We start from the raw sequence: 50,860 nt of genomic DNA on the forward strand, positions 1-50,860 counted from the left end.
ACCGATTTCAGTTCGCTTTACCGACGAGGAAAACAACAATGTCTCAAACCACCGACCGTCTCTGGGGTGCGCGCTTCAAAAGCGGCCCATCCGAAGCCCTGGCGGCCTTGTCCCGTTGCCCCGAGCGCTACTTTCGCCTTACCCCGTATGACCTCGCCGGTTCCAAGGCGCATGCCCGTGAATTGCAGCGCGCCGGGCTGTTGAGCGAGCAGGAAACCCTGACCATGCTCGACGCTTTGACGCGCATCGGTGATGACTTCCGCGCCGGCAGCATCGCGCCGACCCTGGACGACGAAGACGTCCACACCTTTATCGAACGCGTTTTGACCGAGCGCCTGGGCGCCTTGGGCGGCAAGCTGCGCGCCGGGCGTTCACGCAACGACCAGACCGCCAACGACCTGCGCCTGTTCCTGCGGGATCACGTGCGCACCCTGGCCGTCGAAGTGTTGGCCTTGCAGCAAGCGCTGGTGGAGCAGGCTGAGCAGCACGTCGACAGCATTTGCCCAGGCTTCACTCACTTGCAGCAGGCGCAACCGATTGTGTTTGCCCACCACTTGTTGGCGCACGCTCAATCGATGCTGCGTGACGTGCAACGCCTGGTGGACTGGGACAATCGCACCTCGCTGTCGCCACTCGGCGCGGCAGCCATGGCCGGTTCCGCCATCGCACGCCTGCCGCAGCAGTCGGCCAAGGAAATGGGCTACACCGGGCCGTGCGAAAACTCGATCGACGCCGTCGCCAGCCGCGATCACGTCGCCGAGTTTCTGTTTATCGCCAGCATGCTCGGGATCAACATTTCCCGCCTCGCCGAAGAGTTTTGCCTGTGGTCGTCGCGGCAATTTCGCTGGGTTGTATTGGACGATGCCTATGCCACAGGCAGCTCGATCATGCCGCAGAAAAAGAACCCGGACATTGCCGAACTGGCGCGGGGCAAGGCTGGGCGTTTGATNGGCAACCTCACTGGCTTGTTGTCGACGTTGAAATCCCTGCCGCTGTCGTACAACCGCGACTTGAGCGAAGACAAGAACGGNGTGNTGGACAGCGTCGACACCTTGCTGCTGGTGCTGCCGGCGATGGCCGGGATGGTCGCGACCATGAAGGTGCAGGTGGAAGAGCTGCGTCGCCAGGCACCGCTGGGCTTCACCCTCGCCACCGAAGTCGCCGACTGGTTGGCGGTGCGCGGCGTGCCGTTCAAGGAAGCGCATGAAATCACCGGCGCGTTGGTTCAGGCCTGTGAGAAACACGACATTGAATTGTGGGAAGCGTCCCCGGCGCTGCTGGCCGAGATCGACCCGCGTCTCAAACCGGAAGTGCGCGACAGCCTGACCCTCGAAGCCGCCATCGCTGCCCGCAGTGGCTGGGGCGGCACCGCGCCGCAACAGGTGCGCGAGCAGATCGGCCGTTTGAAAACTGCACTAGCGGCGCAGCAAGAGTGGACCGAGAACTATCAGGGTTTCCGCCTTTAAGGCAGAACACAAAACCTGTGGGAGCGAGCTTGCTCGCGATAGCGGTGGGTCAGTCAACATTGATCTTGAATGTAACGCCGCCATCGCGAGCAAGCTCGCTCCCACAGGGATAGTGGTTGGCCTGAATTACCAAGTGTACGGAGAAACAACATGAGCCAGACTCAGGCAGAACGACTCCAGTCGGAGCGAAAACTGGCGGAAAACCAGTTCGATATCACCCAGTACCACCACGTGCCCCGTCGTTATTACGGGCGAATTTTCTTCGCCACCGTCATCGTTATCGCGATCATCGGCCTGGTGCGGGCCTTTGCCGAAGGCAAGATCGAATGGTCGTACATCGGCCAGTTCCTCACCTCGCAAGCGATCATGTGGGGCCTGGTCAACACCATCGTCATGTCGATTCTGGCGATGGCGCTGGGTGTGGTGATCGGGGTGATCACGGCGATCATGCGCATGTCGGCCAACCCGATCCTGCGGTATGTGGCCATCACCTACACCTGGCTGTTTCGCGGTACGCCGCTGATTTTGCAACTGCTGCTGTGGTTCAACCTGGCGCTGATATTTCCCACCATCGGCATCCCCGGTCTGTTCNAAATCGACACCGTCGCCCTGATGACGCCGTTCGTGGCCGCCCTGCTCGGCCTCAGTATCAACCAGGGCGCCTACACCGCCGAAGTGGTGCGTGCCGGCTTGCTGTCGGTGGACACCGGCCAGTACGAAGCCGCCAAGTCGATCGGTATGCCGCGCTTGCAAGCGCTGCGTAGGGTGATTCTGCCGCAGGCCATGCGGGTGATCATTCCGCCGGTAGGTAACGAGTTCATCAGCATGGTGAAAATGACCAGCCTGGCCAGCGTGATCCAGTATTCGGAGCTGTTGCACAACGCGCAAAACATCTACTACGCCAACGCCCGGGTCATGGAGCTGCTGATTGTGGCCGGCATTTGGTACCTGGCCACCGTCACCGTGCTGTCCTTCGGTCAAAGCCGTCTGGAGCGTCGTTTCGCTCGCGGCGCCGGCAAGCGTTCNTGAGATTTGCCCCATGAGAAGCATCGTCAAGGCCGTCAACCTGAACAAGTATTACGACGAGTATCACGCGCTGCGCGACATCAATATCGAGGTCGAGCAAGGCGAAGTGATGTGCATCATCGGCCCGTCCGGCTCGGGTAAAAGCACGCTGTTGCGCTGTGTGAACCAGCTGGAAAAAATCGACAAGGGCGGCCTGTGGGTCGACGGCGAACTGGTGGGTTACCGCGTTGTCGGCAACAAGCTGCATGAGATGAACGAATCACAGATCGCCCGNCAACGCCTGTCCACCGGCATGGTGTTCCAGCGTTTCAATCTGTTCCCGCACATGACTGTGCTGCAAAACATCATCGAAGGGCCGTGCCAGGTGCTCAAGCGTTCGCCCAAAGAGGCGCATGAAGAAGCCGTGGAATTGCTCGCTCGCGTCGGCCTGGCCGACAAGCGCAACAGCTACCCGATGGAATTGTCCGGCGGCCAGCAACAGCGTGTGGCCATTGCCCGTGCGTTGGCCATGCGCCCCAAGTTGATGTTGTTCGACGAACCCACGTCAGCCCTCGACCCGGAGCTGGTAGGCGAAGTGCTGTCGGTGATGCGCGATTTGGCCACCAGCGGCATGACCATGATTGTGGTCACCCATGAACTGGGCTTCGCCCGTGAGGTTTCCAACCGCATGGTGTTCATGGACGGCGGGCAGATCGTGGAGGCTGGAAGCCCCGAAGAAATACTAATAAGTCCGCAAAACCCGCGCACCCAAAGCTTCATTTCTGCCGTTCGAACCTAAGCGTCCTTTAGCGCTCACAACACTCATAAGAGAACGACCATGAAGAACATCGTTATCCCAGCAGTACTCGCAAGCATTATGGCCTCCGGCTTCGCGTTCGCCGCTGAGCTTCCAGCCAGCCTCAAGGAAAAAGGCGAGGTCGTGGTAGCGATCGTGCCGAACTACCCGCCGATGGATTTCAAAGACACCGCCACCAACAAGCTCACCGGCCTGGATTTCGACCTGGGCAACGCCCTGGCCGAACGTCTCGGCGTGAAGATCAAGTGGCAGGAAACCGGCTTCGAGCAAATGCTCAGCGGCCTGACCACCAAGCGCGTGGACATCGTGCTGTCGGGCATGAGCGACACGGCCGAACGCCAGGCCAGTGTGACCTTCGTCGACTACTTCACCAGCGGCCCGCAGTTCTACACCTTGCAGAAAAACAAGGACTTCAACGAGATCACCGACCTGTGCGGCAAAAAAGTCGGCACCAGCCGCCGTACCACCTTCCCGGCCGAGATTGCTGAATACAGCAAGGCCCACTGCGAAGGCGCCGGTAAACCGGCCATCGTGGTGGTCGGCACCGAAGGCTCGGCCGATGCCCGCGCGCAATTGCGTCAGAGCCGTATCGACGCGGCGATGCAGGGCAGCGAAACCCTGCCGTATCTCAAGACCCAGGAAAAGGACATGTACAAGACCGTGGGCCTGCCGATCTCCCAGCAGTTCACCGGCCTGGGCGTGAGCAAGAAAAAGCCTGAGTTGAGTGAAGCGGTGAAGGTGGCGATGCAGAGCATGGTGGATGACGGCACTTACCAGACCATCCTGAAGAAATGGGATCTGGAACTGGGTGCAATCAAAACCGTAACCATCAACGCCGGCAAGTAATGCTTGCCCTGTAGGAGCGAGACTTGCCCGCGAAGAGGCCATGTCAGTCGACATCAATGTTGAATGTGCTGCCGTCATCGCGGGCAAGCCCGCTCCCACAGGTTCTGCGTTTTACCTATAGATAAATGGAGAGCCACTGATGTCCTCCTCGCCACAACCCACCTGGCCCGACCAGCACACAGCCTGCCTCGCCCTGGCCTTCGATCTCGATGGCCCGACGGGCGATGCGATGCTCAACGGCTCGATCTGGCGCAAGCCCGAGTACTTCGGTTTCGGCGGTTATGGTCCTTACCGGGCGCTGCCGCGGATTCTCGATCTGCTCGACGAATACCGGATCCCGACCACGTTTTTCGTCCCGGCCTGGGTCGTGGAAAACTGGCCGAAGCAATGCCAGGCGATTGTCGAGCGCGGGCATGAGGTGGCGTACCACGGCTACAAACACGAATCCTTTTACGCCCTGACGCTGGAACAGCAAAAGGACGTAATGAACAAATCCCGCGAGGTGTTCTGGAAGCACCTGAACATCCGCGCCGAAGGTTTCCGCACGCCGTCCGGCGACTGGCGGGCCGAGACCCCGGCCATGCTGGTGGAAGCCGGCGTGACCTACTCCAGCAGCATGCGCGGCGATGACCGCCCGTACCTGGTAAAAGTACCGGGCTACGAGACGCCGCTGGTGGAAATCCCCGGCCGCTGGGAAATGGACGACTACGCCTCCCTCGCCTACACCCGCGCGCCGGACTTCCCTTCCGGGCTGGACCGCACCGCCAGCTACGCACTGACCCTCGACAACTGGTGCCGCGAATACGACGGCGCGATGAATGAAGGGCTGTGCCTGACCACCCTGTTCCACCCCAAGATCACCGGCAAGCCGGGGCGCATCCTGCTACTGGAAAAACTCTTCGAACACATGCGTCAGCGCGACGATGTGTGGTTCGCCACCTGCCGCGATGTCGCCCAGTGGTGGCTCAAGGAGCATCACCATGGCTGATTCCACCGTCTGGCCCCAAGGCTACCGCTGCGCCGTGGTCCTGACCGTCGACTACAACGACATTCACGGCATTCTGACTCAGGCGCCTGAAGTCGCCGGGCGCGACAAGACGCTGTCGGTCTGGCGTTACGGCACCCAGCGCGGCGTCGAACGTTTGCTCGGTTTGTTCGCCGAACTCGGGGTAAAAAGCAGCTGGTGCATCCCGGGTATCGTTGCCGAGGAAAACCCGCAACACCTTCGGGCGATTCAGGCCGGCGGGCATGAGATCGCCTGCGCCGGCTATCGCCACCGGAACTACGACCTGCTCGATCTGGCGGGACAAAGCGCCGAGATTGCCAAGGGTTGCGAAGCGCTGGCGGCGCTGACCGGCCAGCGTCCGACAGGGTTTCGCATCCCGGCCGGTAACGGTGCGCCGGGCTTCATCGAGGTGTTGAGGGACCAAGGCATTCGCTGGTCTTCGTCGTGGCGCGGCGATGATTTGCCGTTCGCTCACCCCACGGCCCCCGAAGTGATCGAGCTGCCGTTGCACTACGAACTGGAAGACGAACCCTACTTTGCCTTCAACCTCAGCCCGGCGGTGCCACCGGCGCAATCGCGGATCGCCTCTTATAGCCACACCCTGGGCAACCTGCAACTGGACTTCGCCGGGTTTCACCGGTTTGGCCTGTGCTACGTGCTGCGCCTGCACCCGGAAATCATCGCCACGCCGGGGCGGATTGGCGTGTTGCGTGAGTTGCTCCAGGGCATCCAGCAGCACGATGACGTGTGGATCGCCACGGCCAGCGAGGTCGCGCAATGGTGGGCCGATTCGGCTGTCACCGTGACCGACGATCACCCGGCATCGGTGTATGAGCGGCATTACCGGGATTACCTCGTATGACTGAACGCATGCAGCGACTCGCGCAGTTTTGCGTCGACACGCGCTTTGAAGACTTGCCACCGGCCCTGGTGGCGCAAGCCAAACGACACATCCTCGACACCTTCGGCGCGACATTGGCCGGGGCTGACAGCGAAGTGGCGAAACAGGCGCGTCTGGTGTTTACCGGTGAGTCCGGCAACACGTTGGTCTGGGGCACTGACTTGCGGCTCGGCGCCGCTCAGGCGGCGATCCTCAATGGGATCGCCGCCCATGCTCTGGAACTGGACGATACCGGTGGTTGCGATCACTCCGGTGCGGTGGTGCTGCCGGCGGTCATGGCAGCGGTGTCGATGCAGACGGCACCGGTCAACGGTCGCGAGTTGATTACCGCCGTAGTGATTGGCTACGACGTCAGCCGTCGCGTGCTCGAAGCCTGCGGCGGTTACTCGGCGCACAACGGCGCGGGCTGGCATTCGACCGCGACCTGCGGGGTGTTCGGCGCAGCGGCGGCGAGCGCGCGGATTCTCGGGCTGGACGCCGCGCAAACCGTGTCGGCACTGGGCATCGCCGGCAGTTTCAGCGGTGGTTTGTGGGCCTTCATCCACGACGGCTCGCAGAGTAAAAAGCTGCACAGCGGTCGAGCAGCCGAGGGTGGATTGCTGGCGGCGCGGTTTGCTCAACAAGGCATCAGCGGGCCGAAGCAGTTGTTCGAGGATGTCTGGGGCGGTTTTCTCAGAACCCTGGCCGGCGTGGCCTCAGACCCGACCGCGCTCGATGCGGATCTGGGCGTCGTGTGGAAACTCGCCCGCTGCTCGATCAAGCCCTACGCCGCGTGCCGGGGAACTCATTCGGCAATCGATGCGTTGGGGTTGTTACTGGATCAACTGCAGGTCGGCGCCGATCAGATGGAAGACATCGAAGTCTCGTTGTGCGGGTTTCTTCAGGACATGTGCGGTGGGAAGGATGTCAGCACGCTGGCGGCGGCACAGATGAGTTTGCCCTATGCCCTCGCCGCCCGGCTGGTTCATGGCCATTGCCGGCTGGAAGCCTATGACGAGGCACAACGTGTCGACCCCCGGATTGCTCACTGGATGTCGCGCATTCGTCTTGAAGTGGATCCGCAACTGTCAGAGGATGGCGAGCCCGTCATCCGCGTGCGGACGGTGGACGGTCGGCAGGCGAGTCTTTGTGTCGACCCGCCATTGGGTGCGCCGGGGAATCCGTTGAGTGATGCGGCGCTGGAGGAGAAGTTTTTCAGCTTGGCGACGCGGGTGATGCCGCGGGAGCAGGCTGGGGAATTGCTTAAACAACTGTGGCGGTTGGATGAGCTGGAATCGGTTCGTTCTCTGGATCGGTGGCTGTCTTGAATTTTGTGTTGACCAAGGTGGCCACATATTTTGTGTTCACACCAACGCCTGTGGGAGCGAGCTTGCTCGCGATGGCCGCGACTCGATTCCACGTCGAACACCATAGAATCTGAATAAGGACATTTGCCCCACCGTGGCCACTTACTCGCTCGTAATCCGTCGGCTGATGATCGTTTCGCTGACCATCGTCGTCAGCCGCGCCATCACCAGCCCGCTGCTCACGCTGTTCCTGAGCAACCGACTGGGTCTCAATCAACAGGACATCGGCCTGCTGATGGGCATCGCGGTGTTCATCGCCACACTGCTCGGCCTCTACGGCGGCTACATCATCGACCGCCTGGAAAAGCGCAAGCTGCTGATCCTGGCCATGCTCTCCAGCTCCATCGGTTTTCTGTTGCTGACCTTTGCCAGCAACCTCTACCTCACCACCCTGACCCTGGTCATCACCGAAGCCGCGTCGGCATTATTCCTGATCGGCTCCAAGGCCATCATCAGCGAGAACCTGCCCGTCGGGGATCGCGCCAAGGTATTTTCACTGCGCTACACACTGACCAACGTCGGCTACGCCACCGGCCCGATGGTCGGCGTGGTGATCGCCGGCCAGTACCCGATTGCGCCGTTCCTGATTGCCGGCGGCATCGCGTTCTTCAGCATTTTCCTGATGATCGGCATCCCCAGGGACTCGTCGCAGACACCCCCGATCGGCCAACCCCAAAGTTTTCTCAAGACGCTGATTACTCTGAAGAACGACCGCACCCTGATCATGTTCACCTGCGGTTGCCTGCTCAGCACCGTGGTCCACGGCCGGTTCACCTTGTACTTGTCGCAATACCTGCTGGTGACCCAAGACTCCAAGCGCGCGCTGGAAACCATGGCCGCGCTGCTCGCCTGCAACGCCATCAGCGTGATCCTGCTGCAATACCAGATCGGCCGTTTCCTCAAGCGCGAACAGCTGCGTTACTGGATCGCAGGCGGCACCAGCCTGTTTATCGTCGGGCTGATCGGCTTCAGTCTGGCCGACAGCCTGGTGAGCTGGTGCGTGGCGATGTTCATCTTCACCCTCGGCGAAATGATCATTTACCCCGCCGAATTTCTCTTCGTCGATACCCTGGCCCCGGAAGAACTGCGCGGCAGTTACTACGGCGCACAGAACCTCGCGGCCCTCGGCGGCGCGCTAAGCCCGGTGATTTGCGGTTTCCTGCTGATGCACACACCGGCGCCCACCATGTTTTATGCCTTGAGCGCGCTGACAGCCATGGGCGGGTCTCTGTGTTTCATGAGCGGTCGTCGAGTCGCGTTACAGCAAAAATAATGCACTCAAACTGCATTAATATGAATTTGTCAGCATCGGGAATGCACGGCACACTGTGCCTCGTTCCTCCCCCAATAGTTGGAACACCTTCAAGGGCTTTCTGGGTTTCCCAGATAAGCCTTTTTTTTTCCTGGTTTTTTACCAACGGATCGTTTGCCTCATGCTCGCTCGCTGGTTACCTGCCGCCATCAACACCCGTCCTTCCGAATGGAGCCGTGCCGCCATCGGCATGTCCCTGGGCACGCTGTTCAGCGTCTGGCTGTGCGCGCAAGTGTTCGGCATGGAAGTGGCCCAGCATTTGATCGGGCCGTTGGGCGCATCAGCGGTGTTGCTGTTTGCCGTTTCTTCCGGCGCCCTCGCCCAGCCGTGGTCAATTCTTGGCGGATATTTGAGTGCTGGCGTCGTTTCGCTGCTGGTGGCTCACGTCCTCGGACGAACCCTCGGCAGCGCCTGCCTGGCGGCGGGCATGGCGCTGATCCTGATGTGCTGGCTGCGTTGCCTGCATCCACCGGCCGGCGCCTTGGCGCTGCTGTTGGTCCTGGCAGACCCGGCGACCATCGCGCTGGACTGGAAAGCCCTCGGCCCGGTGATGCTCGGCGCATCGACCCTGCTGCTCAGCGCTCTGGCCTACAACAACCTGACGCGCATTCGCTACCCCAAGCGTGCCAGCGAGCCGGTGGCCGTGGTTCCGGCCGATCATCCCCCGATCGACAGCCAGGCCATCACCGCACAGGACTTGAAACTCGCCTTGGCGGAAATGGAAGCATTCTTCGATGTCACCCCGGAAGACCTTGAACAACTGATTCATATCAGTGAGTTACACGCCAAACGTCGCAGTATTGGTGAGGTGCTGTCCAATCGTGCATAGCGTCACAAGGATCGACCAACGGTCAGTGCAGGACCTTGCCTGCCGATAATCTGCGACTATGCCCTGCAACATAGAATCTCCCCCATTTAGAGCCATGCAAATATGCAGGAAGAACCTGCATATATCCCGGTTGTACATCACAAATTTGCACTGTTACGATCCAGCATCGCTCGCGCGCGAGCTTCTCTATAAAGAACAATAAAAGCAGGGAGTTAGTGATGACTGCTCAGGTTTCATCGAAGGCGACTTCGTCCATGGATGCCACGCAAAACGAAGTGCTGGCCGAGGTCCGCAACCACATCGGTCACCTGACCCTCAATCGCCCCGCCGGTCTCAACGCCATTACCCTGGACATGGTCCGCCACCTGCAGCGCCAGCTCGACGCCTGGGCGCAGGATCCGCAGGTTCATGCAGTGGTCTTGCGCGGTGCGGGCGAGAAAGCGTTCTGTGCCGGCGGCGATATTCGCTCGCTGTATGACAGTTTCAAAAGCGGCGACACGCTGCACGAAGAGTTCTTCGTCGAGGAATACGCCCTCGACCTCGCCATTCATCACTACCGCAAACCGGTGCTGGCCTTGATGGACGGTTTCGTCCTCGGCGGCGGTATGGGTCTGGTGCAAGGCGCTGACTTGCGGGTGGTCACCGAGCGCAGCCGCCTGGCCATGCCGGAAGTGGCCATCGGCTATTTCCCCGACGTGGGTGGCAGCCACTTCTTGCCACGGGTTCCCGGTGAACTGGGGATTTACCTGGGCGTCAGTGGCGTGCAGATCCGCGCGGCCGATGCGCTTTATTGCGGCTTGGCCGACTGGTACCTGGAAAGCGAAAAGCTCAGCTCGCTCGACGAGCAACTCGATCAGCTCCAATGGCACGAAACGCCGCTCAAGGACCTGCAAGGCCTGCTGGCGAAACTCGCGGTGCAACAACTGCCCGATGCGCCATTGGAAGCGTTGCGCCCGGCCATCGATCACTTCTTCGCCCTGCCCGACGTGCCGAGTATTGTTGAGCAACTGCGTGAAGTCACGGTCGCCGACAGCCACGAGTGGGCCACGACCACCGCCGACCTGCTGGAGAGCCGTTCGCCGCTGGCGATGGGTGTCACCCTGGAAATGCTGCGCCGTGGTCGGCACTTGAGTCTCGAAGACTGTTTCGCCCTTGAGCTGCACCTGGACCGTCAGTGGTTCGCGCGCGGCGACCTGATCGAAGGCGTGCGCGCCTTGCTGATCGATAAAGACAAGCAACCACGCTGGAACCCGCCGACCTTGCAGGCGCTGGACGCCGAGCACGTCGCGAGTTTCTTCAGCGGTTTTAAACAGAGCGGGAACTGAGCCATGCACGATATCGAATTGAGCGAAGAGCAAGTCATGATCCGCGACATGGCCCGGGACTTTGCCCGCGGCGAAATCGCGCCCCATGCGCAAGCCTGGGAAAAGGCCGGCTGGATCGATGACGGCCTGGTGGCGAAGATGGGTGAACTGGGCCTGCTGGGCATGGTGGTGCCGGAAGAATGGGGCGGCACCTATGTCGACTACGTCGCCTACGCCCTGGCGGTGGAAGAGATTTCCGCCGGCGACGGTGCCACGGGCGCGTTGATGAGCATCCACAATTCCGTGGGCTGCGGCCCGGTACTCAACTACGGCACCGAAGAACAGAAACAAACNTGGCTGCCCGACCTNGCCAGCGGCCAGGCCATTGGCTGCTTCTGCCTGACCGAACCCCAGGCCGGCTCCGAAGCCCACAACCTGCGCACCCGCGCTGAACTGCGTGANGGGCAATGGGTGATCAACGGTGCCAAGCAATTCGTCAGCAATGGCAAGCGGGCAAAACTGGCGATTGTGTTTGCCGTGACCGATCCGGACCTGGGCAAACGCGGCATCTCAGCGTTTCTGGTGCCGACCGATACCGCCGGTTTTATCGTCGACCGCACCGAACACAAGATGGGCATTCGCGCCTCTGACACCTGTGCAGTGACACTCAGCGAGTGCACAGTGCCCGAAGCCAACCTGCTGGGTGAACGCGGCAAAGGCCTGGCCATCGCCCTGTCCAACCTCGAAGGCGGGCGCATCGGTATTGCCGCCCAAGCATTGGGCATCGCACGGGCCGCGTTTGAGGCGGCGCTGGCGTACGCCCGTGATCGCGTGCAATTCAACCAGGCAATCATTGAGCACCAGAGCATCGCCAACCTGCTGGCAGACATGCAAACCCGGCTCAATGCCGCACGCCTGCTGATCCTGCACGCCGCGCGCCTGCGCAGTGCCGGCAAACCATGCTTGTCGGAAGCCTCCCAGGCCAAGCTGTTCGCCTCGGAAATGGCCGAAAAGGTCTGCTCTTCAGCGATGCAGATTCATGGCGGCTATGGGTATCTTGAGGATTACCCGGTGGAGCGTTACTACCGGGATGCCAGGATTACGCAGATTTATGAAGGGTCGAGCGAGATTCAGCGGATGGTGATTGCCCGGGAGCTGAAGAATTATTTGGTGTAAGCCCTAAAAGCATCGCGGGCAAGCCCCTTCCCACAGGGTTCTCTGGTGTACACAAGAGCTGTGAACGCTGGAGATCCACTGTGGGAGCGGGCTTGCCCGCGATGGCGTCAGTGAAAGCGCCGCATTACTTGCCTTTGAATTCAGCCTCGCGCTTGGCAACAAANGCCGCCATGCCTTCCTTCTGGTCTTGCGTCGCAAACGCCGCATGGAACACCCGGCGTTCAAAGCGCACGCCTTCGGACAGGCTCACTTCAAACGCGCGGTTCACACTTTCCTTGACCATCATGCTGATCGGCACTGACTTGCCGGCAATCAGTGTGGCGACTTTCAGCGCCTCTTCCAGCAGTTCATCGGCCGGCACAATGCGCGCGACAATCCCGCAGCGCTCAGCTTCCACCGCATCGATAAAGCGCCCGGTCAGGCACATTTCCATGGCCTTGGCCTTGCCCACTGCGCGGGTCAGGCGCTGGGTGCCGCCCATGCCCGGCAATACACCGAGGTTGATTTCCGGCTGACCGAACTTCGCCGTATCACCGGCCAGGATGAAGTCGCACATCAACGCCAGTTCGCAGCCGCCGCCCAGGGCGAACCCATTAACGGCCGCAATGATCGGCTTGCGGCGGTTGGCCACGCGGTCACTGTCGCTGAACAGGTCGTCGAGGTAGATCTGCGGGTAAGTCAGCTCGGCCATTTCCTTGATGTCGGCACCGGCAGCGAAGGCTTTTTTGGAGCCGGTTAACACGATGCAACCGATGTTCGAATCGGCTTCCAGTCCATCGAGGGCATGGTTCAGTTCGCTGACGATCTGCGCATTCAACGCGTTCAGAGCCTGCGGCCGGTTGAGGGTGATCAAGCCCACACGACCGTGGGTTTCCAGCAAAATCGTTTCGTAGTTCACAAGTAGCTTCCTTCTCAAAGATTGCGCGAAATAACCATGCGCTGAATATCGCTGGTGCCTTCGTAAATCTGGCAGACCCGCACATCGCGGTAGATCCGCTCCAGGGGGAAGTCGCTCAGGTAACCGTAACCGCCCAAGGTTTGCAAGGCGGCGGAGCAGACTTTCTCGGCCATTTCCGAGGCAAACAGCTTGGCCATCGACGCTTCGACCAGCGCCGGCTTGCCGCTGTCACGCAGCGCGGCGGCGTAATGCACCATTTGCCGGGCGACCGTGATTTGAGTGGCCATGTCCGCCAGGCGGAACGCCACCGCCTGGTGCTCAATCAACGCTTTACCAAAGCTTTCGCGCTCACGGGCNTAGTCGCGTGCTGCTTCAAACGCGGCGCGGGCCATGCCCACCGATTGCGAGGCAATACCCACACGCCCGCCTTCGAGGTTGGCCAGGGCGATCTTGTAGCCTTCGCCCTCCTCGCCCAAGCGATTGGCGACGGGCACCTTCACATCCTCAAACAGAATCTGGCAGGTGTCGGACGCGTGCTGACCGAGTTTGTCTTCGACCCGGGCGACTTTATAGCCCGGCGAATCAGTCGGCACGATCAGCGCCGTGATGCCACGTTTTCCGGCACTCGGGTCGGTCACGGCAAACACAATCACCACCCCGGCGTTCTGCCCGGAGGTGATGAATTGCTTGCAACCATTGAGCACGTAATGGTCGCCTTCAAGGCGCGCACGGGTTTTCAGGCTACTGGCATCAGAGCCTGCCTGTGGCTCGGTCAGGGCAAAGGCGCCGAGCATCGCGCCGCTGGCCAGTGGCTTGAGGAAGCGTTCTTTCTGATCGTCGTTGCCGAACTTGAGAATCGGCACGCAACCCACCGAGTTGTGCACGCTCATGATGGTTGAGCACGCGCCGTCACCGGCGGCGATTTCTTCCAGCGCCATGGCATAGGCCAGGTAGCCGGTGTCGCAACCGCCCCACTGGTCCGGCACCAGCATGCCGAAAAAGCCCAGCTCGGCCATTTCGCCGATGGCTTCCTTGGGGAAACGGTGCTCGCGGTCCCATTCGGCGGCGAACGGTTTCAGGCGTTCCTGGGCAAATTGCCGGGCGGCGTCGCTGATCTGAAGTTGTTCGTCGTTGGGAATCATGACCAGTCCTTAATTGGGTTGAACGCAAAACCTGTGGGAGCGAGCTTGCTCGCGATGGCGGACTCAAATTCGACATTATTTATCGACTGATACACCGCTATCGCGAGCAAGCTCGCTCCCACAGGGATTGGTGGCAGCCTTAGTAAAGGCATTCCACAGCCATGGCCGTGGCTTCACCACCGCCGATGCAGATGGCGGCAACGCCACGCTTGAGGCCTTTCTGGCGCAGGGCCGAGAGCAAGGTCACCAGAATGCGCGCGCCGGAGGCGCCGATCGGATGCCCCANGGCACAAGCGCCGCCGTGCACGTTGATCTTCTCGTGGGGGATTTCCAGTTTGGTCATGGTCACCAGACTGACCACCGCGAACGCTTCGTTGACTTCGAACAACTCGACGTCGTCCACGGACCAGCCGGTTTTGCTCATCAGCTTGCGAATTGCGCCCACCGGCGCCACCGGGAACAGCCCCGGCTCATCGGCAAATGCAGCATGCCCGTGGATCACCGCCAGCGGCTTGAGACCGCGCTTTTGCGCCTCGGACTGGCGCATCAGCAGCAACGCCGCCGCGCCATCGGAAATCGAACTGGAGTTGGCCGCCGTCACGGTGCCGCCTTCACGAAACGCCGGTTTCAGAGAGGTAATCTTGTCCAGTTTGGCTTTCGGTGGTTGTTCGTCGTTGCTGATCAGCACCTGCTCTTTTCCGACAGTCACGGTAATCGGCACGATCTCGTCCTTGAAGCTGCCGTCCTTGATCGCCTGCTGCGCGCGGGTGGTCGAGGCAATGGCGAACGCGTCCTGGGCTTCACGGGTAAACCCGTTGTGCTCGGCGCAGTCTTCGGCAAAGGTGCCCATCAGGCGGCCCTTGTCATACGCATCTTCCAGGCCGTCGAGAAACATATGGTCGAGCACCTTGCCATGGCCCATGCGGTAGCCGCTGCGCGCACGGTCGAGCAGGTACGGCGCGTTGGACATACTCTCCATGCCACCGGCGATCACCACTTCGACACTGCCGGCAACNAGCATGTCGTGGGCCAGAATCGCCGCTTCCATGCCCGAGCCGCACATCTTGTTCAGGGTGGTGCAGCGGGTCGATTTATCCAGCCCCGCGCCCAGCGCGGCCTGACGCGCCGGGGCCTGGCCGAGGCCGGCGGGCAGTACGCAGCCAAACAGCACTTCCTCGACCGCTTCAGGCGCGATACCGGCGCGTTCAACCGCTGCACGAATCGCGGCAGCACCGAGTTGCGGTGCGGTCAGCCCTTTGAGGTCGCCCTGGAAACCGCCCATGGGCGTGCGCACGGCGCTGACGATGACNATCGGATCGTTGGCAATAGTCATGANANNTCTCCTTATTTGGCCGCCATGCGCAAGGCACCGTCGAGACGGATCACCTCGCCATTGAGCATGCTGTTTTCAATGATGTGCCGCACCAGCGCAGCGTATTCGGACGGTTTGCCCAGACGTGGCGGGAACGGCACACCGGCCGCCAGGGAGGCGCGGACTTCCGGGGTCATGCCGGCCATCATCGGCGTTTCAAAAATGCCTGGGGCGATGGTCATCACACGGATGCCGAAGCGCGCCANTTCGCGCGCGGCGGGCAAGGTCAGGCTGGCAATTGCGCCTTTGGACGCGGCATACGCGGCCTGGCCAATCTGGCCGTCATAGGCCGCCGCCGAGGCGGTGTTGATGATCACGCCGCGCTCACCGTCGGCATTCGCCTCGGTGTCGGCCATTGCCGCAGCAGCCAGGCGCAACAGGTTGAAGCTACCGATCAGGTTGACGTTGATCACCTGGGCAAAGCTGGCCAGGCCGTGGGGGCCGTTCTTGCCGAGGATCTTCTCTCCACGCACGATGCCGGCGCAATTGACCAGACCGTTCAGGCCGCCGAAGGCTTTCACCGTCGCCTGCACAGCGGCTTCGGCGGCGGCTTCGTCGCTGATATCGGCCACCACGCTTTGCGCGCCGAGACGTTCAGCCTGGGCTGCCACGGCCTCGGCGTTCAGGTCCACCAGCATCACTTTGGCACCGGCCGCGATGAGCATGTCAGCGGTGGCCGCGCCGAGGCCCGAGGCACCGCCTGTGACGAGAAAAACCTTGTTTTCGATCTGCATCATTGTTTCCTTGGTTCGAGCTAAACGTTCTTCGCCGCGGCCTCATGAGCCTTGGCGATTTCCTGGTTGCGCAAGATAAAGCGCTGCAATTTGCCGCTTGGGGTTTTCGGCAACTCGCTGACAAATTCGATTTCACGCGGGTACGAATGCGCGGCCAGACGCTTGCGCACGTGTTGGCGCAGCTCTTCGGCCAATTCCGGCGTCGGGCGGTATTGCGAACAGATCACCACAAACGCTTTCACCAGTTCGGTGCGCTCCGGGNCGGGNTTNCCGACNACGGCGGCTTCGATCACTGACGGGTGTTCGATCAACGCACTTTCCACATCGAACGGGCCGACGCGGTAGCCGGAAGTGGTAATCACGTCATCGCTGCGGCCGACGAAGCTGATGCTGCCGTCCGGGTTCCACTCGACGGTGTCGCCGCTCAGGTAATAGTTACCAACGAAGGCCTTGGTTGGCGCGCCTTCATAACCGGCGAACCAACACATCGGCGACTGGGTGCGGTCAATGGCGAGGATGCCTGGCTGGCCGACGCCGAGTTCCTTGTATTCATCATCGAGCACTACGATGCGGTGGCCCGGCGAGGCAAACCCTGCNGAGCCGACGTGCACCGGGTGCGCCAGGCCATGGTGGTTGCAGAGCACCATGCCCAGTTCGGTCTGGCCGTAGTGGTCGTGAATAGTGACGCCCAGGTTATCGGCGAACCAACGGATGACCTCCGGGTTCAGCGGCTCGCCGGCGCTGCTGACGATGCGCAGCTTGCCCTTGATCGAACGGGCGAACTGCTCACCACCGGCAATCAGCAGGCGATACGCCGTGGGAGAGCCGGTCAAGTTGGTAATCCCGTATTTATTGATCACCCGGCAGGTGCTTTCGAGGGTGAAGGGGCCATCGTAGAAGGTGATCGGGTGGCCCATGGACAACGGCCCGGTCACGCCGAAATAGATGCCGTAGGCCCAGCCCGGATCGGCGACGTTCCAGAACGCATCTTCGGGGCGCAGGTCCACGGCGTCACGGGTGTAGCGCTGGAACGCAACGATCGCCTTGAGCGGCACCGACAGCGCTTTCGACGGGCCGGTGGTGCCCGAGGTGAACATCAGCAGGAACGGGTCTTCGCCGGTCAGCAACACCGGTTCGCATTCGGAGGAATAATTGGCCAGTTCGGCCCAGAAGCTGTAATCGCCACGAACGATGCCTTGGCCTTTCGCACCGGCGACGGTGACGATGGTCGGGCAGTCGGCGACTTCAGCGAGTTTGGGGCGATTGACCGCGTCGGTCACCACGACTTTGGCCCCGGAGCAACTGAGACGGTGCTCGATGGCTTTCGGGCCGAAGGCGGTGAACAACGGCTGATAGACCGCGCCGATGCGCCAGGTGGCGAAGACGGTGATCAGCAATTCGATGTTGCGCGGCAGCAGGCCGGCGACCTTGTCGCCTTTCTTCACGCCCTGGGCCAGGAGGAAGTTGGCAAAACGCGCGGCTTTGTCCTGCAAGTCTTTGAAGGTGTACGTCGCGCTGGCGCCGTCGCGGCCTTCCCAGAACAGCGCAATGCGCCCCGGCAAGGCATGCCGGTCGCAACATTCGACACAGGCGTTGAGGGCAGTCAAATCACCGGCCAGGGCGGCGTCGACGGTGTGCTGATAATTGAACTGTGACGTGGCAGACAAGTAATCGCGCATTGCCAGAATCCCTCTGTATTTTTATTAGGTTGGGGGAACCGTAAAAACCACAGAAATACTCACCCCGCGCGGGGATCGGGGCAATGGTCAAAGCTATCAAGTTGTTTGACTGGTTTGGCCAAGGTTCAAGAGGTNNAAGTGACCTATTGGCTTATCGCTTCGTTCAATATCAAACTGCGGTAATGCCCGGGGTTGGACCCCGACCACTTGCGAAACGCCTTGTAGAACGAACTGGTGTCGGCAAACCCCAACCGCCCGGCGATTTCGGCAAAACTGACCTGTGGCTCAGCCAGCCAGACAATCGCCAGTTCCTTGCGCACGCTGTCTTTNAGNCCCTGGTAGGTCTGCCCTTCCTCCGCCAGCCGCCGGCGCAAGGTCGAGGCCGACATGCACAGTTGCTGCGCCAGCGGCTCGGTCTCCGGCCACTGATCGGCAGGCAACTGGCGCAAATCATGCTTGATCCGGCTGGCCAGGCTCTCCGGGTCGCGGTACTTGACCAGGATGTTGGCCGGCGCATGCGCGAGAAAACGCTTGAGGTCCTCCGGGCTGCGCTTGATCGGCAGGTCCAGGCAGTCGGCAGAAAAGATCATGCGCGTGCGCGGCCGGTCGAAACGCAGGTTTTCGGAGAACATCACCTGATAGTCATCGCAGAAATCCGGCGCTGGGCAGCGCAATTCGATGGCCAGAATCGGTATGCGCCGTCCCGCCAGCCAACAGGCAACGCCGTGCACGATCATCCAGTAGGTGAAATAGGTGAAGGCGCGGCGCGGGTCCTGGTCGTCTTCCAGCAACACGATCTCCGCCAGGCTTTGCTGACGAACCAGTTGCGCAGGCATGCGTTCGAGCATCAGCGACAAAAAGCTCAGGCCTGAGGTCAGGCCCGCAGCCAGGCTCGGCTGGATCATCGAACTGCGGCAAAGAAACTCAAGGCTGCCGGATTTGAGCTTGCGCGGGTCCATGCCAAAAAATTCATCGTCCCCGCGCCGGGCCAGCAAGCGCCATAGCCGCGCATAGGCAGTGGCCGGGACCCGGGCATGGGTGGTGTGCAGCAGCGCCGGATCGATGCCGACCTTGTTCAATACCTCGTCGGTGGCGGCTCCTGGGGCGCAACTTTGCAACAGGGCTTCGCGCACCAGTTGAATGGCGATGGTGTCTTTTTCCGACATTGAGCGAGGTGGGCCTTGTTTTTGTTTGAGTGCCGGCATATTAGCGCAGCCGTCAGCCCAATGCAGATCCTATGAGCAGCCAAAAATCCCTGTGGGAGCGGGCTTGCCCGCGATGACGGCTGCACATTCAAAATATATGTCGAATGACACTCCGCCATCGCGGGCAAGCCCGCTCCCACAGGGGGACGGTGTGATCTTTAAATCTGTTCAGGTTAGGTTCAGGTAAATGTCAATGAATGCCATTTGGGAATGAGTGTCATTATGTTACAAATTAGCACCCTNTACAATCCTGATGCGGTGCCGAATGCTCGTTCCCTTTTTAATCATGCTGCGCGAAGGCATTGAAGCCGCATTGATCGTTGGCATCATCGCCAGCTACCTGCAACAAACCGGTCGCGGCCAGTGGATGCCCGCCGTGTGGATCGGCGTGTTCCTTGCCGCCGCCCTCGCCTTGCTGGTAGGCGGTGGCCTGGAACTGGTGAGCGCCGAATTCCCGCAGAAACAACAGGAGTTGTTTGAAGGTGTGGTCGGCCTGGTGGCTGTCGGCATTCTCAGCTCCATGGTCTTCTGGATGCGCAAAGTGGCGCGTTCGATCAAGCACTCGCTGCACGTCTCCCTCGACCACGCGCTGACAGGCTCCAGGCATCAGGTGATTGCGCTGATCGCCATGGTGTTTTTCGCCGTGGCCCGCGAAGGCCTGGAAACGGTGTTCTTCCTGCTGGCGGTGTTCCAGCAGAGCGAAGGCCCGGGCGCACCGATTGGCGCCCTGCTCGGCCTGATCCTGGCGATCATCGTCGGGTTCCTGATCTACAGCGGCAGCATGCGCCTGAACCTCGGCGCGTTTTTCCGCTGGACCGGCCTGTTCATCCTCGTGGTGGCGGCGGGCATTCTCGCCAACTCGGTGCAGGCGCTGCATGAAGCCGGAATCTGGAATCACCTGCAAACCGTGCTCTTCGACTTCAGTGCGACGCTGCCGATGGACGGCCCGGCGGGTTCGGTGCTGGCCGGCATGTTCGGTTACCAGGACGCGCCGACGGTCAGCACCCTCGGGGCCTATCTGATTTACCTGGTGGTGGCGTTGGTGATGTTCTTTCTCCCTGCGCCCGCACTCGCTAAACAACCTTCTTCCGTTTCCAGCCAGTAAGGGCACCCATGCCAAATCAAGCCCCTCCCCAGGCCTCGCCTNCCCGCGCCTTGCGCTGGGCGGTGGCCGGCTCGGTGGTGGTGATGATCGCTGCCGGTGGCCTGTTCTACTACGCCTCGAAAATGGCGGCAGCCAAGCGCCAGACCAACCATGACGAAGTGGTGGTGACCATTCACTCGCACAGCTGCGAGCCGAATGCGCTGACCGTTCCGGCGGGCCGCGCCAGTTTCCGCATCATCAACCGCTCCGACCGCGCGGTGGAATGGGAAATCCTGGACGGTGTGCTGGTGATTGAAGAGCGCGAAAATATCGCCCCGGGTTTAAGCCAGATCATCAACGCCAACCTGCTGCCCGGCGACTATGCGATCACGTGCGGTTTGCTGAGCAACCCGCGCGGTACCTTGCACGTCACACCGACGGCGGCGTCCGATGCCCAGGCCAAGGCCAAGCCGTCGATGGTGGCCTTTATCGGTCCGCTGTCGGAGTTCCGCGTGTACCTGAGCAGCCAAGGCAGTGNNCTGATCAAGGCGGTGACCGCCCTTGAGCAAGCCATCGCAGCTGGCGACCTGAGCCAGGCACAAGCGCTGTATGTGCCCGCTCGTGCGGCCTATCAACGGATCGCCCCGGCCGCCCAGCGTTTGGCTGAACTGGACAACGCGATCAATGCCCGCGCCGATTACTTCGAGAAACGCGAGCAGGATCCTGCCTTCAGCGGTTTCCACCGCATCGAATACGCGCTGTTCCAGCAACGCAACCTCGACGGTCTGGCACCGGTTGCCCAGCGCCTGAGCAGCGATGTCACCACCCTCAAACAGCAACTGCTGGCCCAGTCGCTGCCACCCGAGCAACTGGTGAGCATTGTGGTGCGCAACCTCAATAGCCTAGCGGATGTGCGTGCCAGCAGCGGCGAAGAAGAACGCTACAGCCACACCGACCTGAACGGATTTGCTGGCAACCTCTTCGCTGCGCGCAAAGTCGTCGACCTGTTGCGCCCGTTGCTGACTAAGTCCGCCGCCGAGTTGCTGCCGAAGATCGACAGCGCGATCACCGCCCTCGACGCCGAACTCAATGGATTGAAGGTCCAGGACGATTACGCGAGCTACGACACAGTCACTGCCGAGCAGCGCAAACAGATCGCGGACAAGGCCAAGGCGCTGGCCGACGCACTCGATGGAATCGATCCCGCCCTCGGCCTTTCCGGCCTTTAAGCAGAAGACTCAAACCGATGAACGATTCAGAACACTTTAACCTCCAGCGTCGCCGGGTACTGATGGGCATGGGCGCCGCCGGTGTCGCGCTGGCAGGCTCCGCACTGAGCTGCCCGGCGATGGCTGCAAGCCCCGCGCAAGTCACCGAAGCGCCGAGCAGCGACAAGACCGAAGACCGCCACGCGTTCCACGGCAAGCACCAGAGCGGCATCGTCACTCCGCGCCCGGCCTGCGGCATGCTCGTAGCGTTTGATGTGCTGGCCAGCGACCGCGAGGACCTGGAGCGCCTGTTCCGCACGTTGAACGAGCGCATCGGGTTCCTGATGCAGGGCGGCCCGGTGGCGCAAGTCGATCCGAAACTGCCGCCGGTGGATTCGGGCATCCTCGGCCCGGTGGTCACGCCGGACAACCTGACCATCACCGTCTCGGTGGGTGAGTCGCTGTTCGACGAGCGCTTCGGCCTCGCCGCTGCCAAACCGAAACGCCTAATCCGCATGGTCGGTTTTCCCAACGATGCACTGGAAGCCGATTGCTGCCACGGCGACCTGAGTCTGCAGTTTTGCGCCAACACGCCGGACACCAATATCCACGCCCTGCGCGACATCGTGAAGAACCTGCCGGACCTGCTGCTGGTGCGCTGGAAGCAGGAAGGCAGCGTACCGCCCCAGGCCCCNGCGAAACCCGGTGTGCCGGCGCAGAGCGCGCGCAATTTCCTCGGTTTTCGCGACGGCTCGGCGAACCCGGATTCCAACAACGCCAAGGCCATGGACAGCATCGTCTGGGTGCAACCGGGCAGCGACGAACCNGCCTGGACCGCCAACGGCAGCTATCAGGCCGTGCGGATCATCCGCAACTTTGTCGAGCGCTGGGACCGTACTCCGCTGCAAGAACAGGAAAGCATTCTCGGCCGCATCAAAGCCACCGGCGCGCCGATGGGCGGCGACCATGAAACCCAGGTCCCGGACTACGCCAAAGACCCGGAAGGCAAGTTGACCAAGCTCGATGCCCACATCCGCCTGGCCAACCCACGCACCCCGCAGACTCAGGCCAACCTGATCCTGCGTCGGCCGTTCAACTACTCCAACGGCGTCAACAAAAACGGTCAGCTGGACATGGGGCTGTTGTTCATCTGCTACCAGGCTGACCTGGAGAAAGGCTTTATCAGCGTGCAAACCCGCCTCAACGGCGAGCCCCTGGAGGAATACCTCAAGCCGGTCGGCGGCGGGTACTTCTTCACCCTGCCAGGGGTGGCGGGCCCCAAGGATTTCATCGGTCGCTCGCTGCTTGACGCTACCTCACCCAAAACGAACACCTGAACAACCCCCACACGGAACCGTCCCATGAAAAAGTCGCCACTCGCGTTATTGCTGACCCTAGGCTTGCTCAATACCCCGCTGTCGGCTTTCGCGGCGACGGCGCCGCTGGAGTTGGTGCAGCCGATTTCGGATTACAAAATCTACGTCACCGAGCAACTGGATGAGCTGGCCAGCCACACACAGCAGTTCACCGATGCAGTGAAAAAAGGAGACTTGGCCACTGCCAAGAAGCTCTACGCGCCAACCCGCGTGCACTATGAGTCCATCGAGCCGATAGCCGAGCTGTTCAGCGACCTCGATGCCTCGATCGACTCACGCGTTGATGACCACGAAAAAGGCGTGACCGCCGAAGACTTCACCGGCTTCCACCGCATCGAGTACGTGCTGTTCTCGGAAAACAGCACCCAGGGTCTCGATGAACTGGCCGATGGCTTGAACAAAGACGTCAAAGACCTGCAAACCCGCGTCGCCGGCCTGACCTTCCCGCCGGAGAAAGTNGTCGGCGGTGCCGCAGCATTGCTGGAAGAAGTCGCCGCCACCAAGATCTCCGGTGAAGAAGACCGCTACAGCCACACCGACCTGTATGACTTCCAGGGCAACATCGACGGCGCGAAGAAAATCGTCGACCTGTTCCGTGGCCAGCTCGAGAAGCAAGACAAGGCCTTCCTGGCCAAGGTCGACAAGAACTTCGCCACCGTGGACAAAATCCTGGCCAAGTACAAAACCAAGGATGGTGGCTACGAGACCTACGACAAGGTCAAGGAAACCGACCGCAAGGCCCTGGTGGGTCCGGTCAATACCTTGGCCGAGGATTTGTCCACTTTGCGTGGGAAACTTGGTTTGAACTGAGGATTTTCTAGCGTCTGTTCGGGCCCCATGTTTGACACATAACCCTGTGGGAGCGAGCTTGCTCGCGAAGGCATTATCACTGCCACCGATATTCCTCCTGCCTTGCACATAACCCGCGCTAACATCCCCCGCCAATAACAAAAGCTCACGGAAGACTCACCATGACCACCCCTGCCTTCGACCTGCGCCCACTCATGGTCGCCAACATGGCTTGTTCCATGTCGATGATGGCGTTCGTCTCCCTGATCGGGCCGATCGCCCGGGTGTTAGGCCTGGCCACCTGGCAGGCCGGCGCGGCGGTCACGGTGTCCGGGGTGATCTGGATGTTGCTCGCCCGCCCCTGGGGTCAGGCCAGTGACCGCTATGGCCGACGACGGATTCTGTTGATCGCCACAGCCGGCTTCACCCTCGCCTACTGGGCCTTGTGCCTGTTCATCGATGCCTCGTTGCGTTTTCTGCCGTCGGCGCTGTTGGGGTTTATCGGGTTGATGATCGGTCGCGGCCTGATCGGCGTGTTCTATGCCGCGATTCCGGTGGGCGGCAACGCGCTGATCGCCGACAACATCGAGCCGCAACACCGCGCTAAAGCCATGGCGGCCCTTGGCGCGGCCAACGCCTGCGGCCTGGTGATCGGCCCGGCGATTGCGGCGTTGTTGTCGCGCTTCAGTCTGAGCTTGCCGTTCTATGCCATGGCGATCCTGCCGTTGCTGGCGTTTGTGGTGCTGCACTACAAGCTCAAGGGTCAGGAACTGCACCTGCGGCAAGCGCCGCGCAAGGTTCATCTGAACGATCCACGATTGCGCCGCCCAATGGCCGTCGCGTTTGTGGCGATGCTCTGTGTGTCGATTGCGCAGATCACCGTCGGCTTCTTCGCCCTCGACCGACTCGGCATGAACCCGGCCGATGCCGCGCAAACCGCTGGCATCGCCCTGACCATGGTCGGTTTCGCGCTGATCTGTTCGCAACTGGTGGTGCGGCGGCTCGAATGGCCGCCGCTACGGCTGATTCGCGCGGGCGCACTGGTGGCGGCCGTGGGCTTTGCCGGCAGCATCCTGGCGGATGCCGCGTGGGGTTTATGGCTGTGCTTTTTCGTCTCGGCGGGCGGGATGGGGCTGATCTTTCCGTCGTTCGCCGCATTGGCGGCCAACGCGGTCGACGCCTCGGAACAAGGCGCCACCGCCGGTTCGATTGGTGCCGCGCAGGGCTTTGGCGTGGTCATCGGACCGCTGGCGGCGACGCTGATCTACGACATCGAACCGCGCCTGCCCTACCTGGTTGCCGCTGCGCTGTTGCTGCTGGTGGCATTGTGGCCACAGCCTCGGCAGCACTGAGCCTTACAAAATACGATAGAGCAACCGCTCGATCCGCACCCGACTGACACGCTTGAGGAACTTGGCCACCGCTGCCGGGTATTCCAGCAGCGTTTCCAGATCCTGATATCGCTGGATGCGCGTGGTGTTGTGGAAAATCTCGCCCAGTTCTTTACTGCGCGGCTCCAGCAGTTCGCCTTTCGGGTCGTCGATCAGCAACGCGTTCTCAAGATCGAGGCGGAACGCCCGTGGGTTGAGGTTATTACCGGTCAGCAAGGTGTAGCGCTTGTCGATCCACATGCCTTTGAGGTGATAGGTGTTGTCGCCGTCCTTCCACAAATGCAGGTTCAGCTTGCCACTGTCGATGCTGTGTTGATGGCGTTTGGCAAAGCGCCGCAGGCTGATCTCGTAAAGGTACGGCAGCGCGGCGATCACCTTGAACGGCTCACTCGGCGGGATGAAGAAGTCGTTCGCGGTCTTGTCGCCGACCACGATGTCGATTTTCACGCCGCGCCCCAGGGCCCGGTTGATTTCCCGGGTCACCGCCAATGGCAGGTTGAAATACGGCGTGCAGATGGTCAGCTGATGCTGGGCGCTGGCGATCAACTCGCAAATCACTCGGCTCAANGGGTTGTTCTTGCCTACACCGAGCAACGGACTCACCGACAAGCCACCCTTCACCGTGCTGCCGGCCGTGGTGTCATACGCCGCGTGCTTNAGGCGGCTGCGCAGGTCGCCGATATCGTTGCGCAGGCTGCGGGTGGTCGGCGGGTTCGGCAAGTCCAGGCGGTGCACGGCCTTGGACGCTACCAGCCCGTGCTCCACCAGGTGCTGCATGGAATCGGCCAGCGCGTGGTTCTGCATCAGGTGATAGCGGTCAAAACGGTACTTGTCGAACTTGTGCAGGTACACGTTGTTCAGGCTGGCGCCGCTGTACAGCACACTGTCGTCGATCACAAAGCCTTTCAAATGCAGCACGCCAAACAACTCGCGAGTCTGCACCGGCACGCCGTACACCGGCACAACACTTTCGTGGGTGCGAGTCGTNGCCTGGTACCAGGCGCTGTTGCCCGGCTGCTTGCCGGCACCGATCAAGCCGCGCTGGGCACGCAATGAATCGACCACCACCACAACGTCCAGCNCCGGACGCGCCAGTTTGGCGGCGTGCAAGGCATCAAGGATTTCCTGACCGGCCTCGTCCTGTTGCAAGTACAGCGCAACGATATAAATGCGTTGGGTGGCACTGGCGATTTTTTCCAGCAGGCAACGACGGAACTCGGCAGCGCCGGAAAGAATGGTGACGGCATCGGCGGTCAGCGGAAAACTGCGCAGTTTAGGCAGCAGAGAGCGTTTGAAAAGCGACGGCATAGGGCTCGCAATGGGTCAATTCCGAATAGCCCGAGAGCTTACACCATGTGTGGCGAGGGGGCTTGCCCCCGTTCGAGTGCGAAGCAGTCGCAAGCCTGCCAGCAAGGTGTGACTGAAGGAACGTTGGGGGCCGCTTCGCAGCCCAACGGGGGCAAGTCCCCTCGCCACAATAGATCTTTCTAAAAACTTGTTGACCAAGGAGAACGATCGTTCTACTGTTCGCCACATGAACGAACTTACCAGCAACGACACACGCGACATCATTCTGGATGTCACCGAAAAGTTGATCTACAAAAGTGGCATCGCCGCCACCGGAATGGATCTTCTGGTGAAAACCGCCGGCGTTTCCAGAAAAAGTATCTACCGCTACTTCGCCAACAAGGAGGAGCTGACCGTCGCCGCCCTGCAACGCCGCGACGTGCGCTGGATGAAGTGGTACCGAAGTGAAGTCGACCAGGCTGAAACCCCGGCCGACCGCCTGCTCAACCTGTTTACCGTGCTCAAGGCCTGGTTCGCCTCTGAAGGCTTCCGGGGCTGCGCGTTCATCAATACCAGCGGTGAAACCGGCGACCCGCTAGACCCGGTTCGCCTGGTTGCCAAAGACCATAAACAGAAGCTGCTCGACTACGTGCGCGAGCTCTGCACCGAACATGGCGCTACCGACCCGGAGATGCTGGCCAAACAGCTGCTGATCCTGATTGACGGCGCCATTACCGTAGCGCTTGTGATGGGTGATCACAGTGCCGCCGATAATGCGCAATGCATGGCGCGAAAGTTATTGGACCTGTAACACTTGAACCAAGCCTGACAACTTGCTGGAACTTTAACTTGAAAGGGAGACTATAAATGTCTAACGCCGAAGTTCGTCCGCCATTGCCGCCGTTTACCCGTGANTCCGCCATCGAGAAAGTCCGCCTGGCCGAAGACGGCTGGAATTCCCGGGACCCGCAGCGGGTGTCGCTGGCTTATACGCCGGACACGCAGTGGCGNAACCGCGCCGAGTTCGCCTACAACCGCGAAGAAGCCAAAGGTTTCCTGACCCGCAAATGGGCCAAGGAGCTGGACTATCGGCTGATCAAGGAGTTGTGGGCGTTTACCGGCAACCGCATCGCCGTGCGTTATGCCTATGAGTGGCACGACGACTCCGGCAACTGGTTCCGGTCCTATGGCAATGAGAACTGGGAATTCGACGAGAACGGCTTGATGGCGAATCGTTTTGCCTGCATCAACGACCTGCCTATCAAGGAAAACGAGCGCAAGTTCCACTGGCCGCTGGGTCGCCGCCCGGATGATCACCCGAGCCTGTCCGATCTAGGCTTGTAAACACATATCCCACTGTAGGAGCCGGCTTGCTGGCGATAGCGGTCATCCAGTCGACATCATCGTTTACTGACAAACCGCTTCGCCAGCAAGCCGGCTCCTACAGGGATTTTGTGGTGTTGGACCGCAGCCAAAGTGATGTGTTGTCAGGGATGACGCCTGCTCGCGATGAGGTCAGACGGCTCGCCGCAATGTTTGGATCTAGGTAAGATATCGGCCCTTCCCCGCAGCCCCTTTGCTGCACCCCGCCGAATAAGCCGATTTCCATGCCTTTCGAACTCAGCGTTGACCTGACCACCCTCGCCATTCTCGCCGTCGTTGCCTTTATCGCCGGTTTCATCGACGCCATCGCCGGCGGCGGCGGCCTGCTCACCACGCCGGCCCTGCTGACCGCCGGCNTGCCGCCGCACCTGGTGCTGGGCACCAACAAGCTGAGTTCGACCTTCGGCTCCGCCACCGCCAGTTTTACCTTCTACCGCCGCAAGCTGTTCCATCCCCGGCAGTGGGTGCACGCCATCGTCGGTACGCTGGTCGGTGCGCTGACCGGTGCCGTGGTCGCCCACTACCTGCCCGCCGAAACCCTGAACAAAATGCTCCCGGTAATCGTGTTCGGTTGCGGTGTGTACCTGNTGTTCGGCGGCACTCCAAAAGCGCCGCTGGACAGCGATGCGCCGATCAAGAAGAAGTGGCAATCGACCCAAGGCTTCGGCCTGGGCTTCTACGATGGCGTGGCCGGGCCCGGCACCGGCGCGTTCTGGACGGTGAGCACGATGCTGCTGCACCCGATCGACCTGGTCAAAGCCAGCGGCGTGGCGCGCAGCATGAACTTCGTCAGCAACGCGGCGGCGCTGTCGGTGTTCATCTTCAACGGTTCGGTGGACTGGATCATCGGCCTGAGCATGGGGCTGTCGGTGATGGTCGGCGCATTCTTCGGGGCTCGCACCGCCATCAGCGGCGGCGCGAAGTTCATTCGCCCGGTGTTCATCACCGTGGTGCTCGGCCTGACCGTGCGCCTAGCCTGGCAGCACTGGTTCAGCGTGGCCTAAGCGCCGAGCCAGGTAGAGGTCGATCAGGTAGCGCGCAATCGAGCGTGACGCCGGCAACGGCGGCAGGTCGTGGATGTTGAACCACTGCGCGTCTTCGATCTCGTCTTCCTGACAGACAATCTCGCCACCGGCGTACTCGGCGTGAAAACCGAGCATCATCGAATGCGGGAACGGCCAGCACTGGCTGCCCATGTACTGGATATTCTTGACCTCCACCTGCACTTCTTCGCGTACTTCGCGAATCAGGCAGTCTTCAGCGGATTCACCCGGCTCGGCAAACCCCGCCAACGTGCTGTAGACCCCGGTCACGAAGCGTGGCGAACGGGCCAACAGCACCTCATCGCCCCGGGTCACCAGCACAATCATGCTCGGCGAGATGCGCGGGTAATAACGCAAATCACACGGTTCGCAGTACATCGCTCGCTCACGGGGAACTTGCGTCGCCGCCTGCCCGCAATTTCCACAAAAGCGATGCTCGCGGTACCAGGTGCCGATCTGTGCGGCATAACCGAGCACCTTGTACACCGTGTGATCGCCGTCGAGCATGAACGCCCGCAGGCCTTTCCAGTTGCAGCCCGGCACTTCGCTGTGGCTACGCAGTTCCAGCAGATAGACCGGTTCGCCATCCAGGTGACCGATGCCATGTTCGGCCAGGATCGACAGGTCCTGGCGCTTGAGCCATTCCCTGGGAAACAGCGGGCCGTTGGTGTCATACAGAAAGCCTTCGGGGCTGCGAGCCACGGCCCAGCCGCCGGGTTGATCGGTGTCCAGTACAGCGGTGGTCCAGCGTGAAGTCATTTTTAATCAGTCCAGAAATTCGGGTTTCTGTTTGCTCATGTGGGCGGCCATGGCCACGCGCAAATCGTTGGATTGCANCATAGCCGAGTTCCAGGTGGCAACGTATTCCAAACCATCATTGACCGTGTGGTCGCGCATGTAGCTGATCATCGCTTTGGTGCCGGTGACCGCAATCGGCGACTTGCTGGCGATTTCCCGGGCAATGCCCATCACCCCGTCCAACAGGCTGGCATTGTCGCTGTAAACGCGATTGACCAGACCGATGTTGCGCGCTTCCTCGGCGCCAAAGGTGCGACCAGTGTAAGCCAGTTCACGCAACATACCGTCGCCGACAATGCGCGGCAGGCGTTGCAAGGTGCCGACGTCAGCGGCCATGCCGATGTCGATTTCCTTGATGGAAAATTGCGCATCCTCGGCGGCGTAGCGCATGTCGCAGGCGGCAATCAGGTCGATGGCGCCGCCCAGGCAATAGCCCTGAATCGCCGCCAGCACCGGCTTGCGGCAGTTATCGACGGCGTTGAAGGACGCTTGCAGTTCCAGGATCTTGCGGCGCAGCAGGCGTGCATTGCGGCCTACGTCCTTGCCGAACTCGTTGGCCACCGAGGCAAGCATCATCAAGTCGATGCCCGAGGAAAAATGCTTGCCGGCGCCGCTGAGCACCACGGCGCGGACGGCGTCGGTGTCTTCGACCCATTGGAAGATGTCGATGATTTCGGTCCAGAACGCCGCGTTCATCGCATTGATCTTTTCCGGGCGGTTGATCTGCACATGGGCNATTTTATCGGCCAGTTCGACGGTGAACGCGGTGTACTGAGACATGGCAGTGATCCTTTTACCGGGCAAAAATGAGGACCGGACTATAACAAGGCATTGCGTGGGGGAGTAAGGCAGTGGTTCGGCCAAAAGCGGGACTGGCTTCAGAATCCCGTGGGTCTGGGCTGGCCNNNGACTGGCTTCAGAATCCCGTGGGTCTGGGCTGGCCTACTCGCGATGGGCCGCACCGCCGATCTAACTGCCCTTCACCGCCACAAACGCCACGGTTTCATAAGGCACGGTCACCACATCCTTGCCGCGCAGCTCAGGCTCCGCGGCAATCAACGCCCGCATCTGTTCATCGACCTTTTGCCGCTGCTCCTCGGGCAACGCCGCAATAAAACTGGTCGAGCGCACGCGATTGAAGATCACATCCTCCGGCGCGCCCGTGTGCCCATGGCTGAAATGCCGGACCTGCAACGGCCTGAACGCCGGATGAGGAAAGGCCTGACGCCAGGCTCCCGTGTAGTAGCGCGGCGTATCGCCTTCCAGCGCGTTGACGATCGCATCCAGTTTCGGCACCCAACTCACTTTGGTATCGCGCAGGTTCCACACCAGGCCCAGCTTGCCGCCGGGCTTGAGGACCCGGGCGATTTCGGTCAGCGCTTCGGTGCTGGCAAACCAGTGAAAGGCTTGGGCGCAGACCACCACGTCCACTGAAGCATCCGGCAGTGGCAAATCCGTGGCGGTGCCGCTCACCGCCAACACATCGGGGAACGCGTCGGACAACCTCTCAAGCATCTGCGGCACCGGTTCCACGGCAATCACCTGCGCGCCGGTCGCGACCAGGCGCCCGGTGAATTTACCGGTGCCCGCGCCCAGATCGATCACGGTTTTGTCCGCGTTCAATCCCAGGGTATCGCTCAGCCACTCGGCCACTTGCGGCGGATAGTCCGGGCGGCCGCGAACGTAGGCGTCGGCCCCCGATTTGTAGCCCGCTGCGGCAGAATGATGGACCTGATCTTTCATGGCAGTGCTCCCGATCGACAACGAATGCTGTCGAGCATAGCGCCTCGATTTGCGCTTTCCCCGCCAAAGAAATGAATAATTGTTCACCCTGCGGTGTTCTCCAATCAACGCCCCATGAGAATTGCCCTTGAGGCCGCCGCATGCTGCCGGGGCGTGGTTTACACTGAATCGAATCAACTCGCCGAGCATTTTCCATGACTATCCGTTTTGCTCTTTTCACCACCCCGCTGTTGCTCGCCGTTGCGTTGTCCGGTTCACTGGCCCTGGCCAATGGCGAAGATGACGCCCCGGCCAAACCCAACTGCCCCAAAGGCCAGGTGTTCGACACCAAGTCGCAGAAGTGCGTCATGCAGACCAGCAGCCTGGTCCCGGACGCCGACCGCACCGATTACGCCTACCGCCTGGCCAAGGACGGTCGCTACGAAGAAGCCCTGGCCCTGCTCGATACGCTCAAGAATCCGAACACGGCCAAGGCCCTGAACTACCGCGGCTATGCCACGCGTAAACTGGGGCGTACCGACGAAGGCATCGGTTATTACCTGCAATCGGTCAAACTCGACCCGCAGTATGCGCAAGTGCGTGAATACCTCGGCGAGGCTTACGTGATCAAAGGTCGGCTGGACCTGGCGCAAGAGCAATTGCAGCAGATCAAATCGATCTGTGGCAGCACGTGTGAGGAATATCAGGACCTGGCCGAAGCCATCAACGATTCATCGAAAACCTGACACACCGGACAGACGGAGGTCGCCATCGCCAGCGATCAGGCAATACGAACAGAACTGGGCCAGCATTTGGCGCGTTTATGGCGTTACGGCCTGTTGCTGTCCCGGCAACGGCATGTGGCCGAAGACCTGGTGCAAGCCACCTGCGTTCGGGCACTTGAACGTGCCGGGCAGTTTGTCCCTGGCACTCGCATGGACCGCTGGTTGTTGAGCATTCTGCATTCGATCTGGCTCAACGAAGTGCGCTCCCGACGGGTGCGCCAGGGTCAGGGCCTGGTCGATGCCGATAGCCAGTTGTCGTTTGACGGAGAATCCGTGGCGCAGACCCATGTGCTCGCCGCCCAGGTCATCCGCCGCGTCGACGCACTGCCCGAGGCCCAGCGTGAAACGGTGTACCTGGCATACGTTGAAGGCCTGTCGTATCGCGAAGTCGCCGAGGTGCTGCAAGTGCCCATCGGCACCGTCATGAGCCGCCTCGCCGCCGCACGGGTGAAACTGGCCGAATATCCGCCACTGCACACAGTGCCGAACCCTTTCACGGGAGAACGTCGATGAACGAGCGCGCGATACCTTCGGACGAGCAACTGGTGGCGTACCTCGACGATCAGCTCGACGCCGACCAGCGCACCCGCATCGACGCAGCCGTCGCCGAAGACTCGACACTCAACTTGCGCCTGCAATGGCTGGCCCGCAGCAGCCTGCCGTTCAAGGAAGCCTACGACGAACTGGCCCAACAAGCGCCCGTCGACCGCTTGCAATCGATGCTCGACACCCTGCCTTCGCCCGAACGCCCTGCCATGAATCGACGCTGGTTCCTCGCCGCTGCGGCGAGCCTGGTGGTGAGCGGCGTGGTGGCGGATCGATTGTTCCTTGCCTGGCAATTGAGCCAGGAAAAGAGCAACTGGCGGGGCCTGGTCGCCGACTATATGTCGCTGTACGTGCCGCAAACCCTGGAACATTTGCCCGAAGATGAAGCCTCACAACGGGCGCAACTGCGAACAATCGACGCGCGCCTGGGCCTGAGCCTGACGCCTGCGCAACTGGCCCTGCCACGGTCCGAATTGAAGCGCGCGCAGATCCTCGAATACGACGGCATGCCGATCGCGCAGATTACTTATCTGGACCCGGCACATGGTCCGATTGCCTTGTGCGCCAAGCGCTCCAACAGTGGCAGCCGGCATTTCGCCCATGAAATTCGACACAGGATGAATGTGGTGTATTGGGCAGACATGGAACATGCGTGGATGCTGATCGGGCATAACCCGGCAGCGGAACTGGAAGGCATGGCGAAGTTGTTGCGAAGTCGACTTAGCGTGTGAGCGAAGTTGTCCTATGCTTGGCGTCTGTTTTTCCAAGGAGGAACCTACCCATGCCAAACCCTTCTCGCACAGCCTTGCTGGTCATCGACGTACAGAACGACTTCATCCCCGGCGGCCAACTGCCGGTGCCTGAGGGCGACCTGATCGTGCCCTTGATCAACCGCCTCGGTGGCCAGTTCAAACAGGTCATCATCGCCCAGGACTGGCACCCGCCCGGCCACGCCTCGTTTGCTTCAAGCCATCCCGGCCGCAAGCCTTACGAGGTCATCGAGCTGCCTTACGGCCCGCAAATACTGTGGCCGGATCATTGTGTTCGAGCGACAGACGGGGCCGGGTTGCACAAGGATCTGGACCTGCCCCACGCACAACTGATCATCCGCAAAGGCTGTAACCCGGACATCGACAGTTATTCGGCGTTTCTGGAAGCGGATCGCACGACCACCACCGGGCTGGCCGGCTATCTGAAAGAACGTGGCATCGACACCGTTTACCTGGTCGGACTGGCACTGGATTTCTGCGTGATGTTCTCGGCGCTGGATGCGCGGGCGGCGGGGTTCAATGCGTTTGTGGTAATGGATGCGTGCCGCGCGATTGATCTGGACGGCTCGCTGGCGGCGGCGATCGAGCGGATGCAAGTGGCAGGGGTCGGGTTGATTCCCTCCACCGAAGTGCCAGGCTAACCCCCTTGTAACAGCTGCCGAGCAGCGCGAGGCTGCGAAGCAGTCGTAAAACCAGGCAGCCGGTTCTATCAGGAAAACCGCGTACACAGGATTTGCGCGCTCACTCACCGATAACCAAGTCTGTTCCGTTTCGGCCCCACACTAATCAGCCACTCTGAAATTATCGAGTGAGAACCAGTCCGGCGTAGGGCAGTGAAAATCCAGCCGAGCGATACCCGGTGCATCAAACGAAACATTCACCGGACCACCGTATGATGTCCCCAGTTTCTGTGTGCCCAGCAAGGCTCCAGCGGCGGTGTAATACGACACGGTGCTGTTGTCGTAATTGGAGCTGACGTGCCAGAAACTGATCCGTGAGTAACTGTTCTTGAGTTTCAATTCCACGTTCACCGCCGCTGCGCCAAACGCTTCGCGACCGATGCTCAGCACCTGGTTTTCTACCTGTCCGGGAAACGATTCGCCAATTTCAGTGCGGGGGGTGACGGCAACCTCGCCTTCTCCCGACTTGAACGTGATCCGCATGCTGGACAGATCAATGACACCGCCGTGCCGCACCGTTTGGGTGGGCGCACCGTCAAAGTCCTCCAGAGGCTGAGCGGGCAGGTTCAATACTGTCAGTTCCTGCGTGGCAAACACCACGGCAGCGCTTTCATCGTCCTTGCCGTCGAACCCCACTTTCAACACCATTTGCAGCTGGCTTCCGGGCTTGAACTTCAGCAGCAGATCCCGTGGCACCGTGTTGTCCAGCCCGCCTATCTCAACATTCGTGACAGGTGCGCCCTGAGCGATAGGGATGACGTACTCGTTGCCATTTACATCAACACCGTGCAGGCGAAACCAACGCAATTGCCCAAGTCCTATCCCGGGCCATGGCGCGCATTGCGCCTGCACTGGGCCCGCAAACGAGCCGAGATCCAGCACCTTATTGCCGAGGGCTTGAGGGATCGACGGCTTTGGCAGGCGCGGATCCTTGTCATTTATTCGATTGATCGTCACATCCAGTGAATCACTGGCTTGCGCCGCAGTATCGCGGAGCAACGCCCAGGACAGGCTCATGACCGCACCATGATTGGCCATCAACATCTGTGGCTTGAGCAGAAAGTTCGCCCGATGGTTTTTGTTGAAGGCTATGGCGGCGAACGTCGGCGAGCCAAGACCGGGTGTACCTTCGGCCAACAGTCGGGCCTGATCACCGGGAACATCGTCAAGAAATTCCACACGAGCGGTCACGCCATCAACAAAGTCCAGTGGGTCCAGTGGAGTGCCCGCCCCCACCAGCGTTGGCGGTTGCAGCAAGGAGACAGCCTTGCCTTTGACGTCGACCTTCAACGCAATGGAACGATCAAGCCTATTGCCCTGACTCATGCGGGTGTAACTGAACACGGCAGTCCCGCCCGCAACTCGGGCGAATCGATCGTATGGAACGGACAGCGAATACATGAAAGGGACATTCTTGATTGTTTCAATGAGCGTCAACACGTCTTCCGGTTCCGATCCGTCGGTGCTGCGGAAGCGGCAAGTGAGGTGGATTTCGTCGTCTTTCAACCAACCGCGCGGCACGTAAACCTGTGCCGTGGCCGGTTTGCCCGCGAGTTTTTCAAGCTCGATGGTATCGGGATCGTCTTCGGCATCGGCGGGGTCTTCACTGACGATCGGTGGGTCATACCACGTGCCCTTCAGGTTGACGTACAGATACAGACTGGCCGAGTACGGGCTGTTGACATCCGGCCCGTTACCTACGCGATCGATCACTGTGTAATTGATGCGAAAACGCGGATTATCGCCAGCCGCAACAAATGTCGCTTCGTCGACCGTCATCTCAAGCCAACCCTGATCGACTTCAGGCTGGGTCACCGTGTGGTTGAGCACAATGGAATTGCAATCGAGCCGAATCTGGTCAAACGTCCTCATCAACGGATAGGACAGCGTGACGATAACGCCTTCGCTCGCCCGCTCAGGGTCCACGCCTTGATCCAGCACTTCTGACTCGACTTCAATCGATAGCTCCGAATGACCTTCCTCGCCAGGAAACTGATCCACGAGGCCGGGGCGCTGCGCATGGAATAACACTTGCAACGGCGCCGAAGCGTCGATCTCGGTGCCTGCGCGATCAAGCAAGCAATCGAGCGTATTGAGCCCGTCCGTCCAGTGCCGGGTCTGCACGTAAACAGTCGCACGCGTGTCTTCTTCACCCGCCATCACGGGGAATGAGGCCACCGTTGCGCCGTTGAGCTGCAGCTTGAAGGTGTCACCGGCTTGTGCGAGGGACGAAGGCTCGATGAACACTTTGACCCCTTCCGGATACAGGTAAGTCAACGCCAGTGGAAGCCCGGCGTCGGCGCCGTCCGGCCCCGGAATCGGTTCTTTCATTCCCGGAATGAGGGGTTTGTCGAGGGTGAATGTGGTCATCGTATTCATGGGAAAGTCCCTGTAGGCCGGGCTGCGATGGCTGGATAGAAAAGAGCACGTCCTTTTTATTCAACACCGCCCGGCCGATGACCGCTACTGTCAGATCTGACAGGTACAGTCGAGCGCGACCCTGGCTCGAACGAAGCCTCGCAGGCTCGACAGCTGCTACATCGCGTGCGTCAGGCGGCGGTAGGCAGCCACAAACGAAAACGCGCACCACCCAATGGCGAAGGCTCCACCGTCAGCGTCCCACCCTGCGCTTCCAGCGCCCGACGACTGATCGCCAGCCCCAGACCAAACCCGCCCGTGGCCCGATCCCGGCTACGATCCAGCCGATAGAACGGTTCAAAGATCCGCTCGCGCTCATCGTCGGGAATGCCGATGCCGTCGTCATCGACCCAGATTTCGCAGCCTTTCGGACAGACCTTTACGCCAATCTGAATGCGCTTTTCGCAATAGCGCATGGCGTTGCGCAGCAGGTTTTGAATGGCACGAGCCGTCAGTCGCGGGTCCAGCACGAAGCGCTCGAGTTGCCCATGCAGCAGCACGTCGATCACGATGTCCGGCGACTCCAGTTCTTCATCGACACTGCCCAGAATGCTGTCGATAAACTCGTCCAGCGACACTTCGACCTGTTCCGGCAGCCGCGCCGGGTTTTGCAGTCGGCTGTAGGACAGCAACTCCAGGACCAATTCATCCAGTTCCCGTATGTGCGCGACCAGCCCCAGCAGCCGCTCGCGACTGGCCTGGGGCAAGTCTTCCGACAGGGCCAGGGCCAGGCCGAAGTCCAGGCGCGTCAGCGGTGTGCGCAGTTCGTGGGAGACCGCATTGAGCAGGTCACGCTGCTGGTTGAGCAGGCGCTCGATATCGTCGGCCATGGTGTCAAACACCGTGGCCAGGCTGCCGATGTTGGAGTGTGGGGAAATCTGCGTGCGCTCGCCGAGGTGACCTTTGCCGAAACGTTCGGCGGTGCCTTTGAGGCGCTCCAGGTCCCGCCAGTGCGGGCGTAGCCACAGCAACAGGCAGGCGAGCATCGTCGCGCCGATCAGGACGTTGATGCTCCAGTACAACAGGCTGACGTCCATCGGGTCCGGCGGCACGACCATTTCGACAACGCTCTGCGGGTTCAGCGGCGCCACGGCGAGTGTGCGCCAGCCCCAGTCGCCGATGCGCACGACGTTCTCGCCACGCTGTAATCGCTGGCGTTCGTCGAGGGTGAAATCGGGGTCGTCATGGCGGGTGAGGACGATGCGCAGCGGGGCGAATTCCTTGTCCATCTCGCTCGCCAGCGCCGGCCACTGCGCTTCGGGCACAGCGTGGAACTGTTTGACGATGAGGGTTTGCAGCCCGCGCGAATAATCGAGGTTATAGGTGACGAACCGTTCATGGAAAACCTTGATGACCAAGTCCGGCACCAGGTAAATCGCCGCGCTGAACGAGACGATGGTCACCAGGTANAGGCGTAGCAGCGCACGAAACATGGATCAGCATTCCCACTCGGAACGGCTGAACAAGTAACCCTTGCCCCACACGGTCTTGATCTTGCGCGCTTCGCCGGCATGGTCGTCGAACTTACGGCGCAGCTTGGAAATGGCCACGTCCACCGAGCGGTCGGTACCGTTGAACTCGATACCGCGCAGGCGTTGCAGAATCTGGTCGCGGCTGAGCACTTCACCGGCATGCCGGGCCAGCACCACCAGCAGGTTGTATTCACCGCTGGACAGCTCCACCGCTTGCTCGCGCCACGTCACCGTGCGTTCGGACAGGTCGATACACAGGTTGCCCATGATGATCTGGTCGTTGGCAACCTGGGGGTCGGACAGGCTGCTGCGGCGCAACAAGGTGCGCACTCGCGCCAGCAATACGCGCGGCTCGCAGGGCTTGGTGACATAGTCGTCAGCGCCCATTTCCAGGCCCAGCACCTGATCGTGGCTGTCGTCTCGCGCGGTGAGCATCAGGATCGGCAAGCCCGCCGAGTCGGCACGCAGCAAGCGACACACCTGCAGGCCGTCAAGCCCCGGCAACATCAGGTCGAGGATCACCAGGTCCGGCGGGTTAAGGCGTGCGCGCTCGCGCACGTGGTCGCCACGGCTGATGACACTGACTGAATAGCCATTGCGTTCCAGGTAGCTGGCAATCAGTTCGGAGAGCGCGGTGTCGTCTTCGACCAGGAGGATGTTGGGCATGGGTGTTTCCAGAAAGTGCAGTGGCGCCCGGTCAGGCCTCATCGCGGTCAAGCCCGCTCCCACAGTGTTCGGTGGTGTTCACAAAGTCTGTGCTCACACCAAATCTCTGTGGGAGCGGGCTTGCCCGCGATGGCGGCCTGTCAGGCGCAAAAAGTTTCAAGCGGCCAAGGATATACGCCCCCGCACGCCCGTGAGCAAAACCCTTACACAATTTCACACAGCACCAACAAAGCTTCACCGCTACTCTCCTCGCCTCCCCGTAGGATGCGGGCAGTCATTATTGGGGTAATTACATGTCAAAGAACCTGCTTGCCAAGCTCAGCCTGATGGCGCTGGCGTTGACGCTGAGCGCTTGTGACAAGTCCTCGAACGCTGAAGAACAGGCGCCTCTGGCCACGGTTCGTGTCGAAACCGTCGAAGCCCGGCCCCTGTCGATCACCAGCGAACTGAGCGGGCGGATTGCCGCGCCACGGATTGCCGAAGTCCGCGCCCGGGTCGCCGGCGTCGTGTTGCAACGCACCTTTCGCGAAGGCAGCGACGTCAAAAAAGGCGATGTGCTGTTCCGAATTGACCCGGCACCCTTCAAGGCTGACCTCGACAGTGCCGAAGCCGCGCTGCGCAAGGCTGACGCCAACGCGTTCCAGGCCAGATTGCAGGAGCAGCGTTATGCCCAGTTGATCGAAGGCAATGCCATCAGCGGCCAGGATTACGACAACGCCCGGGCCAGTGCCCGGCAAACCGCCGCCGATGTCGCCGCCAGCAAAGCCGCTGTGGACCGGGCGAAGCTGAACCTGGGCTACGCCACCGTCACTGCGCCGATCTCCGGCCGAATCGGCCGCGCGCTGGTGACCGAGGGTGCACTGGTGGGCCAGAACGAAGCCACGCCACTGGCGATCATCCAGCAACTGGACCCGATTCACGCTGACCTGACCCAGTCGACCCGCGAGCTGAATGACCTGCGCCGCGCCTTCCGTGCCGGCAGCTTGAAGCAGGTCGGCCAGGACCAGGCCAAGGCCACGCTGATCCAGGACGACGGCAGCCTGTACCCGCTGCCGGGCAAATTGCTGTTTGCCGAGATCAGCGTCGACCCGGGCACCGGGCAGATCATCCTGCGCAGCGAGTTCCCCAACCCGGACCTCGACCTGCTGCCCGGCAGTTTTGTGCGCGTGCGCCTGGAACAAGCGGTTGATAAGCAAGGCATCAGCGTGCCGCAACGCGCCATTACGCGTGACAGCGCCGGTATTGCCCAGGTGTTGGTGATTGACGCCGAACAGCGCATCGGCCAGCAAACGGTAGAACTGGGCGCGGTACAGAACGATCGCTGGATCGTCACCGGCGGCCTCAAACCCGGCGACCGCATCGTCACCGAAGGCCTGCAACACGCCAAGCCCGGTGAGAAAGTCCAGATCGACAACACCCCTCTTCCACTTGCCCAGGTTTCTGGTCAGTAAGCAGGACGCTTTTTATGCCGCAGTTCTTTATCGATCGCCCGGTGTTCGCCTGGGTGGTTGCCCTGTTCATCTTGCTGGCCGGCGCATTGGCCATTCCTCAGTTGCCGGTGGCGCAATACCCTGACGTCGCACCGCCGCAGATCGAAATCTACGCCGTTTACCCNGGCGCTTCGGCCCAGACCCTGGATGAAAGCGTAGTCAGCCTGATTGAGCAGGAGCTCAACGGCGCCGATCACCTGCTGTATTTCGAATCCCAGAGCAGCCTGGGTTCGGCCACGATCACCGCCACCTTCCAGCCGGGCACCAACCCGGAAATGGCCCAGGTTGATGTGCAAAACCGCCTTAAAGCGGTAGAGCCGCGCTTGCCGCAAGCGGTGACCCAGCAAGGCTTGCAGGTGGAAAAGGTTTCCGCTGGCTTCCTGCTGCTGGTCACCCTGACCTCCAACGACGGCAAGCTCGATGACGTCGCGCTCAGCGATTACCTGGCACGCAACGTGATGAACGAGCTCAAGCGCCTGGACGGTGTGGGCAAAGCCCAGCTGTATGGCGCCGAGCGCGCCATGCGTATCTGGATCGACCCGCAGAAGTTGATTGGCTTCAACCTCACCCCGGCCGACGTGAACGCTGCAATCAGCGCGCAGAACGCCCAGGTCTCGGCGGGCAGCATCGGCGATTTGCCGACGCGCTCTACCCAGGAAATCACCGCGACCATTCTGGTGAAAGGCCAATTGTCGACGCCGGAAGAATTCGCCGACATCGTCCTCAAGGCCAACCCCGACGGTTCCACCGTGCGCATCAAGGACGTGGCGCGGGTGGAGATCGGCAGCCAGGAATACCAGTTCTCCACACGCCTGAANGGCAAGCCTTCCACCGCCGTCAGCGTGCAGTTGGCGCCGGGCGCCAATGCGCTGAGCACCGCGACCCTGGTGCGAGCGAAGATGGATGAACTGGCGCGCTACTTCCCGGCGAACGTGGAATACAAGATTCCTTACGACACCTCGCCGTTCGTTAAAGTCTCGATCACCAAAGTGGTTTACACCCTTGNCGAGGCGATGGCGCTGGTGTTTGCGGTGATGTACCTGTTCCTGCAGAACGTGCGCTATACCTTGATCCCGACGCTGGTGGTGCCCATTGCACTGATGGGCACCTTCGCCACCATGTTGTTGCTGGGCTTCTCGATCAACGTGCTGACCATGTTCGGCATGGTGCTGGCGATCGGCATCCTGGTGGACGATGCGATTGTGGTAGTGGAGAACGTCGAGCGGATCATGGCCANCGAGGGCCTGTCGCCCAAAGAGGCGACGCGCAAGGCAATGAAGCAGATCACCGGGGCGATCATCGGCATCACCCTGGTGNTGGTCGCGGTGTTTCTGCCAATGGCGTTCATGCCGGGTTCGGTCGGGGTGATCTACCAGCAGTTCTCGCTGTCGATGGCAACCTCGATCCTGTTCTCGGCGTTCCTCGCCCTGACGTTGACCCCGGCCTTATGCGCTACCTTGCTTAAACCGATTGCCAAGGGCGAGCACCACGAAAAGAGCGGATTCTTTGGTTGGTTCAACCGTGGTTTCGATCGTTTGACCGAGCGTTATCAAGGTTGGGTGGCCTATGCACTGAAACGCACAGGCCGTTATCTGCTGATCTACGGCGTGCTGCTGATCGGTCTGGGCCTGTGTTTCAGTCGCCTGCCCTCCTCGTTCCTTCCGGTTGAGGATCAGGGCTACACCATCACCGACATTCAGCTACCGCCAGGTGCGAGCAAAAACCGCACGGTCCAGGTCGTGGAGCAGATTGAAGCGCACAACGCCACAGAACCGGGTGTCGGCGACAGCACGGTGATTCTCGGTTTCAGTTTTTCCGGCAGCGGACAAAACGCCGCACTCGCGTTTACCACGCTGAAGGATTGGTCGGATCGGGGCAGCGACGACTCGGCGAGTTCGATTGCCGACCGTGCCAACATTGCGCTGAGCCAGATAAAGGATGCGGTGGCCTTCTCGGTGCTGCCGCCGCCGGTNGACGGCCTTGGCACCTCCAGCGGTTTCGAGTTCCGCTTGCAGGACCGTGGCGGTGTCGGCCATGCCGCGTTGATGCAGGCACGTACCGAGTTGCTGGCGGCCGCCGAGAAAAGCCCGATCCTGGCCAACGTGCGCGAAAGCGCCCTGGCTGAAGCGCCGCAAGTGCAGTTGCAGGTTGACCGCAAGCAGGCCAACGCCCTTGGGGTCTCCTTCGCGGACGTGGGTAATGTGCTGTCCACGGCAGTCGGCTCGGCTTACATCAACGACTTCCCCAATCAGGGGCGGATGCAACGGGTGGTGGTTCAGGCTGAAGGCGATCAACGCAGTCAGGTGGACGATCTGCTGAAGATCCACGTGCGTAACGACGGCGGAAAAATGGTGCCGTTGTCGGCATTCGTCGAAGCCAAATGGACCCAGGGCCCTGCGCAGTTGACGCGTTACAACGGCTACCCGGCCATCGCCATTTCCGGCGAGCCGTCGCCTGGCCACAGCACCGGCGAAGCCATGGCGGAAATCGAGCGCCTGGTTGCGCTCGGCCCGGCAGGGTTGGGTCAGGAGTGGACAGGGTTGTCGTTGCAGGAACGTTTGTCCGGCAGTCAGGCACCGATNCTGTTGGGCCTGTCGCTGTTGATCGTGTTCCTGTGCCTGGCCGCGCTGTATGAAAGCTGGTCGATTCCAACGTCGGTATTGTTGGTGGTGCCGCTGGGTGTGCTCGGCGCCGTATTGGCGGTGAGCTTGCGCGGCATGCCTAACGATGTGTTCTTCAAGGTCGGCCTGATCACCATCATTGGCTTGTCGGCGAAGAACGCGATCCTGATCATCGAGTTCGCCAAGGACTTGTATGAGCANGGGCAAGACTTGATCGACGCCACGCTGCAAGCCGCGCGCCTGCGATTGCGGCCGATTGTGATGACGTCGCTGGCATTCATTCTTGGTGTCGTGCCGTTGGCGATTGCGACCGGGGCCAGTTCGGCGAGTCAGCAAGCCATCGGCACCGGGGTGATTGGCGGGATGATCACCGCGACGCTGGCGGTGGTGTTTGTGCCGGTGTTTTTTGTGGTGGTGATGAAGCTGGTCCGCAAGCGCCATAAAGACATCTGACCCACCGGGGGCGTGTTGTTTTCTCCAGTGTGGTCAGAACAGACCACACTGGACTAAGGTGTTTGCATACCCTGGTCCATCGAGCACCCATGCCCTTTCTCGCCCGCACCCACCCTCGTCTGTCCGCTGCCGCCACCCTTGGCGTCGCGGTGGGCATCCTGGCGCCCGCCGACACGATCATCAGCAAAATCCTCATTGGCTGGAATGTCGGGGTCTGGACCTACCTGATCCTGATGTTTTGGCTCGCCGCCCGCGCCAAGGCGCCGGACGTGAAACGCATTGCCGAGATCGAAGACGAAAACGCCGGGTTGGTGCTGTTCATGGTGTGCATCGCGGCGATTGCCAGCCTGGCGACCATCACGCTGAACCTGGNCGGCAGCAAGGACATGGAAACCACCCGCAAGCTCCTGCATTACGGCTTCACCGCACTAACGGTCATCGGTTCATGGCTGCTGATCGGGGTGATTTTCAGCGTGCATTACGCTCGTCTTTTCTACACCTGGGACGGCAAGGACCTGGCGTTGCGTTTCGCTGAAGGACTGGAAACGCCCAACTATTGGGACTTCCTGTACTTCTCGTTCACCATTGGCGTGGCGGTGCAGACGGCCGATGTAGGCGTTGCCACGCGGAGCATGCGCAAGATTGTGCTGGCGCAATCATTGATCGGTTTTTTGTTCAACACGGCGATTCTGGGGTTCTCGATCAATATTGCGGCAGGGTTGTTTAACTGATGGCTGCACAAACGTTCTAGTCATTGTTCCCGGCGTGCGCGTTAAATAAGTCGGCAATCGGTTTAACAGGTGCACCATGACCACTCACAACTGGATCGACCTGACCCAGCACGCCGACACCGGCATCGAGGCCCTACGCGCGCATTTCGAGGGCCACGCTTACGATCCGCATGGCTGAGTTTCGCCACCACCATGGCCAGCGACACCCGGCGGGCTCAGGCCACCAGTGTTGCCTTGGGGTTGGGCGAACCGCTGAATCAGACTTGAGTTTTGTATTTTTACGACATCCACGACGGAGAGGCGCCGACGGAGGATGGGTTCACCTACCGCATGTTGTATCTCGATCCACAGTGGCTGGAACGTGAGTTGAGCGCGCTGTTCGAAGACGCGCCGCTTAATAGTCAATTGAGTTTCGCCACCACCCTGGCCAGTGATACAAGGCTGGCTCACGCCATCAGCCTCGCCTTTGAAGCCTTGCACGGGGCGGAATTGAGAATCGTGCGCCAGAGCGCTCTTGACGGGTTACTGGAGCGCCTCACCACTCACTTGCACTGGCGCACCCGTTATGCGGAAGACCCGCGCCTGCCCCGGGTGGCGCAGAAGGCCCGGGAGTACCTGCATGCCAACGCCCGTTACGACATCGGTCTCGATCAATTAGCTGCGGCAACTGGCGTAGATCGATTCCGTTTGACCCGCGCGTTCAAGGCCGCTTATGGCATCGCACCCCATGCTTACCTCGTGCAATTACGCCTGGCCACCGCGCGTCGCCTGCTGGCCCGCGGAGAACTACCGGCCACAATCGCCATGGAATTGGGGTTTTCCGATCAAAGTCATCTGGGCCGCTGGTTTGTAAGAGCCTATGGCCTGACACCCGCGCTGTACCGCAAGCGCTGCTCAAATCTTCCAGACAGGTGATACGCCGATTGTGAAGATCGTCATCATCGATCTTCACCGGAGTTTGCCCACGATGCTGCCCTCTTTCCCGACGTTCCTGCCTTTCCTGCTGTTTGCTTTCGTGGCGTCGATCACGCCCGGCCCCACCAACATTCTGGTGCTGAGTAACAGCGCCCGATATGGACTTTCTGCCGCACTGCCGATCATTCTCGGTGCCTGTGCCAGCGCCGCCACCCTTGTTTTGGTGGTGGGTACCGGAGCTGGTTCGTCGCTGAGCGCGTTGCCCGCCGTGCAAACCGCCATGCAATGGATCGGAGTGATGTGGCTGAGTTACCTCGCGTGGCAGATTTTCAGCGCCCCGGCGCAATCCGTTGCCGCGCAGGAAACCAAGGCGCGACTTGGAGCGGTGGGCGCCGCCAGCTTGCAATTGATTAACCCGAAAACATGGATGATGGCCCTCGCCGTCGTCAGCGTCTTTGCCGGAACGGGTGAACATCGGCTGGTACAGGTGGTGTATCTGTCGCTGGCATTTTTCCTGATTTCCCTGCCTTGCCTCGGCGTATGGGCACTGCTCGGCGCAGGCTCCATGCGCTGGTTACGCTCGCCGCAGGCGATGCAACGTTTCAACCGAAATTAAGCGCCGAGTTCAGTGGTGTGGCTACTGTCAGATCTGACAGGTAAAGCTACCGTTCATCGGCTTTTTCCCCACGCACTGAGACTCCACTGGCTTGACGCATCCTCACGAATGGTGTCTTCTGAAACCGGTTTCATAACCAGCCTGCACAAACTCCAACAACAAGGTTGAAAACCGTGAACGACTTCTCCGCCGCCCAGCGCAGCCGCGTCACCATGCTTGACGTCGCCGAACACGCCGGCGTNTCCAAGGCCAGCGTCTCGCGCTTCATCGGCGATGACCGCGCCCTGCTCTCCGATGCCATTGCCTTGCGCATCGAGCAGGCGATTGCCCAACTCGGCTATCGCCCCAACCAGATGGCGCGGGGCTTGAAACGTGGGCGCACTCGCCTGATCGGCATGCTGGTGGCCGATATCCGCAACCCCTATTCCATTGCCGTGATGCACGGCGTCGAAACCGCCTGCCGTCAGCACGGCTACAGCCTGGTGGTGTGCAACACCGACCGCGATGACGAGCAGGAGCGCCAGCATCTGGCAGCATTGCGTTCGTACAACATCGAAGGGTTGATCGTGAACACCCTTGGCCATCACCTCGACCAGTTGCTNGAACTGCATCGGGAGATGCCGATGGTGCTGGTGGATCGCAAGGTCGAGCAGCTTGAAAGTGATCTGGTCGGGCTGGACAACCCGGCCGCTGTGGAAATGGCCATCGCCCACTTGCAGGAACGCGGCTATCGCGACGTGCTGATGGTGACCGAACCGTTTGACGGCACCAGTTCGCGGATTGAGCGGGTCAGTAGTTTCAAGGCACAGATCGGGCAGCGTCCGACGCTGGCCGGCACGGTGGTGGAAACCGGTAGCGAGCTGACTGCGCAGTTGAAAACCTTCCTGGACACCCCCGGCCCGGGTCCCAAAGCGTTGTTCTGTGCCAACGGCATTGCGGCGTTGGCCGCCACCCATGCGTTGCGTGAGTTGCAGTGCGATCTGTTCGAGGATGTCGGGCTGATCGCTTTGGATGATCTGGATTGGTATCCGCTGGTGGGCAGCGGGATAACGGCGCTTGCCCAGCCGACGGCAGAGATTGGCGCAAACGCGTTTGAGTGTTTACTCAAGCGGTTGCGCGGGGACGACGGCCCGGTGCGGACGATGGATTTTTCGGCGCGGTTGGTTGTGCGAGGGTCGACCCTGGGGGATTTGCGGTGAATCTGCGGGCATCTTCGCGATTCGGAATCTGCGGGCATCTTCGCGATTCGACTTGCCCGCGATGGGGCCTTCAAGAACACCCCATCACTCAAGCAGTCCTTTTTTTTGAACAAAAATGAAACCGGTTTCAGAGGTGCAAAACAATGAATAAACCACCCGTTTCCATCAGCCTGTCGAGCTACGGCGCCGATCTGGTCCGCCAACGCGGCCAAGGCAGTTTTATCGAGGTATTGGCCGCTGCCGGCGCCACACGAATTGAATGGCGCGAAGAGTTGCTGACCGATGAAAACCCGCTGCAACTGGCCGACGCCACCCAGGCACAAGGCCTGGAAAGCATCTATTCCTCGCCGATGGAACTGTGGCTGGCCGGTCAGTCGAAACCCAATCCTGAACTGCTCACCACCCTCCAGCGCGCTGAAACCTTCGGCGCCAAATGGCTGAAAGTTTCTTTGGGCTACTTCACTGACAACAACGATCTACAAACCTTGAGCCGGATCCTCGCGCAAAGCCCGGTGCAGCTGCTGGTGGAAAACGACCAGACCCTGCACGGCGGTCGTATCGAGCCGTTCCAACGCTTCTTCGGCGAGGTCGAGCAACACCGACTGCCGATCAAGATGACCTTCGACATCGGCAACTGGCAATGGCAGGACCAGTCCGCCATCAATGCTGCGCGGTTGCTCGGTCGGCATGTCGGCTACGTGCATTGCAAAGCCGTTGCGCGCCGGGCCGACGGCAAACTGGTCGCCATCCCGCCAGCGGCCAGCGATGTGCACCTGTGGGAACAACTGTTGCGCCACATGGCCCAAGGCGTTATGCGCGCGGCGGAATATCCGTTGCAAGGCGATGATCTGGTGCAACTGACCACCGACCACGTCGCCACCCTCGCCCGCCTCGGTCAATCCCGCCTGGAGAGTGCCCATGTCTGAGTTCGATATCCTCTCGTTCGGCGAAACCATGGCCATGTTCGTTGCCGAGCAGAACGGTGATCTGGCGGCCGTCAGCCAATTCCACAAGCACATTGCCGGAGCGGACAGCAACGTCGCGATCGGCCTGTCGCGGCTGGGGTTCAACGTGGCGTGGCTGAGCCGGGTCGGGGCTGATTCCCTCGGGCGGTTTGTCGTCGATACATTGGAAAAAGAAGGCCTGGATTGCAGCCATGTCGCCATCGACCCGGCGCATCCGACCGGGTTTCAGCTCAAGTCCCGTACCGACGATGGCAGCGATCCGGCGGTCGAGTATTTCCGTCGCGGTTCGGCGGCCAGTCATTTGTCGGTGCAGTCGATCTCCCCGTCGTTGCTCAACGCGCGACATTTGCACGCTACCGGCATTCCTCCGGCGCTGTCTGCGTCGGCCCGGGAAATGTCCTTCGAGTTGATGACCCGCATGCGTAATGCCGGGCGCAGCGTGTCATTCGACCCGAACCTGCGCCCGTCTCTGTGGGCCAGTGAGCAACTGATGATCCGCGAGATCAACCGCCTCGCCGCCCTCGCCCATTGGGTGTTGCCGGGGTTGAGTGAGGGCCGTTTGCTGACCGGATTTGAAGACCCGGAGGACATTGCGGCGTTTTATCTCGATCAAGGTGCAGAAGCGGTGGCAATCAAGCTCGGGCCGCATGGCGCGTACTACCGCACGCAACAGGATCAGGGGTTTGTCGCGGGTGTGCCGGTGGCAANNGTCGTGGACACCGTCGGCGCCGGTGATGGCTTTGCCGTCGGCATGATCAGCGCCTTGCTCGACAACCTCAGCTTCCCCGAGGCCGTACAGCGGGCCAACTGGATTGGCAGCCGTGCGGTGCAGAGTCGGGGGGATATGGAGGGGTTGCCGACCCGATCCGAGCTGTTCGCAGAGTTTGACGCCTCCAATCGCGAGCAGGCCCGCACAGNCCCGATCCGAGCTGTTCGCAGAGTTTGACGCCTCCAATCGCGAGCAGGCCCGCACAGTCACTGAAGATTTCTAACCCGTTACCTGCTGCGACAAAAACAACAAGCTCAGGAGCACCNCCATGGACACCTTGAAACTCGCCACCCGCCGCTGGTGGTACATCATGCCCATCGTGTTTATCACGTATAGCCTGGCGTACCTGGACCGCGCCAACTACGGCTTCGCCGCCGCCTCCGGGATGGCCGAAGACTTGATGATCACCCCCGGCATGTCNTCAATGCTCGGGGCGCTGTTTTTCCTCGGTTACTTTTTNTTTCAGGTACCCGGCGCGATCTATGCGCAGAAGCGCAGCGTTAAAAAACTGATTTTCGTCAGCCTGATCCTGTGGGGCGGCTTGGCCACCCTGACCGGCGTGGTGTCCAACGCCTATATGTTGATCGCGATTCGCTTCATGCTTGGGGTGGTGGAAGCGGCGGTGATGCCGGCGATGCTGGTCTACCTGTGCCACTGGTTTACCCGTGCCGAACGCTCGCGGGCCAACACGTTCCTGATCCTCGGCAACCCGGTGACCATGCTTTGGATGTCGGTGGTGTCGGGCTATCTGGTGCAGCATTTCAGTTGGCGCTGGATGTTTATCGTTGAAGGCCTGCCGGCGGTGATCTGGGCGTTTATCTGGTGGCGTCTGGCCGATGACCGTCCGGCCCAGGCCAAGTGGCTGACCGACCAAGAGAAGCACGACCTGGAAAGCGCCCTCGCCGCCGAACAGGTCGGTATCAAAGCAGTGAAGAACTACGCCGAAGCCTTCCGCTCGCCGAANGTGATCATCCTGGCCCTGCAGTTTTTCTGCTGGAGCATCGGCGTGTACGGCTTTGTGCTGTGGCTGCCGTCGATCCTCAAGGCCGGCGCGCAGATGGACATGATCGAAGCCGGCTGGCTCTCGGCGCTGCCTTACCTGGCAGCCGTCATCGGTATGCTCGCGGTGTCCTGGGGCTCGGACAAGCTGCAAAAACGTAAACGTTTTGTGTGGCCGCCGTTGCTGATTGCGTCCATCGCTTTCTACGCGTCCTACGCCCTGGGCGCCGAGCACTTCTGGTGGTCCTACACCCTGTTGGTGATCGCCGGGGCCTGCATGTATGCGCCTTATGGCCCGTTCTTCGCCATTGTCCCGGAGATCCTGCCGGCCAACGTTGCCGGTGGCGCCATGGCGCTGATCAACAGCATGGGCGCGCTCGGNTCGTTTGGCGGTTCCTATCTGGTGGGTTACCTCAATAGCAGCACCGGTTCGCCCGGCGCNTCTTACTTGCTGATGAGCGGCGCGTTGATGCTCTCGGTGGTGCTGACGATTTTCCTCAAGCCCGGCGCCAGTGACCGGGTTGTGGCCAAAGCCGCTGCACCACAGCCAGTGACGGCTCACCCTTGAATTTGAAGTTGAGATGATGACGATGAAAAAGCAGGTCGTGCTGTACAAGAAACTCTCGCCGCTGTTGATGGCTCGCCTGCATGAGCACACCGACGTGACACTGATCGACAACCTCAACCCGGAGGGCATCGAACAACTGCGCGCCGCCCTGCCCCGTGCCCATGGTCTACTCGGCGCCAGTCTGAAACTGGATGCACAATTACTGGACCTGGCGCCCGATCTTGAAGCCATCGCCAGTGTCTCGGTCGGTGTCGACAACTACGACATCGACTACCTGACCCAACGCGGCATTCTGCTCAGCAACACCCCGGACGTACTCACCGAAACCACGGCGGACACCGGCTTTGCGTTGATCCTGGCCACCGCCCGCCGCGTGGTNGAACTGGCGAACATGGTCCGTGCCGGTCAGTGGAACCGCAATATCGGCCCCTCGCATTTCGGCAGCGACGTGCACGGCAAGACCCTGGGCATCATCGGCATGGGGCGCATCGGCGAGGCGTTGGCCCAGCGCGGCCATTTCGGCTTTGGCATGCCGGTGATCTATCACAGCCACTCGCCGAAACCGGCGGTTGAACAACGCTTTGATGCTCAGTACCGCAGCCTGACTGAACTGTTGCAACAGGCCGATTTCATTTGCCTGACCTTGCCGCTCACGGCTGAAACCGAAGGGTTGATCGGCGCTGAGGAGTTTGCCTTGATGCGCCCCGAGAGCATTTTCATCAACATTTCCCGGGGTAAGGTGGTGGATGAAGCGGCGCTGATCGAGGCGTTGCGCACCGGGCAGATTCGNGCGGCGGGGCTGGATGTGTTTGAGCGTGAGCCGCTGAATCACGATTCGCCATTGTTGACGTTGAACAACGTGGTGGCCACGCCGCATATCGGTTCGGCGACNCACGAGACGCGCGAGGCGATGGCCGAATGTGCGGTGGAGAATCTGCTGATGGCGTTGGCTGGGGAACGGCCGAAGAATCTGGTGAATGTCGGGGTGTGGTCCAGGGCGTAAGGATTTCGGCGTCTGTTAGTCAGTCTTCGCGGGCAAGCCCGCTCCCACAGGGTTCTGTGAACACCGCAGATCNGG

At 60.9% G+C, this 50,860-nt stretch carries 45 protein-coding genes and 2 pseudogenes; 34 read left to right on the top strand and 13 right to left on the bottom strand.

Going from position 1 to position 50,860, the window contains the following annotated elements:
* The first annotated feature begins 38 nt into the window (after window positions 1-38).
* The 11 genes from argH to B7L09_RS02275 all read left to right on the top strand — a co-directional run bounded on the left by argH (window position 39) and on the right by B7L09_RS02275 (window position 12,008).
* On the top strand, window positions 39-1,466 hold the full coding sequence (gene argH / locus B7L09_RS02225; RefSeq protein WP_094467527.1) for an argininosuccinate lyase: 1,428 nt from the start codon (window positions 39-41) through the stop codon (window positions 1,464-1,466).
* A gap of 150 nt (window positions 1,467-1,616) precedes the next feature.
* Window positions 1,617-2,495, top strand: a complete 879-nt coding sequence (locus B7L09_RS02230) for an amino acid ABC transporter permease (RefSeq protein ID WP_094467528.1) — start codon at window positions 1,617-1,619, stop codon at window positions 2,493-2,495.
* Window positions 2,496-2,505: 10 nt separating this feature from the next.
* Complete coding sequence (locus tag B7L09_RS02235; protein WP_094467529.1) at window positions 2,506-3,270, top strand: amino acid ABC transporter ATP-binding protein; 765 nt, start codon at window positions 2,506-2,508, stop codon at window positions 3,268-3,270.
* Window positions 3,271-3,309: 39 nt separating this feature from the next.
* Window positions 3,310-4,134, top strand: a complete 825-nt coding sequence (locus tag B7L09_RS02240; protein WP_094467530.1) for an ABC transporter substrate-binding protein — start codon at window positions 3,310-3,312, stop codon at window positions 4,132-4,134.
* Between the two features lie 139 nt (window positions 4,135-4,273).
* Window positions 4,274-5,122, top strand: a complete 849-nt coding sequence (locus B7L09_RS02245) for a polysaccharide deacetylase family protein (RefSeq protein WP_094467531.1) — start codon at window positions 4,274-4,276, stop codon at window positions 5,120-5,122.
* Window positions 5,115-6,002, top strand: coding sequence for a polysaccharide deacetylase family protein (locus B7L09_RS02250; protein WP_094467532.1), 888 nt, complete (start codon window positions 5,115-5,117; stop codon window positions 6,000-6,002). Before B7L09_RS02245 ends, B7L09_RS02250 begins: the two co-directional genes overlap by 8 nt.
* Window positions 5,999-7,348 (top strand): MmgE/PrpD family protein, encoded by a 1,350-nt coding sequence (locus B7L09_RS02255; RefSeq protein ID WP_094467533.1) that lies wholly within the window; start codon window positions 5,999-6,001, stop codon window positions 7,346-7,348. Before B7L09_RS02250 ends, B7L09_RS02255 begins: the two co-directional genes overlap by 4 nt.
* Window positions 7,349-7,481: 133 nt before the next feature.
* Window positions 7,482-8,660, top strand: a complete 1,179-nt coding sequence (locus B7L09_RS02260) for an MFS transporter (protein WP_094467534.1) — start codon at window positions 7,482-7,484, stop codon at window positions 8,658-8,660.
* Window positions 8,661-8,820: 160 nt separating this feature from the next.
* A complete protein-coding gene (locus B7L09_RS02265) occupies window positions 8,821-9,528 on the top strand; it encodes an HPP family protein (RefSeq protein ID WP_094467535.1) in 708 nt (235 codons plus the stop codon).
* A 218-nt stretch (window positions 9,529-9,746) separates the two neighbouring features.
* Entirely contained in the window at window positions 9,747-10,853 is a 1,107-nt protein-coding gene (locus B7L09_RS02270) for an enoyl-CoA hydratase/isomerase family protein (RefSeq protein WP_094467536.1), read from the top strand.
* 3 nt (window positions 10,854-10,856) lie between these two features.
* Complete coding sequence (locus B7L09_RS02275; RefSeq protein ID WP_094467537.1) at window positions 10,857-12,008, top strand: acyl-CoA dehydrogenase family protein; 1,152 nt, start codon at window positions 10,857-10,859, stop codon at window positions 12,006-12,008.
* Between the two features lie 124 nt (window positions 12,009-12,132).
* Here the strand turns inward: B7L09_RS02275 and B7L09_RS02280 are convergent, their stop codons facing one another.
* The 6 genes from B7L09_RS02280 to B7L09_RS02305 all read right to left on the bottom strand — a co-directional run bounded on the left by B7L09_RS02280 (window position 12,133) and on the right by B7L09_RS02305 (window position 18,999).
* A complete protein-coding gene (locus tag B7L09_RS02280; protein WP_094467538.1) occupies window positions 12,133-12,906 on the bottom strand; it encodes an enoyl-CoA hydratase in 774 nt (257 codons plus the stop codon).
* Window positions 12,907-12,920: 14 nt separating this feature from the next.
* Complete coding sequence (locus B7L09_RS02285) at window positions 12,921-14,048, bottom strand: acyl-CoA dehydrogenase (RefSeq protein WP_094467539.1); 1,128 nt, start codon at window positions 14,046-14,048, stop codon at window positions 12,921-12,923.
* 139 nt (window positions 14,049-14,187) lie between these two features.
* On the bottom strand, window positions 14,188-15,381 hold the full coding sequence (locus B7L09_RS02290; RefSeq protein WP_094467540.1) for an acetyl-CoA C-acyltransferase: 1,194 nt from the start codon (window positions 15,379-15,381) through the stop codon (window positions 14,188-14,190).
* An 11-nt stretch (window positions 15,382-15,392) separates the two neighbouring features.
* Complete coding sequence (locus B7L09_RS02295; RefSeq protein WP_094467541.1) at window positions 15,393-16,154, bottom strand: SDR family NAD(P)-dependent oxidoreductase; 762 nt, start codon at window positions 16,152-16,154, stop codon at window positions 15,393-15,395.
* A gap of 20 nt (window positions 16,155-16,174) precedes the next feature.
* Window positions 16,175-17,833: an AMP-binding protein gene (locus tag B7L09_RS02300; RefSeq protein ID WP_094467542.1), complete on the bottom strand. Its 1,659-nt coding sequence runs from the start codon at window positions 17,831-17,833 to the stop codon at window positions 16,175-16,177.
* Between the two features lie 143 nt (window positions 17,834-17,976).
* Window positions 17,977-18,999, bottom strand: coding sequence for an AraC family transcriptional regulator (locus tag B7L09_RS02305; protein WP_094467543.1), 1,023 nt, complete (start codon window positions 18,997-18,999; stop codon window positions 17,977-17,979).
* Between the two features lie 304 nt (window positions 19,000-19,303).
* On the opposite strand from B7L09_RS02305, the gene efeU reads away from it, so the two are divergent.
* The 5 genes from efeU (at window position 19,304) to B7L09_RS02335 (ending at window position 24,847) form a co-directional block, all read left to right on the top strand.
* Window positions 19,304-20,143, top strand: a complete 840-nt coding sequence (efeU, locus tag B7L09_RS02315) for an iron uptake transporter permease EfeU (RefSeq protein ID WP_094467545.1) — start codon at window positions 19,304-19,306, stop codon at window positions 20,141-20,143.
* 8 nt (window positions 20,144-20,151) lie between these two features.
* On the top strand, window positions 20,152-21,351 hold the full coding sequence (gene efeO / locus B7L09_RS02320; RefSeq protein ID WP_094467546.1) for an iron uptake system protein EfeO: 1,200 nt from the start codon (window positions 20,152-20,154) through the stop codon (window positions 21,349-21,351).
* A 17-nt stretch (window positions 21,352-21,368) separates the two neighbouring features.
* Window positions 21,369-22,667: an iron uptake transporter deferrochelatase/peroxidase subunit gene (gene efeB / locus B7L09_RS02325; RefSeq protein WP_094467547.1), complete on the top strand. Its 1,299-nt coding sequence runs from the start codon at window positions 21,369-21,371 to the stop codon at window positions 22,665-22,667.
* Between the two features lie 24 nt (window positions 22,668-22,691).
* Window positions 22,692-23,516 (top strand): iron uptake system protein EfeO, encoded by an 825-nt coding sequence (efeO, locus tag B7L09_RS02330; RefSeq protein WP_094467548.1) that lies wholly within the window; start codon window positions 22,692-22,694, stop codon window positions 23,514-23,516.
* Between the two features lie 161 nt (window positions 23,517-23,677).
* Complete coding sequence (locus tag B7L09_RS02335; RefSeq protein WP_094467549.1) at window positions 23,678-24,847, top strand: MFS transporter; 1,170 nt, start codon at window positions 23,678-23,680, stop codon at window positions 24,845-24,847.
* 3 nt (window positions 24,848-24,850) lie between these two features.
* Here B7L09_RS02335 and pssA read toward each other — a convergent pair whose 3' ends face one another.
* Window positions 24,851-26,194 carry a CDP-diacylglycerol--serine O-phosphatidyltransferase gene (gene pssA / locus B7L09_RS02340; protein WP_094467550.1) on the bottom strand — a complete coding sequence of 448 codons (1,344 nt, stop codon included), beginning with the start codon at window positions 26,192-26,194 and terminating at the stop codon, window positions 24,851-24,853.
* 226 nt (window positions 26,195-26,420) lie between these two features.
* On the opposite strand from pssA, the gene B7L09_RS02345 reads away from it, so the two are divergent.
* The 3 genes from B7L09_RS02345 (at window position 26,421) to B7L09_RS02355 (ending at window position 28,560) form a co-directional block, all read left to right on the top strand.
* Complete coding sequence (locus B7L09_RS02345; RefSeq protein WP_094467551.1) at window positions 26,421-26,984, top strand: TetR/AcrR family transcriptional regulator; 564 nt, start codon at window positions 26,421-26,423, stop codon at window positions 26,982-26,984.
* 56 nt (window positions 26,985-27,040) lie between these two features.
* Window positions 27,041-27,517, top strand: a complete 477-nt coding sequence (locus B7L09_RS02350) for a nuclear transport factor 2 family protein (RefSeq protein WP_094467552.1) — start codon at window positions 27,041-27,043, stop codon at window positions 27,515-27,517.
* Between the two features lie 263 nt (window positions 27,518-27,780).
* Window positions 27,781-28,560 (top strand): TSUP family transporter, encoded by a 780-nt coding sequence (locus B7L09_RS02355; RefSeq protein WP_094467553.1) that lies wholly within the window; start codon window positions 27,781-27,783, stop codon window positions 28,558-28,560.
* On the opposite strand, the gene nudC is transcribed toward B7L09_RS02355, so the two are convergent.
* The 3 genes from nudC to B7L09_RS02370 form a co-directional block, all read right to left on the bottom strand.
* Entirely contained in the window at window positions 28,528-29,358 is an 831-nt protein-coding gene (gene nudC / locus B7L09_RS02360) for an NAD(+) diphosphatase (RefSeq protein WP_094467554.1), read from the bottom strand. The genes B7L09_RS02355 and nudC overlap by 33 nt on opposite strands.
* Window positions 29,359-29,364: 6 nt before the next feature.
* Window positions 29,365-30,177: a crotonase/enoyl-CoA hydratase family protein gene (locus tag B7L09_RS02365; protein WP_094467555.1), complete on the bottom strand. Its 813-nt coding sequence runs from the start codon at window positions 30,175-30,177 to the stop codon at window positions 29,365-29,367.
* A 189-nt stretch (window positions 30,178-30,366) separates the two neighbouring features.
* A complete protein-coding gene (locus B7L09_RS02370; protein WP_094467556.1) occupies window positions 30,367-31,140 on the bottom strand; it encodes a class I SAM-dependent methyltransferase in 774 nt (257 codons plus the stop codon).
* A gap of 194 nt (window positions 31,141-31,334) precedes the next feature.
* On the opposite strand from B7L09_RS02370, the gene B7L09_RS02375 reads away from it, so the two are divergent.
* From B7L09_RS02375 to pncA, 4 genes are all read left to right on the top strand, one after another.
* Window positions 31,335-31,865 carry a tetratricopeptide repeat protein gene (locus B7L09_RS02375; protein ID WP_094467557.1) on the top strand — a complete coding sequence of 177 codons (531 nt, stop codon included), beginning with the start codon at window positions 31,335-31,337 and terminating at the stop codon, window positions 31,863-31,865.
* Window positions 31,866-31,931: 66 nt separating this feature from the next.
* On the top strand, window positions 31,932-32,417 hold the full coding sequence (locus tag B7L09_RS02380) for an RNA polymerase sigma factor (RefSeq protein WP_255141626.1): 486 nt from the start codon (window positions 31,932-31,934) through the stop codon (window positions 32,415-32,417).
* Window positions 32,414-33,181, top strand: coding sequence for an anti-sigma factor family protein (locus B7L09_RS02385; RefSeq protein ID WP_094467559.1), 768 nt, complete (start codon window positions 32,414-32,416; stop codon window positions 33,179-33,181). The genes B7L09_RS02380 and B7L09_RS02385 overlap by 4 nt, the downstream gene beginning before the upstream one ends.
* A 50-nt stretch (window positions 33,182-33,231) precedes the next feature.
* Window positions 33,232-33,861: a bifunctional nicotinamidase/pyrazinamidase gene (pncA, locus tag B7L09_RS02390; protein ID WP_094467560.1), complete on the top strand. Its 630-nt coding sequence runs from the start codon at window positions 33,232-33,234 to the stop codon at window positions 33,859-33,861.
* Between the two features lie 141 nt (window positions 33,862-34,002).
* Here pncA and B7L09_RS02395 read toward each other — a convergent pair whose 3' ends face one another.
* The 3 genes from B7L09_RS02395 to B7L09_RS02405 form a co-directional block, all read right to left on the bottom strand.
* A complete protein-coding gene (locus B7L09_RS02395; protein WP_141213418.1) occupies window positions 34,003-36,147 on the bottom strand; it encodes a hypothetical protein in 2,145 nt (714 codons plus the stop codon).
* A 302-nt stretch (window positions 36,148-36,449) separates the two neighbouring features.
* Complete coding sequence (locus B7L09_RS02400; protein ID WP_094467561.1) at window positions 36,450-37,751, bottom strand: ATP-binding protein; 1,302 nt, start codon at window positions 37,749-37,751, stop codon at window positions 36,450-36,452.
* Window positions 37,752-37,754: 3 nt separating this feature from the next.
* Window positions 37,755-38,456 carry a response regulator gene (locus B7L09_RS02405; RefSeq protein WP_094467562.1) on the bottom strand — a complete coding sequence of 234 codons (702 nt, stop codon included), beginning with the start codon at window positions 38,454-38,456 and terminating at the stop codon, window positions 37,755-37,757.
* A 293-nt stretch (window positions 38,457-38,749) separates the two neighbouring features.
* On the opposite strand from B7L09_RS02405, the gene B7L09_RS02410 reads away from it, so the two are divergent.
* The 11 genes and pseudogenes from B7L09_RS02410 to B7L09_RS02455 all read left to right on the top strand — a co-directional run bounded on the left by B7L09_RS02410 (window position 38,750) and on the right by B7L09_RS02455 (window position 50,785).
* Window positions 38,750-39,907 carry an efflux RND transporter periplasmic adaptor subunit gene (locus B7L09_RS02410; protein ID WP_094467563.1) on the top strand — a complete coding sequence of 386 codons (1,158 nt, stop codon included), beginning with the start codon at window positions 38,750-38,752 and terminating at the stop codon, window positions 39,905-39,907.
* Window positions 39,908-39,921: 14 nt separating this feature from the next.
* Entirely contained in the window at window positions 39,922-43,020 is a 3,099-nt protein-coding gene (locus B7L09_RS02415; protein WP_094467564.1) for a multidrug efflux RND transporter permease subunit, read from the top strand.
* Between the two features lie 89 nt (window positions 43,021-43,109).
* Window positions 43,110-43,751: a DUF1345 domain-containing protein gene (locus tag B7L09_RS02420; RefSeq protein ID WP_094467565.1), complete on the top strand. Its 642-nt coding sequence runs from the start codon at window positions 43,110-43,112 to the stop codon at window positions 43,749-43,751.
* 76 nt (window positions 43,752-43,827) lie between these two features.
* Window positions 43,828-43,926, top strand: a pseudogene (locus B7L09_RS31150) (AraC family transcriptional regulator); the annotation flags it as partial.
* A gap of 104 nt (window positions 43,927-44,030) precedes the next feature.
* A pseudogene (locus B7L09_RS02425) lies at window positions 44,031-44,666 on the top strand (AraC family transcriptional regulator); the annotation flags it as partial.
* Window positions 44,667-44,718: 52 nt separating this feature from the next.
* The gene (locus B7L09_RS02430; RefSeq protein ID WP_094467566.1) at window positions 44,719-45,282 is read left to right on the top strand and encodes a LysE family translocator; all 564 of its coding nucleotides are present in this window, start codon (window positions 44,719-44,721) and stop codon (window positions 45,280-45,282) included.
* Between the two features lie 173 nt (window positions 45,283-45,455).
* A complete protein-coding gene (locus B7L09_RS02435) occupies window positions 45,456-46,481 on the top strand; it encodes a LacI family DNA-binding transcriptional regulator (protein ID WP_094467567.1) in 1,026 nt (341 codons plus the stop codon).
* Window positions 46,482-46,624: 143 nt separating this feature from the next.
* Complete coding sequence (locus tag B7L09_RS02440) at window positions 46,625-47,407, top strand: sugar phosphate isomerase/epimerase family protein (protein ID WP_094467568.1); 783 nt, start codon at window positions 46,625-46,627, stop codon at window positions 47,405-47,407.
* A complete protein-coding gene (locus B7L09_RS02445; RefSeq protein ID WP_094467569.1) occupies window positions 47,400-48,392 on the top strand; it encodes a sugar kinase in 993 nt (330 codons plus the stop codon). Before B7L09_RS02440 ends, B7L09_RS02445 begins: the two co-directional genes overlap by 8 nt.
* 91 nt (window positions 48,393-48,483) lie before the next feature.
* Window positions 48,484-49,782, top strand: a complete 1,299-nt coding sequence (locus B7L09_RS02450; RefSeq protein WP_094467570.1) for an MFS transporter — start codon at window positions 48,484-48,486, stop codon at window positions 49,780-49,782.
* Window positions 49,783-49,804: 22 nt separating this feature from the next.
* Window positions 49,805-50,785: a 2-hydroxyacid dehydrogenase gene (locus tag B7L09_RS02455; RefSeq protein WP_094467571.1), complete on the top strand. Its 981-nt coding sequence runs from the start codon at window positions 49,805-49,807 to the stop codon at window positions 50,783-50,785.
* Window positions 50,786-50,860 lie beyond the last annotated feature (75 nt).

Source organism: Pseudomonas mandelii, assembly GCF_002251635.1.
Taxonomy (GTDB): domain Bacteria; phylum Pseudomonadota; class Gammaproteobacteria; order Pseudomonadales; family Pseudomonadaceae; genus Aquipseudomonas; species Aquipseudomonas mandelii_B.

Coding starts and splice junctions, on each gene's coding strand:
- B7L09_RS02335 (WP_094467549.1), top strand. CDS start 23,678: ATGACCACCCCTGCCTTCGACCTGCGCCCACTCATGGTCGCCAACATG.
- B7L09_RS02345 (WP_094467551.1), top strand. CDS start 26,421: ATGAACGAACTTACCAGCAACGACACACGCGACATCATTCTGGATGTC.
- B7L09_RS02370 (WP_094467556.1), bottom strand. CDS start 31,140: ATGAAAGATCAGGTCCATCATTCTGCCGCAGCGGGCTACAAATCGGGG.
- B7L09_RS02375 (WP_094467557.1), top strand. CDS start 31,335: ATGACTATCCGTTTTGCTCTTTTCACCACCCCGCTGTTGCTCGCCGTT.
- B7L09_RS02245 (WP_094467531.1), top strand. CDS start 4,274: ATGTCCTCCTCGCCACAACCCACCTGGCCCGACCAGCACACAGCCTGC.
- B7L09_RS02385 (WP_094467559.1), top strand. CDS start 32,414: ATGAACGAGCGCGCGATACCTTCGGACGAGCAACTGGTGGCGTACCTC.
- B7L09_RS02440 (WP_094467568.1), top strand. CDS start 46,625: ATGAATAAACCACCCGTTTCCATCAGCCTGTCGAGCTACGGCGCCGAT.
- B7L09_RS02255 (WP_094467533.1), top strand. CDS start 5,999: ATGACTGAACGCATGCAGCGACTCGCGCAGTTTTGCGTCGACACGCGC.
- nudC (WP_094467554.1), bottom strand. CDS start 29,358: ATGACTTCACGCTGGACCACCGCTGTACTGGACACCGATCAACCCGGC.
- B7L09_RS02410 (WP_094467563.1), top strand. CDS start 38,750: ATGTCAAAGAACCTGCTTGCCAAGCTCAGCCTGATGGCGCTGGCGTTG.
- B7L09_RS02265 (WP_094467535.1), top strand. CDS start 8,821: ATGCTCGCTCGCTGGTTACCTGCCGCCATCAACACCCGTCCTTCCGAA.
- B7L09_RS02405 (WP_094467562.1), bottom strand. CDS start 38,456: ATGCCCAACATCCTCCTGGTCGAAGACGACACCGCGCTCTCCGAACTG.
- efeU (WP_094467545.1), top strand. CDS start 19,304: ATGCTCGTTCCCTTTTTAATCATGCTGCGCGAAGGCATTGAAGCCGCA.
- pncA (WP_094467560.1), top strand. CDS start 33,232: ATGCCAAACCCTTCTCGCACAGCCTTGCTGGTCATCGACGTACAGAAC.
- B7L09_RS02240 (WP_094467530.1), top strand. CDS start 3,310: ATGAAGAACATCGTTATCCCAGCAGTACTCGCAAGCATTATGGCCTCC.
- B7L09_RS02250 (WP_094467532.1), top strand. CDS start 5,115: ATGGCTGATTCCACCGTCTGGCCCCAAGGCTACCGCTGCGCCGTGGTC.
- B7L09_RS02430 (WP_094467566.1), top strand. CDS start 44,719: ATGCTGCCCTCTTTCCCGACGTTCCTGCCTTTCCTGCTGTTTGCTTTC.
- B7L09_RS02270 (WP_094467536.1), top strand. CDS start 9,747: ATGACTGCTCAGGTTTCATCGAAGGCGACTTCGTCCATGGATGCCACG.